Raw genomic sequence first — 57,671 nt, 5'->3', positions numbered from 1 at the left:
GCACCAGACCTGCCGAGGGGTGACATTCTATCAGGATACCGCGATGTTAGCAGATGCATCGTGTGCCGCACGGGTGTATCTGCCGACGTCGGATGCGCGACTGATTGCTCTTGATGCTAATAACGGCGAGATTTGCGCCGACTTTGGTGATCAGGGAACCGTCCATCTGGAAGACGGAATGCCCTACAACCCGGCCGGATATTATTATTCTACCTCGCCGCCGGTCGTTGCTGATGGCAAGATCATTATTGGCGGCGCGGTGAATGACAATTATTCGACCAAATCCCAGTCGGGTGTCATTCGTGCCTATGACGTCAATAGCGGTGAGCTGGTGTGGAACTGGGATTCCGGCAATCCGGAACAGACCGAACCGATCCCCGAAGGTCAGACCTATACCGCGAATTCACCCAATAGCTGGTCAGTGTCGAGTGCAGATGAGGAGCTCGGCATGATCTATGTGCCGCTGGGCAACAAGGTGCCCGATCAATTGGGTATGGGTCGTAGTGAAGAGGTTGAAACCTATTCATCATCCATCGTCGCGCTTAGCCTTGAAACCGGACAGGTCCAGTGGGTGCGCCAGACGGTGCATCACGACCTTTGGGATATGGATGTTCCGGCCCAGCCCGCGTTGCTCGATATCACCACATCCGATGGTGAAAATGTCCCGGCACTTGTCGGATCGACCAAGCAGGGTGATATCTATGTCCTTGATCGCCGGACGGGCGAACCGATCATTCCGGTTAGGGAAGTTCCCGCACCTGGCGGTGCGATCCCGGAAGATTTCACAGCGCCGACACAGCCGGTATCGGACCTGACCTTCATGCCCGAACCGCTGACGGAAAAGGATATGTGGGGCATTACACTGTTTGATCAGCTGGCATGTCGCATTCAGTTCCATCAGTTGAAATATGAAGGCCGTTATACCCCGCCTTCTTTGGAAGGGACGCTGGTTTATCCCGGTAATTTCGGCACATTCAATTGGGGCAGTGTGGCGATTGATCCCGAAAAACAGATCATGTTCGGCATGCCGACATATCTTGCTTTCACATCGCAATTGATCCCACGCGACGAAGTGCCGCCGCGCGGTACGGAAAAAGCCAGCGAGATGGGGATCAACCGCAATGAAGGCGCGCCTTATGCAGTCAGTATGGGGCCGTTCCTGTCACCAGTTGGTGTACCTTGCCAAGCTCCGCCATGGGGCTATGTCGCGGGGGCGGACCTTCGCACTGGCGAGGTTGTTTACAAGCATAAAAACGGTACGGTTGAGGACATGACACCCCTGCCATTACCGTTCGAGCTTGGTGTGCCAGGCATCGGTGGTCCGATCATCACCAAGGGTGGTGTGGCGTTCCTTGGAGCGGCGGTTGATAACTACTTTCGTGCCTATGACGTCACCACGGGCAAACAGCTTTGGGAGGCACGGCTGCCTGCTGGCGGGCAGTCAACGCCGATGACCTACACCACCGATGACGGCACACAATATGTGCTGATCGTTGCTGGTGGGCATGGTTCCATCGGAACCACGGCCGGTGATTACGTGGTGGCTTATAAACTGCCCTAAGCACGTTTCGAATATCTGTAAAAGCGCCCGGTTTGTCCGGGCGCTTTTTGTTTGGGACAATTCAAATCGGGAATCGCAACTGGCGTTTTGCGTATTTGAAGGATGCTGATCACCCCAAACTCAACCTTTGGGATCAAGCTGTTCGCAAAAATTTTGCTGATCTTTTGCTTGACCGCAGGGGGCGTAAAAAATGCCTTTGCCGCGAATCATTGGATATCCGGGATTGTAACGGAACTGATACAATCGATTGACGATTTTTTATCCATTCCCACTACATATTGTGTTTTCAATCCGGCTTTGAGCAGGCATAACCATTTTCAAACGGCATTGGAAACGGCTATTTTTCATGATCTGGCAGTCCGTCAACCGGAGCCGGGTCAGGCAAACGCCGTTTGATGAAGATAACAAACAGGAAGCGGATCGCCGCCAACGGGCGACCGTTCAGGTAAGGGGACTACAAGCATGAAGATGCTGGATGTGGTGCAGCACGAGAAAGGTGCGCGCGTTATTGTTGATCGTTCGCGCGATGCATTGCTGACTGACTTTGGCAAGGCGGTTTTGAATGACCGTTATCTGATGCCGGGCGAAAGCTATCAGGATCTGTTTGCGCGCGTTGCCAGCTACTATGGTGACAATGAAGCGCATGCGCAGCGTCTTTATGATTATATTTCCAAGCTCTGGTTCATGCCAGCGACCCCGATCCTGTCGAATGGCGGGACCACGCGAGGCTTGCCGATTTCCTGCTTCCTGAATGAAGCAGACGATAATCTTGGCGGTATTGTCGATATCTGGACAGAGAATGTCTGGCTTGCGGCACGTGGCGGCGGAATCGGTTCGTACTGGGGCAATCTGCGTTCGATTGGGGAAAAGGTCGGCAAGAATGGAAAGACGTCCGGGGTGGTGCCGTTCATTCGCGTGATGGACAGCCTGACACTGGCGATCAGTCAGGGATCGTTGCGCCGTGGATCGGCCGCGGTTTATATGCCGGTCAGCCATCCAGAGATCGAAGAGTTTTCCGAGATGCGCCGCCCGACCGGTGGTGACCCGAACCGTAAGACGCCGAACCTGCATCAGGGCGTTGCGATTTCGGATGCCTTCATGCGGGCGGTTGAAAATGATGAAGAATGGGCGCTGACATCCCCCAAAGACGGGCATGTTGTGCGCAAAATCAGCGCGCGTTCATTGTGGATACGTTTGCTGACATCGCGCGTTGAAACAGGCGAGCCCTATATGCTGTTCATCGACACCGTGAACCGTGCGGTGCCGGAACACCACAAGCTGGCCGGGCTTAGCGTCAAGACATCGAACCTGTGTTCGGAAATCACGTTGCCGACCGGTAAGGATCATCTGGGCGGGGATCGTACGGCTGTTTGCTGCCTGTCGTCGCTGAACCTTGAACATTATCTGACCTGGAAGGATGACATGCAGTTCATCGAAGATATTCTGCGTTTCCTTGACAACGTGCTTCAGGACTTTATCGATCATGCACCCGATACCATGGCGCGTGCGAAATATTCCGCTATGCGTGAACGTTCGGTTGGTCTTGGCGTGATGGGCTTCCATTCCTTCCTTCAGGCACAGAAAGTGCCGCTTGAAGGGGTGATGAGCAAGGTCTGGAACAAGCAGATTTTCGATCACTTGAAAAAGCATGCCGATGCGGCATCTGAAAAGTTGGCGGAAGAACGCGGTTCATGCTCGGATGCGGCCGAATACGGCATCAAAGCCCGTTTCTCGAACAAAACCGCAATTGCGCCGACCGCATCGATTTCGATCATTTGCGGCGGTGCTTCGCCGGGAATCGAGCCGATGGCGGCGAACTCCTACACTCACAAGACGCTTTCGGGCTCGTTTAACGTGCGTAACAAGTATCTTGCCGAGGTTCTGGAAGAAAAAGGTCGGAATACTGAAGAAGTCTGGACATCCATCACGGTGCATGAAGGATCGGTTCAGCATCTTGATTTCCTGTCTGATCTGGAAAAAGACATCTTCAAGACTGCGTTCGAGCTTGATCAGCGCTGGCTGATCGAACTTGCCGGTGATCGCACGCCGATGATTGATCAGGCGCAGTCACTGAACATCTTCCTGGCGTCAAATGTTCATAAACGGGACCTTCATCAGATCCATTTCCAGGCATGGAAAAAGGGGGTCAAAAGCCTTTATTACTGCCGGTCGAAATCGATCCAGCGGGCCGAGGTGGTTGCGAACATTCCGGGGCGTGCGAAGTCGAATGATGACGATATGCCAAGCCCGGAAAGCTCGTTTGAAATCCCGGCATTGGTTGCGGCCGCCGCCGCACAGGCAGCCAGCGAACCCGATTATGATGAATGTCTCGCCTGCCAGTAAGGCGGCTTGAGCACACAGAATTTTTGCGAGAAGTGACGATATGTCTGACGATAAAGTAATTGATCTTCTGACGGAAAACCCGGTCTACAAGCCGTTCCGTTATCCGTGGGCCTATGAGGCGTGGCTGACCCAGCAGCAAATTCACTGGCTGCCCGAAGAGGTGCCGCTGGCCGATGACGTCAAGGATTGGAACCACACGATTTCCGATGCCGAGCGCAACCTGCTAACGCAGATTTTCCGCTTTTTTACTCAGTCGGATATCGAGGTCAATAACTGCTATATGCGCCATTATACGCGCGTATTCAAACCAACCGAAGTCCAGATGATGCTGGCAGCATTTTCCAACATGGAAACCATCCATGTAGCAGCCTATTCGCACCTTCTTGATACCATTGGCATGCCCGAAGCCGAGTATGAGGCCTTCTTCCAGTACAAGGAAATGAAGGACAAATACGACTATATGCAAATCTGGGGCATCGGTCCGGAAGACGAGTATACCGACGAGCATGGCGACCTGCGTTTAACCACACAGGGCAAGCGGAACATCGCCAAGACGCTTGCGGTATTTGGCGCATTCACCGAAGGTCTGCAACTGTTTGCATCATTCGCGATGCTGATGAATTTCCCTCGCTTTAACAAGATGAAGGGCATGGGGCAGATCGTCACATGGTCGGTTCGCGATGAAAGCCTGCATTGCGAAAGCATCATCCGCCTGTTTAGGACATTCTGCAAAGAGAACCCGGAAATCTGGGATGACGAAATGCGCAGCGACCTGATCGAGGCCTGCAAAACCATCGTCAGTCACGAAGATGCGTTTATCGATCTGTCCTTCGAAGCCGGTGCGGTGCAGGGCCTGACAGCGGAAGATATCAAGAAATACATCCGCTATATCGCTGATCGCCGCCTGAGCCAGCTTGGTCTTAAGGGGCAATACGGGATTGAACAGAACCCGTTACCATGGATGGATGCGATGCTGAATGCGGTCGAGCACACCAACTTCTTTGAAAACCGCGCGACGGAATATTCAAAAGCCGCAACGCGCGGTACTTGGGACGAAGCATTTTCCTGATCCCGGTTACGGAACGGATATCATGCAAAAGGCCGCCTTTGGGTGGCCTTTTGTGTTCTGGTTCAGGGAACAGCCAATTCCTGTAGCCGTTTGTCAACACGTCTGATTTCTTCAAGGCGCAGCTTTGATTCAAGATTGGTAATTGCCGTTGCCGGATCCATTTCAAGTTCGACACCGGGCGGCAGGGGGCGGGGGCCAAGGGCAGAACGGCGTAGCCAGTAATAGGCATCGGCATAATCCGGTTCAACACCCCAGCCACGTTCCAGCATCGCACCAAGCATGAATTGGGCGGCATGCATGCCTTTTTCGGCGGCAATCCTGTAATAATGGGCGGCTTCAACATAGTTTTGTTCCGCTCCACGCCCGTGAAAATACTGTTCGCCAATCAGAAAGGCGGCATCGGTATTGTTCCCGTTGGCACGAAGAGCACGTTTCAAGAATTCAGTGGCGCGGAACTGGTCATAGCGCAGCCCCCAGCCATTGAAATACATCAGCCCAAGGTAATAGATTGCATTTGCATGATTAGAGCGTGCTGCAAGGGCAAACCAATCTGCCGCCTGTCGGTAGTCCTGTGGTCCGGCAAGGCCGCGATAGTAAAGCAGGCCAAGAGCATATTGCGCACGTGGATCGTCTTCCTGTGCGGCAACGCGCCACTGTGCGCGGGCCATTTCATAATTCCCCGCCTGATAGGCCTTATAACCACTGGTGTAGTCGGCCTGTGCCGGTGGGGCATGAAAAGTATATGCGACCAAAACAAGAAAACCACACAGGATGGTGCGATTGCCGCGATTGGGCGAGAAGAAAGTAAGTCTGGAAAGGGGCAAAAGGCGAAACCGATCTTTAACGGGATTTGAGCAGCGGGACGACTTTGCGTGCGCGTTTTTCAACGGCATCAAGAACGTTCTGGATTTCGGAGCTTTGTTTGATTTTTTCACCGCTGTGAAGTGCAACGAAATGCCCGGCATTCTTGTGATCCGCACCAAGCTTGATGACGGTGAATATGGCTGTTTCGTGCGAGGAACGGAAGATGGAGAACATGGCCATGCCATCAAGGTGATCAATGGCATAGTCGCGCCATGCGCCACTTGCGACTTGTCTGGAATAGGTGTTCATGAGCTGCATCAATTCAGTCCGGTCGAAATGCACAAAGCTTTTGGCTTTGCGGTATTGAGCCAGATTGAACAATGTACCCATGTCTTTCTCCGGACGTAATTTCAAAAGGCCGGGGCCGGGCATTTGTGACGCCCGTATGACACGGTAGCGTGGTTTATCTGCGGCCTCAAGTTTGAAAGGGCCGCAATATGAAAATTTTTACAAATATATGTGGGATTTCAGGTGGTTGAGATGGCTAAAGGCTTCGGGACCGGGTTGGTGGCCAGTCAACGGTCTGTGCACCGGTGTTATAGGGATCAGGCGTGCGATAGCAGCTGACGGCGGCCAAGGTGCGATAGCAATAAAGTGGCGGTTCCGGAACCGGGTCCTTTTTGCAGTATGACTTGCCATCTATCTTGCGGATGGTTGAACAATCCCGGCCAGTCGAGAGGGAAACGACGTGATCGACCAGTGTTTTGTCGGTGTTGATGATGCTGACAACGTCGAGCGCTATATACCATTCGACACCGGTAAAGATGTGTGTGCCTGCGATGTCGGAGGCGGTAGTGTCGCAGCCAGAGACTCCGGCGCCAAGCAGCGTTGCGAATATTCCAGCCAGAACGCGCTGACGGATCATCCGTTTCGCCTCTTGTCGGCTTTGGGCCTTGTGCAAGCTTGTCATCCTGATCTCCGTGCATCGACCGGTCAGTATTTGCCCGGTGGCGATTAAAATTCCGTTTCCCGAATTTACAAATGCAATCCACGTGCCGTTTTGGTTGTCACAAATACGGTTTTTGATGTTGGGACGGATTGGCCACATTTCAGCCGGGTTTGGCAATTAACCGAACGGCAGGTTTTGATTTTGGCGGCAGGCGGTCGCTCGGGCTAGCATCGCATGCGGCAATTCTTTCCTGTGAAGGTTTGTTCACAGGATAAAAAACAATGTTGTGGTTGGCAGTTTTAGATGGGAAATACAGCATTGTGGGATTTAATTGCGATATTGACGGCCCCGGGTGTGCAGCGGACTTGACCCCTTGCGCACTGGCGCGTTAAATCCTTGCCGGAATTAATTCTGACAAGCGGGCAGGTTGCCCGCTTTCTTTTGATCGGATTGGAGCGGTTTTCGTGGTTGATATTTTCCAGGAAGTCGAAGAAGACCTCAAGCGCGAGCGCAATGAAGCGCTGTGGCGCAAATACGGCAAATACATCGTCGGTGTGGCGGCCGTGATCGTGCTGGGTGTTGCCGGACGTGAAGGCTGGAAAAGCTACGAGGAAAATTCGCGCATCGAAAACGGCACGCGCATGGCAAATGCCATTGAACTGGCACAGGCTGGTGAAGAAAAGCAGGATGCGGCACTGGGTGCGCTTGATGCGATCATTGCCGATGGTGATGCCGGTTTTGTCGCCCTTGGTCATTTCCAGAAGGCGGCAATTTATCTTCGCGCCGGGGCGAAAGATTCCGCGGTCGCCGAGCTTGAGGTAATTGCGGGTAATAGCGACGTCGAAAAGATCTATCGCGACCTTGCCGTGGTTCAAATTGCGATGAACAACGCCGACGCATCAAATGCCAAGGATTTGATTTCGCGTTTGGAACCGATCGCTGTGCCTGAAAATCCCTGGTACTACTCGGCACGTGAAATGATCGCGATGCTTCATATCGCAGCAGGTGAGGTCGAAGCAGCAAAGCCGCTGCTGACCGAGATTGCCGATGACAGTGAAGCACCGTCAGGCATGCGCGCCCGCGCAAGTGAAATTCTGAAAGCCGTTGGCGCCTGATTGGCGGGAATGGCACAGGCAACCTGTTCACAGGGACTGGATCAGAGGATATGGTTTTGAGACCACGCAACATTAAATCCCTTTTGTGCGTCATGGGCATGTCGGTTGCCGTTTCGGCATGCTCAAGCTGGCTTGGAGAATCCGAAGATCCGCCGCTTCCGGGGGAACGTCTTGCGGTTCTATCGCTTGAAAGTACCGTTCAGCCCGATGTTGCCCTGAGCGATCAGCGTGTGATCCTGCCGGAACCCGAGCCAATGGTTGACTGGCCGCAGAATGGCGGTTTGCCAAGCCACGCACTTCATCATGTCGGTCTGGACAACGATGTTTTGCGTCAGGATTGGTCGGTCGGTATCGGCGAAGGATCGATGGATGACAATCTTCTGCTCAACCAGGCAATTGTGGCGCGGGGCGTGGTCTTTACCATTGATGCCGATGCGGTCGTTCGTGCGTTCAGCGCCAAGTCGGGCAAGCGTATCTGGTCGCTTGAGCTGGCCGAGGACGAGGACGAGGACAGCACGCTTCTGGGCGGTGGTCTGGCTTATGAGAACGGTATTCTTTATGCAACCACCGGCTTTGCAGAGGTGATTGCGATTGATGCACCGAGTGCGACCGTAATGTGGCGTTCACAGGTGACAGCACCGATGCGTGGTGCGCCGACGGTTCGCGGTGGGCGCGTTTTTGTGGTAACGGTTGATAACCAGACTGTCGCACTGAACGCAATGACTGGCGAGACACTTTGGAGCCATCGCGGCGCATCTGAAGGTGCTTCCTTTATCGGTGGTGCCAGCCCGGCGGTTGACCAAGGGGTTGTTATTTCGGCTTACACGACCGGTGAAATGTACGCGCTTCGTGTTGAAAACGGTCAGGTGATCTGGTCCGATGCGCTGGCATCGGCGGGGCGCACCGATGCGGTTTCCGCGATTGCCGATATTCGCGGTCTTCCGGTGATTGACAATAATCTGGTGATTGCCACCAGTAATGCCGGTTTGACGGTTGCGATTGACCTTCGCACCGGGTACCGCGTCTGGGAACTGGAAGCCGGAGGCATCCAGTCGCCGTGGGTTGCGGGCGATTATGTTTTCATCCTTACCAACACAAATGACCTGATAGCCTTGCGTCGAGACACCGGACAGGTTAAATGGGTGACTGCTTTGCCGCGTTTTGTCGATCCCGAAGATCAGGAAGGCCCGATGGTATGGACCGGTCCGGTCCTGGTTGGTGACCGGTTGATCGTTGGAAACGAGCAGGGCGAAATCATGACTGTTTCCCCGTATAGTGGCGAGATCATTGGCAAGGATGAAGTTTCTGGCCCGATCACCTTGCCGCCGTCTGTTGCGGGTGACAGTCTTTACTTCCTGACTGCGGATGCCGATCTAATCGCGTATCGCTAACAGGTAGAACACAGTTTTTGCGAAAGATCCGATCTTTTGCCTGATATGCGCGTGCGCCGGAACGGGGTAAACTGCCCCTCGGCGCACATCGCCGTTTTATAACAATGAGTCTGAAAGTCAGATGTCGCTGAAAGTAGCCATTATCGGTCGCCCCAATGTCGGGAAGTCGACCTTGTTTAACCGTCTGGTCGGCAAGAAGCTGGCGCTGGTTGATGACCAGCCGGGCGTCACGCGTGATCGCCGTTATGGCAGGGCGCGTCTTGGCCATATGGGGTTCGATATTATCGATACCGCCGGTCTGGAAGAGGTATTTGACGATTCCATCGAAGGCAAAATGCGCCAGCAAAGCGAAATGGCCTTTGAAGAATGTGACATTGCGTTTTTCCTGATCGATGCGCGTGCGGGCCTGACCCCGCTTGACAATCACTTTGCCGATTGGCTGCGCAAACGCAAGAAGCCGGTTTATGTGATTGCCAACAAGCACGAGGGCAGGGATCAGGATGCAGGCCTGTACGAGGCTTATGGCCTTGGTCTTGGCGATGTTGCGCCGATTTCAGCCGAGCATGGCCTTGGCATGGAATTGCTGATCGATATCATGCGTCCCCATTGGGAAGAATATCGCGACAAGCAGCGCAAGGCGCGCAAGGAAGGCGATATTGCTGCCATCGATGACGATTTCGAAGATGACGAGATGGAGGAGGACGATGGTTCTTTCCCGTCCTTTGAAATCGAATATGACGAAGACGATGAAGGCGAGGAAGAAGTTGTTCGCAAGGACAACTCGAAAATCCAGCTTGCGATTGTCGGTCGTCCGAATGTGGGCAAATCGACCCTTCTGAACCAGCTTCTGGGTGAAAACCGCGTGATGACAGGGCCGCAAGCCGGTTTGACCCGTGATTCCATCGCGGTTGACTGGTCCTATGAAGGTCGTCCGATCCGTCTGGTCGATACCGCCGGAATGCGCCGCAAGAAGAAGATTGATGATCGGGTTGAAAAGCTGTCTGTGACCGATACCTTGCGCGTGATCCGCTATGCGCAAGTGGTTGTCATTATGCTCGATGCGACCAATACGCTTGATAAACAGGACCTGACGATTGCGCGTATGGTCCTGGAAGAAGGTCGTGCGCTTATCATTGCGGTGAACAAGTGGGACGCGGTCAAAGACAAATCCGGTGTGATGTCGGCACTGCGCGACAAGCTTGATACGTCCTTTGCGCAGGCCAAGGGTATTCCGATCCTGACATTCTCGGCCCTTACCGGTCGCGGGACAGATACCTTGATGCCGACAGTCCTTGATATTTATGATATCTGGAGCCGTCGTATTCCGACCTCGCAGCTGAACCGCTGGCTTGAAGCCATTACCGAGCGCCATCTGCCACCGGTTATTTCCGGCCGTCGTATCCGTCTGCGGTATATGACCCAGGCAAAATCGCGTCCACCAAGCTTCTTTATCAACTGCTCCAAGGCGGCCGAGCTGCCCGAAAGCTATACGCGCTACCTGATTAATGGTCTGCGCGAGGATTTCGACATGCCGGGTGTTCCGATCCGCATTTATCTGCGTAGCAGTGACAACCCCTATGGCAACAAGAAGAAAAAACGATAGGGCCTGAGTGCAGAAGCATCAACGGGGGCGTGAATGCCTCCGTTTTTATTTGGCAGGCTCTAAAAGACGGTCAATGAAATCGGCAGCATCGTCTGACTGCCAGTCGACCAACCCGGTTACATAGCCAAGAATACGGCCATCACGATCAAGGGCATATGTGATCGGCAGGCCATAAAGGGCAAACTCGGCATTCTTTGGATTGTCACGGTTGCTATAAGCGGTTTCGCCGTTCGGATCGACGAAAAGGTCAAGATTTTCAAGACCCAAACGGCGGTAAAAGGGAATGGCCGCCAACAATCCGTCTTCATCTATCGAGACCGGAATGATGACAAGGTCATCATTGGAATGATCATAGGCCAACTGATCAAGCGACGGCATTTCAGCCATACAGGGCAGGCACCAGCTGGCCCAGAAATTTACCAGTACCACCTTGCTGCGATAGGTCTTGATACTGGTCTGCTGATTTCGCCGGTCATAAAATCGGGTGTTGCGCGCAATCCGTTGCGGATCAAGTTCGACAAACTGGCTGCTTTCGCCAATCAGCGACAGGCGTGACGTTTCAGTCCCTCCGATGGCAGGTGCCGTGATAGTAAATATTGCAGAAAGGATGAGGCAGCGCAAAAATCGCATCGGGTATCCGTGGCATGATCAAACCGGATGTTCCGACTAACCGTTGATGTTGGCAAAGACAAGACAGAGCCGATCAATCCGTTGTGATCAATACCGGGTGATCGGCCCTGTTGCAGGTATTTGTAATCCTTATGCAAATAATGGCGGGTTTAGTCGGGCGAAGCCTTCCTGGATGTAATAAGGGTAATGCGGGTAGGGTGGTTGCCTTTTGCGGACGGCATCAAGACGGGCGATTTGTTCGCTGGAAAGGGACCAGCCAACCGCACCCAGATTGTCGCGCAATTGCTGTTCATTGCGTGCCCCGATAATCACAGATGCCACCGTAGGGCGGTGCAGCAGCCAGTTGATGGCAATCTGTGGGACGGTTTTGCCGGTTTCGGCACCCAGTTCATCAAGCACATCGACAATGTCATACAGGTGATCTTCTTCGACCGGTGGGCCGAATTGTGAGGTTTCATGCAGGCGGCTGCCATCAGGGATCGGTGTGCCGCGGCGGATTTTACCGGTCAACCGACCCCAGCCCAAGGGGCTCCAGACCAGTGCGCCAAGTCCCTGATCCTGCGCCAGCGGCATCAGGTCCCATTCGTAATCGCGCCCGACCAGTGAATAGTAAACCTGATGGGCGACATAGCGGCTGTACCCAAGGCGATCAGATACGGCGAGTGACTTCATGATTTGCCACCCGGCAAAGTTCGATACGCCGATATAACGCAGCTTACCGGCACGTACGAGGTCATCAAGCGTTGATAAGACTTCATCAATCGGGGTGAAGTCATCAAAGGCGTGAAGTTGCAGCAGATCAATGTAATCGGTTCCCAACCGCTTCAGGGCGGCATCGGTTGCCGTGATCAGGCGGTGGCGCGAGGTGCCAAAGTCATTCGGGCCATCGCCAACCGGCAAGGCCAGTTTGGTCGACAGAATGATTTTGTCGCGGCGTCCTTTAATGGCTTCGCCCAGAACCTGTTCGGATGCACCATCGGAATATACGTCGGCACTGTCGAACATGTTCAGCCCGGCTTCGAGGCTAATGTCGATCATTCGGCTGGCTTCGCGGGCATCAATTGTACCCCATGCGCCGAACAAGGGGCCTTGGCCGCCAAAGGTACCGGCCCCAAAGCTGAGTGCGGGAACGCGCAAGCCGGAATTGCCCAATTGTCTGTATTCCATTGTTTTCTCCGTCACTGGAAATGGTTCATGGGGGGGGAATATGGACAAAGGCCGTATTTTCAACTAGTGCTATCCCAAGAAGAAGATTTGTGAGTTGAATTCACTATGGCCCGACTTGAAACCAATCGATCTGGAGAGATGGAAGTCTTTGTGCGTGTCGTCGAACGCGGTGGGTTTTCGGCTGCATCCCGAGATTTCAACATGACTCCATCCGCCGTCAGCAAACTTGTGGGCCGGTTGGAAGACCGGCTGAGCACGCGATTGTTTAACCGGTCAACCCGAAAGCTGCATCTGACATCCGAAGGGCAGCGGTTTTATGAACGCGCACTTGATATCATTGCCGATCTGAATGAGGCGGAACAGGAAGCGGCAACCGCAATGGCACCACGTGGGCGGTTGCGGGTCACGGTCAACGTCCCTGTCGGACTGCATCGTCTTGTGCCGCTGTTACCAGACTTTCGCGAACGTTATCCCGATATCACCATCGACGTTACGGTCAGTGACAAGGTGGTTGATCTTTATGAAGAACGTGCCGATGTCGCAATCCGGAGCGGTCCTTTGCAGTCATCCGGACTGATTGCGCGCAAGCTTGGGCAATGCCGGATGGCAATTGCCGCCTCACCGTCATATCTTGAAAAACATGGACGACCAACGACCGTGGATGCGCTGCAAAGCCATACATTGATCGGATACAATTTTCAGCGTGTTCTTCCTGATTGGCCGTTTCGGGTAAACGGGCAGGACGTTTCGGTAACCCCGGGTGGTGTGTTTGACGTTGCGGATGCCGAAAGTGCTCGTCAGTTGGCCCTTGCAGGGGGCGGTATCGTGCGGCTCGCAAGGTTCCACATCTATGCGGAAGTCGCGGATGGCAGGCTTGAGGTTTTACTGGATGAATTTTATCCCGGCGGCGGTGTCGATATTAACGCCGTTTATATTGGCGGGCGAGGGCATATACCCGCCCGTGTTCGGGCATTTTTGGATTTCTGCGCCGAAAACATCTGTCTGAACTGAAAAAAACACGCGTTGATTATTACGGTGAACAAGTGCGGTGCGTTGCAGGACAAGGCCGATTAGATGTCGGTGTTTCTTTTCGTACATGGGGTCGTGCAAAACGGTTTGCGGTTTCGTTGATACGCTTGTCTCGTGGCATAGGCTTCTTTACAGTCGCAACGCTGCGCCGTTTGGAGCCAAGCAAGCAACCTAAGGACCTTATATGCACCAGCATTTTTCTTTTACTCGCCCTTTGGGGCTATCCTTTGCCGTTGGAATCGCATTGGCGGTAGGATTTTCGGGTTTCGGTGTGGTTTGGGCGCAGAATGACGCCGGCGCGGCTAATATTGTTTATCCGGAAATGGATGCCCAGCGTGGTAAAAAGCTGTTTGCCGAGCGTGGTTGTGTTGTTTGCCACGCCGTGAATAATGTCGGCGGAGATATCGGACCGGGGTTTGATGCCAGCAATATCGATCAGTCATTAAACCCGTTCGATTTTTTTGCGCGGATGTGGCATGGCGCGGATGAGATGCTGCATTTGCAGCGCGCGGATCTTGGCTATCAGATTGATTTCAACGGTCAGGATTTGGCCGATATCTATGCTTTCGCGCATGACAGAGAGGCACAGGAAAGCTTCACCGAGGATGATCTGAGCGACCGTATTCGTGAGATCATCGATAATGGTCCGTCGGTCACGTTTGAATAGTAAGTCCCCCGATTACGCAAATACTAAAAAGGCCGGACATATGCCCGGCCTTTGTCATTTCTGGTCACTTTGGCTTAGTAGGCGTTGACGACCTCGGCATGTTTTGTGCAATCGGTTGCGGCCAGATCGACAAACACATCGGTGATGCTTTCGGCTGTCGGAAGGGTTTCCGGGTTTTCACCCGGATAGGCTTCGGCGCGCATCTTGGTGCGGATACGGCCCGGATTGATCAGATTAACGCGCACAGGCGTTTCTTCGAGTTCCTGGGCATAGGACAGCACCAGACTTTCGAGTGCCGCCTTGGTTGACGCATAAAGGCCCCAGAAAGCACGTCCCTTGGACGAGGCATTCGAGGTCACAAAGATCGCTCGACCGGCATCGGAAAGACGCAGGAGTTTGTCGACACTGCGGATCAGGCGGAAATTTGCCGTGAGGTTGGTCGCATATGTGTTTTCAAATACCTGTGTATCGATATGACCGACCGGGGCAAGTTCACCCAAAAGACCAGCATTGCCAACGACGATATCAAGCTTGCCAAAGCGTTCATAAATCGAGGCACCCATGGCATCGATCTTTTCATACATGGTCAAGTCCATGGGCAGCAGAACAAGTTTGCCGCCATCAGCCCGGATTTCATCATCAAGTTCTTCGAGCGCACCGACATTGCGACCCAGCGCAATGACAGTGGCACCCTCGGCAGCAAATCGTTTTGCAACCGCGCGACCGATCCCGTGCGAGGCCCCTGTGATCAGGGCGACGCGGCCTTCAAGGCGCTTTGCGTCACTCATGCGGACTGCCTTTCGACAAGCTGGCTGAGTTTACGATCCTTGTTTTCGGCCTGATGATCTACCAGACGGATCGGGTAATCACCGGTGAAGCAGGCATCGCAGAAGGCCGGGCTGTCATTGTCGCGTCCCGGAAGACCGGCGGCGCGATAAAGGCCATCAATGGTGACAAAGGCAAGGCTGTCGACACCAATGATCTTTGCCATGCTTTCGATGTCGTGATTGGCCGCCATCAGTTTTTCCTTCGATGGCGTATCAACACCATAGAAGCACGGATTGGTGGTCGGCGGGCTTGCGATGCGCATATGCACTTCGGCAGCACCAGCCTGACGGACAAGATCGACAATCTTGGTCGAGGTAGTGCCGCGAACAATGGAATCGTCGACAAGAATAACGCGTTTGCCCTTGAGCTTGCCGGGGTTGGCGTTGTGTTTCAGCTTCACGCCAAGGTGGCGGATCTGATCGGTCGGCTCGATAAAGGTCCGGCCGACATAATGGTTGCGGATGATGCCCAGTTCGAACGGGACGCCACTCGCCTCGGCATAGCCAAGCGCGGACGGAACGCCGGAATCGGGGATCGGCACGACCACATCGGCTTCAACTCCGGATTCCAGTGCCAGTTCGCGACCGATATTTTTGCGCACGTCATAGACGCTTGTGCCTTCGACAATGCTGTCGGGGCGGGCGAAATAGACATGTTCGAAAATGCAGAAACGCGATTTCACCGGTTTGAATGGCTTGATCGATTTGAGGCCGTCATCGGTGATTTCAACGATTTCGCCCGGTTCGACGTCTCGAATGAATTCCGCGCCAACGATATCAAGGCCAACCGTTTCCGAGGACAGAATATAGCTGTCATTCAGCTTGCCCAGAACCAGCGGACGTACACCCAATGGATCACGCACACCGATCAATTTTTTCTGGGTCATGACCACAAGGCTGTATGCGCCTTCGACCTGACGAATGGCATCAATCAGGCGATCTACGATTTTTTCATACAGGCTGGTTGCGATCAGGTGAATGAATGTTTCGGTATCGGAGGTCGACTGGAAAATCGAACCACGTTTGACTAGGCGTTCACGCACGGCAAGCGCGTTGGTCAGGTTACCGTTATGCGCAATTGCCAGCCCGCCGAATTCGAAATCGGCAAATAGCGGCTGCACGTTGCGAAGGCCTTTGCCACCGGCTGTGGAATAGCGCACATGGCCGATGGCACGGTGGCCTTGCAGGCTTTTGATTACGTCTTCAGAACCGAAGATATCGCCGACCTGACCGGGTGCCCGGTGTGCAGGGAAATCTTCGCCGTCATAGGAAACGATGCCAGCGGCTTCCTGTCCGCGATGCTGAAGCGCATGCAGGCCAAGGGCCGTCAGGGCCGCCGCGTCGGGCGATCCGAAAACACCGAAAACACCGCATTCTTCACGCAGCTTGTCATCTTCAAATGGATTGGTGGTCAGCATGAGTGGGTTCCGCTCTCTCGCCGGTGGCGCAGGATGCCGCACCTATGCGAAATCCTATCGCCTCACTCGTTGGTGGTCGCCTCTATCAGACGATCCAAATCATCGCGCGAGGGCCTTGTATACCCGTTTAGGGGCTTGGGTCCAGCACCTTTTGGCTCCGGACCCAGAAGTTGACGGTATGTCTGATCGTTGATTTCTGCATCACGTTGCGCACGGGCCATTTCTTCGGCCGTTGTGTCGAAGATTTCATCAGGCATTGCGCGCATCAGCAGGAATGCACCTTCTTCCAGAACCGGGCGGGTACGGGCATCGCGAACCCACTCTGGCTGGGAGGTTGCCGGCAAAAGCCATGACAGGGCCAGAAAGCCGATACAGACGATAAGACCGCCACGCAGAAGCCCGAAGACAAAGCCAAGGGTACTATCGAGGCTATCAAGACCGGAATTCTGAACCGCGCGGCCAATCCGGCCGCTGATGAAGGAAAAGATCAGGAAGGTGATCAGGAACAGACCAACCCCGGTTGCCAGATCAGCAATCAGTTCGGACGGGATCAGGTCTCGGACATAAGGGCGCGCGACAGGGTAACCATATAGCGCACAAAGACCAGCCCCGACCCAGCCCATCATTGATAGGGTTTCATGGATAAAGCCCCGGAAAAATGCAAACAGACCCGAGATCAGGACAATGCCCACGATCACCAGATCGAATACGTCTCGTGCACCAAGATCGGGCAGGCTGGAAAAGTCCATGATTTCGTAAATCCTGTTGGTCAGTCAGTTCGCCGTACGCACACCAAAGAACCCGGCGATGATCAATACATGCCTTCGCGCGGACGCACCTTGTCACGAACATCGTCGCCGAAGAGATTTACCAAATCCTGAAGATGACCGATTTCGCGCTGGTTCAGGCCCTTGATCGTGATCTTCTTCTTACCGTTGCCGCCGGTTCGAGGGCTATAGGCATTTACAAAGCCGAGTTTGGCGGCTTCTTTCAGGCGCGATTCGATTTGACCGACAGGGCGAACTTCGCCAGAAAGGCCGACTTCGCCGACAATAACGGTTTCGGCAGGAACCGGTGCATCTGCGACGGCAGATATAAGAGCAGCCGCCACGGCAAGGTCGGCGGCGGGCTCGCCCACACGCATGCCACCGGCAACGTTCAGGTAAACGTCAAACTGGCTAAGCGGTAAGCCACAGCGCGCATCGAGAACCGCAAGGATCATGTTCATACGCGCCGAATCCCAGCCGACAACCGCCCGACGTGGCGTGGCGAGTGCTGATTGCGCGACCAGTGCCTGAATTTCCACCAGCATAGGGCGGGTGCCTTCAAGCCCGGCAAACACGGCGGTGCCCGATACCGGGGCTTCGCGGTCGGCCAGGAACAGGGCGGACGGGTTCGGGACTTCGACAAGGCCCGCATCGCCCATTTCAAACACGCCAATTTCATCGGTCGCACCAAAACGGTTTTTAACCGCGCGCAGAATGCGGAACTGATGGCCGCGTTCGCCTTCGAAATATAGAACCGTGTCGACCATGTGTTCTAGAACACGGGGACCGGCAATCTGACCTTCCTTGGTGACGTGACCGACAAGGATCACGGCAAAACCCTTGCGCTTGGCAAGGCGGATCAGTTCAAGTGCACAGGCGCGAACCTGCGATACGGTACCCGGGGCACTGTCGAGCGTATCGGCATACATCGTCTGAATGGAATCGATGACCACGACTTCATGTGAACTTTGATCCAGTGTCGCGATGATATCGCGCAGGCTGGTTGCGGCGGCAAAATCGACCTTTGATTTTTCAAGTCCAAGACGGGCGGCACGCATGCGCACCTGATCAACCGCTTCCTCGCCGGAGATATAGGCGCATTTATGTCTGGCCGACAGGACGCCAACGGCCTGCAACAGGATCGTTGATTTACCGATCCCAGGATCGCCGCCAACCAAAAGGGCAGAGCCAGGAACAAGGCCGCCACCAACCGCACGATCAAGTTCGGCAATGCCGGTTATGATGCGGGGCGGGCTTGCACTTTCACCTTCAAGGGCGACGAAATCAAGCTGTTTGCCCTTCGACCCGGTAGCGATGCCCCCGGTTGCCTTGGGGCTGGCTTCAATGCGTTCTTCCTCGATCGAATTCCATTCGCCGCAGGCATCGCAACGTCCGGTCCATTTCCGGTATTCCGCACCGCAATTCTGGCAGATGAAACGACTTTGGGTTTTGGCCACAGGTGGCTCCGCGCATGAGGATGGAACGAAACGGGCGAGAGGCTTGATCGATAATCAGAGATGCTTCAGATCAAGATCCAGCGGACCTTCGATATTACCCGAAATGAACTGTTGCAAATAGGGGTTATCGGCATTGTCGATTTCAGAAACCGGACCATCCCAGATGATCTTGCCCTGATAGAGCATGGCAACCCTGTCGGCGATCTTGCGTGCGCTTGCCATGTCATGGGTAATGGTCATGGCGCAGGCACCAAGTTCGCGGGTGCATTTGACAATCAGGTCGTTGATCACATCGCCCATGATCGGGTCGATACCGGTGGTCGGTTCATCAAAAAACAGGATTTCCGGTTCGGTCGCGATGGCGCGTGCCAGACCAACACGTTTTTGCATGCCGCCCGAAAGGGATGCCGGGGACATATTGGCGACTTCCGGGCCAAGTCCGACATCGGAAAGTCTGGCTATCGCAATGTCACGGGCCTGGTTGCGTTTCATGCCGCTACCTTCGATCAGGCCAAAGGCGACATTTTCCCAAACGGGCAGGGAGTCAAACAATGCCGCCCCTTGAAACAGCATGCCGGTATGGGCAAGCATGTCTTCGCGGGTTGAACGCGAAGCGCCAACCATTTCGACACCGTTGACCTTTATGGATCCTTGTTCAGGTGTCAGCAAACCCAGAACGCATTTCAGTGTAACGGACTTACCGGTACCCGAGCCGCCGATGATGGCAACGGATTCTCCCGGGCCGACATCAAGATTGACCCCCTGAAGCACCTTTTTCGGGCCAAAGGACTTGTGCACATCACGAAGCGAGATTTTGGCTGTGTCGCTCATATCCCGCCCTTAGCGTGTGAAGAAGAGTTCGGTGACGATATAGTTCGAAATCAGGATCAGGATGGAGCTTGAAACCACGGCATTGGTTGTTGCCTGGCCCACACCCTGCGCACCGCCACGCGAATGATAGCCGTGATAGCAGCCCATCAGCGTGATCAGGAACCCGAATACAGCGGCCTTCACTAGCCCCGAAATCACGTCAAGCTGTTCAAGATACTGGAACGTATTGCGGATATAGGAACCGTCATTGAAGCCAAGCTTGTTCACCCCGACAAGATAGCCGCCCAGTACCCCAATGATATCACCGATCAGAACAAGTACAGGTAGGGTCAGCAGCCCGGCGATGACACGCGGGACCACCAGATATTTGAACGGATTGGTCGACAGCGTCACCAGCGCGTCGATCTGCTCTGTGACGCGCATCGTGCCGATTTCGGCGGCAATGGCCGCACCGACACGTCCGGCAACCATGAGACCCGCCAAAACAGGGCCCAGTTCACGCGTCATCGAAATGACGACAACCGTGGCTACGGCACTTTCAGCCGAAAAGCGAGAAAATCCTGAATAGGATTGCAGGGCCAGAACCATCCCGGCAAACAGGGTCGTCATGGCGACGACCGGCAACGAGAAATAGCCAATCTCGCGCATCTGTTTGAAAATCAGTCGGAAATAGAATGGCGGCGTTACCATATGGCCAATGGTGCGCCCGGCAAATACCGTTACGCGACCGACAAGGGCCAAAAAGGCAAGGAACATACGGCCAACCGGCGCAAAGATCGGCATTGGAATTATTATTTCCCCTGTTGCAGGCCAGTCATTGACTGTTGGCCGATTTATTCAAGTCAGCTTTCTGTATAGACCCGCCGATAGCGATGTCCAAGCGAAGTCAGTATTTCATAACCGATTGTACCCGCAGCACTTGCGATGTCGTCAACCGTCATTTTGTCATCAATCAGCGGAATCATGTCGCCGGGTTGCAACGGTTTGCCCGGAAGATCGGTGATATCGATACTGATGGCATCCATCGAAACCCGTCCGACATATGGGATGTCATGCCCCTTAATGCGCAGTTTTCCTGAATTCGAAAGCGAACGTAGCCATCCATCGGCATAACCAACAGCCACAGTCGCAATGCGGCTGGCGCGTTCTGCACGCCAGGTGCCGCCATAACCGACAGTTTCGCCAGCGTCGATTTGACGCACCTGTAATACCTTTGCGGTCAATTTGACCACAGGGCGCATCGGGTTGGTGGTTTCCGGGGTCGGGTTTCCACCCCAAAGCGCAAATCCTGGACGGCAGAATTCAAGATGGTAATCGTTGTTCCGGAAAATCGCCGAGGAATTACAAAAACCACGCGGTGCAGGCGGCAGGCGGCGATACCATTTCATGAACAGTGCGTACTGTTCGGCCGTAACCGGGTTTTCATGCTCGTCGGCGGCGACCGGATGGGTCATATAACCCGCTTTTTCGAAGCCGTACAAAAGAGACGAATAACGATCCACCAGTTCGCCGATCTCGCGCGGGGCAAGGCCCAGACGGTTCATTCCTGTATCAAGATGGATGAAGGCAGGTGCCGGGCGTTCATGTTCACGGCAAAGATTTGACCAGCGTTCTATCTGACCAAGGTCATTGAGAACCGGAATGACATCATTTTCGATAAAGAATTCTTCGTCGCCGGGCAGAACACCGTTCAGAACAGCAATGCGACCACCGCCACGCAGAAGCGGGAACAGGTCCGCGGCTTCGTTTGCCTGCGCGACAAAGAAAAGACGGCAACCCTGCTTTTTCAGAACCGGCACAATGGTTTGTGCGCCAAGACCATAGGCATCTGCTTTGACAACTGCTCCACAAGTCCGCCCTTTATAGCGTTTCTTGATGATTTGGTAGTTGTCGGCAATCGCCTTCAGATTGATCTGAAGTTCGGCACACTCAGCAGCACGGCCGGCGGCGGGAAGAACGCTCATTCGCAATACCCCGTGGAGTCCGTTTCGGTTTCAGGCCCAAGGCCTATTCATATTCTTCTTCGATATGGTCAAGATCGCCAAACTTGGTGTAGTTCCCGTCAAAGAACAGGCGTACGTTGCCCACCGGGCCGTGACGCTGTTTGGCGATAATGACTTCTGCGGTGTTGTAGACGTGGTTCAGGCGATCCTGCCACTGGGAGTAACGTTCGCCGAACTTGTCGGTGGCTTCTTCCGGGCGTTGTGCCGGTTCTGCACGTTCGAGATAATATTGTTCACGGTAAATGAACATCACAACGTCGGCGTCTTGCTCGATCGAGCCCGATTCACGCAAGTCGGAAAGCTGCGGACGTTTGTCTTCGCGCTGTTCGACGGCACGTGAAAGCTGCGACAGGGCAAGAACCGGAACTTCTAGTTCCTTGGCAATGGCCTTGAGCATACGGGTGATTTCGGAGACTTCCTGTACACGACCATCACCGCGAAAGTTGGTTGGCGGTGCCAGAAGTTGCAGGTAATCGACGACGATCATCGCAAGGCCATGCTGACGTTTCAGGCGGCGGCAACGTGTGCGCAGGGTCGAAACCGGAAGGGCTGGCGTATCGTCGATATAAAGCGGAACGGTATTGAGTTCCTGGGTGGCAACCACGAGACGCTGGAAATCGTCTTCGTTCAAATCGCCGCGGCGCATGTTATCGCCCGAAACCTCGGCCGCCTGGGACAGAAGTCGCCCAGCCAACTGTTCTGCCGCCATCTCGAGCGAGAAAACCGCGACAGCGCCGGTCTTGAGTTCGTCGCCCACCTCGGCACCGGTATTTCGGTTCTGATGCGATGCAATGGCGGCGTTAAATGCCACGTTCATTGCAAGCGCGGTTTTACCCATTGATGGACGTCCGGCAAGGATCAGCAAGTCAGAAGCATGCAGACCGCCAAGCTTACGGTCGATATCGCGCAGGCCAGTGGTTACACCGACAACCTTTCCTGCATTTTTATAGGCGTGTTCAATGTTTTCGTATGCCTTGGTCAGGGCAGGGCCGAATGCAACGAAACCGGATTCAGCAGCACCCGCCGTCGCCAGAGAGAAAAGTTTCTGTTCGGCTTTCTCGATCTGGTTGGCGGCGTCAGTTTCGATTTCGTAGCGATAGGCCTCGTTGACGGTGTCTTCGCCGATTTCAATCAGTTCGCGGCGCAGATACAGGTCGTACACCAGTTTGCCGTAATCGCCGGCATTGATAACCGAGACAAGGTTGTTTGACAGTTCGGCCAGATATTGCGCACCACCGATTTCAGCCAGATGTTCGTCCTGCCGAAAGAACGCCGACAGGGTCACCGGGTTGGCTAGCTGACCGCGTTCGATCAATTTGCCGCAGGCTTCAAAAATACGGCCATGGCGGGCGTCCGCGAAATGTTCGGGACGCAGAATATCTGAAACGCGTTCGTAAGCGGCGTTATTGTTCAGGATGGCGCCAAGCAGTGCTGCCTCTGCTTCAAAGTTATGAGGCGGAGTCCGTTCGAGCACCATTTCAGTGTTGCCACCGTGGTTTTCTTCGAGGGGTGCGAACAGGGCATCTAGCTGGGGATCAGTCATGGCGTAAAAAGGTATCAGTCATCTTGTTTGGCTGAAAGGGCTAATCGGTATAACTCATAGCCGGTATTCCGCAAGCGCAGAGGTCGTCTTTGGTGTAAAAAGCTGAAATATATTACAAAACCATAAGAAAACGGCGCATCCTTGCGGATACGCCGTTTCCAAACTGGCTTTGAATGGAAGGCAACGATTAAACGTTGGCTTCTTCTTCGCCTTCAGCTTCGTCAGCAAAGTCTTCCGGAACGTCTTCTTCGAAGAGTTCTTCAGCTGCTTCCAGAGCTTCTTCGGCTTCCATTTCGTCGATGGTGCCCAGAACGGCGCCGCCCTTACGAAGCTGCTCGACGGCATCTTCTTCGGAACGTGCGACGTTGGCGGTCACTTCAACGGAAACTTCCGGGTGCAGGTTGATTTTGACCTGGTGCAGACCAAGGGTCTTGATCGGCTGATCAAGAACGACCTGGGTGCGTGCAACGGTAAAGCCTGCTTCGGTAACCGCGTTCGAGATATCACGTGCGGTAACCGAACCGTAAAGGTGACCAACATCGGATGCCTGACGAACGAGGGTGACAGCAACGTCGCCCATGTTCTCGGCAACCGCTTCAGCTTCTTTGCGGCGGTCAAGGTTGTCAGCTTCGAGCTGTGCTTTTTTAGCTTCGAAAACTGCCAGATTTGCTTTGTTTGCGCGAAGGGCCATGCCCTTCGGAAGCAAACGGTTGCGGGCATGGCCCGGCTTGACGGTGACTACGTCACCCATCTGACCGAGTTTTTCTACCCGCTGGAGCAGAATAACTTCCATCACCGATCCTCCTCATTGCTACGGGTCATCGGTTGTTTCCCCCGCAGCCTGATTAAATGCTCAACAATTCCAAGTCCAGTGATCGCGATAAACGACCATGTGGACAGAACCGCGACGATATAGAATACCGTCAGTATCATACGTTTTTGCGGCCAACGGGCTGCCTGCCCGTGCACCAGTGCCAATCCCTGCATCAGGAACGGCACTGCCAGCACCACCGCGACGTTTCGCGCCACATAGGCCAAAGATCCATCGGCAAAGCCGACCAGAAATCCAGCCAGGGCGAACGCAAACAGTGACCATCCAGGCAAGGCCATCGAGGCCAGATCGGGCGACGGACGCAAATTGCGACCGGACCGCACCAGAATTGCCTGTGCGATCGCAGCATTGGCAAACAGCATAAGAAGCCAGCTTACCGCCACAATCGCCGGGAAATACGTTTGGAACATGCCGATTATATTCTGAAGTTCCGGCGTCATAGGGACACCCATTTCGGAATACATCTGACCCAGGAACTGCGAAATGAATTCCTGAATGTCCAAACCTTCCGCCGTTACGCTGCCGGTGATGACAATCATCACCATTGCAATCATGACGGCCATGGCGCTTACCACTATTCCGGTCGGAACAAAGCCCGGTTTCCCGGTTTCGTCCTTGCGGATGACCAGCGCCATGCGGGTCAACAACATCGCCGGTCCGGCAAACACGACCATAAAGACCGTGAAAGGCAGCAGTCCCCCCAGTAGAACAAGGGCACTACATGCGGCAATTGCCGCAACCAGCAGGCGTTTTGGACCTTGCCACAATCCGATAAGAAAAAGTGGCAGGTGCCCGAAATATGAAAGCAACAGAGCCAGCGGATTACCTGACAATACAAGCAGGAACAGGACAGAACTGCCCAAACCTGCACCGACTGCCATTAAAGTGTTACGCGACATCAGTTACTCCAGGCCCGAGACCGCAAGAGGGTCTCTTGCCGACTGCCTCAGACCTGATCTGAATACGGCAGCAGCGCCAGGAAACGGGCACGTTTAATGGCTTTCGCCAGTTCGCGCTGTTTCTTGGCCGAAACCGCAGTGATACGGCTCGGAACGATTTTGCCGCGTTCGGAAACGAAACGCTGCAGCAGTTTGACATCTTTGTAGTCAATCTTCGGCGCATCAGCACCCGAGAACGGGCAGGTTTTGCGACGACGGAAAAACAGACGACGTCCAGCCATAATAAATTCTCCTCGCTATCTGTTAGCCGTGCTGACGGGGACCGCCACGGCGATTACCGCCACGGCCGCCGCGCTCGTCGCGGTTACGCAGAATGGCTGACTGTTCTTCTTCGAACTCTTCAACCTTGACAGTCATCTGACGCAGAACGTCCTCGTTCAGGCGCATCTGACGCTCATATTCCGCGATCGTGGCGTTGTCGGCTTCGATCTGGAAGAGAGTATAGTGACCTTTGCGGTTCTTCTTGACACGGTATGTCAGGGAACGCAGGCCCCAATATTCGGTTTTGGCAATTTTGCCACCAAGACCTTCAACGGTCTGGGTCAGTTTTTCATTCAGGGCTTCGACCTGTGCGGTCGAGAAGTCCTGACGTGCGATAAACACGCTCTCGTACTTATTCATAATACTCCTATTACTCCTTTTGGCTTGTCTCTTCCTCGCATGACCTCGTGCCATGCAGGCATAGCCGGGCAACCCCGGCAAGGAGCCGTGAGACGGCGGAATATACACTTTTCCACAGGGCATGCAACCGTAAATGCCCCATCAAACTTTTGCTGAAAACCGCACGGAACCTGCCTTCATGAGCGGTATGGGGATTGATCGCTCTTTAATAGTGGTAAACCCCAGAAAGCCGGCCTTTTGTGCCATTCGGTGCAGAATTGAATAGCATTTGTATATATCAGGTTGGATGATTGATGCTTTGCGGGCGAGAACGCGCCGGAAGCAAACAGACCACGTTGCACTGCGCAACAAGGTTTTGTTTTCGCCGTTTGGCAAGTCTGTTACCTTTCGGGCAACAAAGCGACGGAAAGTCGCATGACAATGTCGTCTGTTCTTGACACAGGGCTTGCGGGCAGTATCAAGGGTAGCTCGAAAAAGGGATCTGATCGAACCGGGTCCTTACGAAAGCAGACAAGGGTAAATTACACATAATGACACGCGCATTCGTTTTCCCCGGTCAGGGGTCGCAAGCGGTAGGTATGGGCAAGGAACTGGCAGATGCATTTCCTGTTGCCCGCGAAGTTTTTCAGGAAGTTGATGACGCTCTTTCGCAGAAGCTTAGCACCCTGATGTTCGAAGGTCCTGAAAACGAATTGACGCTGACGGAGAATGCGCAGCCTGCTCTGATGTCTGTCAGTCTTGCGGTTACCCGTGTTCTTGAATCCGAAGGCGGTTTCAAGCTTGCAGATAAATGTGATCTGGTTGCGGGCCATTCGCTGGGTGAATATTCGGCCCTTGCTGCTGCGGGCACCTTTGGGATTGCAGATGCGGCTCGCCTTCTGAAAATTCGCGGGCAGGCGATGCAGGCCGCTGTACCGGTTGGTGTCGGAGCGATGGCAGCTCTTCTAGGGCTTAATTATGTCGACGCCGTTGCTGTTGCCGAAGAAGCTGCGCAAGGTGATGTCTGTACCGCTGCAAATGACAATGCCGATGGACAGGTTGTTGTTTCGGGCCATAAGGCGGCCGTTGAGCGCGCGATCGAGATAGCCAAGGAAAAGGGTGCAAAACGCGCTGTTTTGCTGCCGGTATCGGCACCGTTCCATTGCCCGTTGATGCAACCGGCTGCAGACCGTATGGCCGAAGCACTGGCGTCTGTGGCGATGAATGCCCCCGGTAAACCGGTTGTCGCAAACGTGATTGCGGAAAAAACTGCTGATCCGGAAACCATTCGTAAACTCCTTGTGGAGCAGGTTTGCGGAACCGTGCGCTGGCGTGAGTCTGTTCTTTATATGAAAGAGCAGGGTATCACCGATCTGGTGGAGCTGGGCGCAGGTAAAGTTTTGAGTGGTATGGTTCGCCGTATCGACCGTGATCTTACCGGTTTGGCCGTTAACGGCCCGGCCGATATCGAAAGCTTCCTCGGCACGCTTTAAGCGTTGCGCGAAACAGACGAACCCAAAGGGATAGATTGATGTTTGATCTTGCAGGCAAGACCGCACTTGTAACCGGCGCGACTGGTGGTATCGGCGGTGAAATTGCCAAAATTCTGGCTGCGGCCGGTGCAAAGGTTGCTCTTTCGGGCACGCGCGTAGAACGCCTTCAGGCTGTTGCCGCGGAAATTGGTGAAAATGCTGTTGTTGTTCCGGGTAACCTTTCTGACCCGGAATCGGTTGCCGGTCTGATCAAGGATGCCGAAGAAGCCCTTGGCGGTCAGCTTGACATTCTGGTCAATAATGCCGGTATTACCCGTGATCAGCTTGCGATGCGCTTGAAAGACGAAGACTGGCAGGCGGTTCTCGATGTGAACTTGACGGCTGCTTTCAAGCTTGCACGGAACTCGTTGCGCGGGATGATGAAACGCCGTCATGGCCGTATTATCAATATTACCTCGATCGTTGGTGTGACAGGGAATCCGGGCCAGACCAACTATTCGGCAGCGAAGGCCGGAATGATCGGATGGTCAAAATCCTTGGCACAGGAAGTTGCATCGCGCGGAATTACTGTTAACTGTGTTGCACCGGGGTTCATTACCACGGCGATGACAGACGAGCTTGATGACGGACAGAAAGAAAAGCTTCTGGCCAATGTTCCTGCCGGGCGCATGGGGGAAAGCAAAGAGATCGCAGCAGCGGTTCTGTATCTGGCAAGCGACGAAGCCGCTTATGTCACGGGGCAGACCTTGCATGTGAATGGCGGAATGGCGATGATTTAACCCGTTGCGGGTTGCTTGCTTTTCTGTTTAAAAGAGGCCGCTATAGAAAATCACGAAACCGGCAATTGCGGTTGTCGGATTCCGGTCCTCGCAAATTCCTTCAATAGGGGGAAGGCGCGAAGAACCAATCAAAACCAACTGACAGAAAACCTATTGAAGGATTTGAGCTATGAGTGATGTCGCAGATCGCGTGAAGAAGATCGTTGTCGAGCACCTCGGTGTTGAGGAAGACAAGGTCACCGAAAACGCAAGCTTCATCGACGATCTGGGCGCCGACAGCCTGGACACTGTCGAGCTGGTCATGGCGTTTGAAGAAGAATTCGGTTGCGAAATTCCTGATGACGCAGCAGAAAAAATTCTGACCGTTAAAGACGCGATCGACTTCATCGAAAAGGCGAACGGCTAATCTTGCCGTGAGACATGGGCGCCAGAGGGCATCCTCAGGCGCCCTTTTCGTCTTTGCTGTATTCATAAAATAAAGGCGTAGTACGGGATGAGACGCGTAGTTGTTACCGGTATTGGTGCTGTTACTCCGCTTGCCAGCGGCGCACAGAACACCTGGCAGAAATTGCTGGACGGCCAATCCGGAATCAAAAGCATCGATACTTTCGATGTGTCCGATATCCCGGCCAAGATCGCTGGCCTTGTGCCGCGCGGTGTGGGTGACGGACTTTTCAACGCGGAAGATCATGTCTCGATCAAAGACATGAAGAAAATGGACGATTTCATCGTCTATGGTGTTGCCGCTGCCGATCAGGCACTGGCCGATTCCGGCTGGAAGCCTGAAACTGATGAAGACCAGGAAAATACCGGTGTTTTGATCGGTTCGGGTATTGGTGGTCTGCCGAAAATCTCAGAAGCCACGGAGCTGGTGAATAACGGCAAAACCCGCCGTGTCAGCCCATTCTTCATTCCGTCTTGCCTGATCAATCTGGTTTCAGGCCAGGTTTCGATCAAACACGGCCTTAAAGGCCCGAACCATGCGGTCGTTACGGCATGTTCAACCGGTGCGCACGCCATTGGCGATGCATCGCGCATGATCATGCTGGGCGATGCAGATGTTATGGTTGCCGGGGGGGCTGAAGCCGCTGTTTGCCGGTTGGGTATGGCGGGCTTTGCTGCTGCGCGTGCCTTGTCCACCGGTTACAACGATACCCCGACCGAAGCATCGCGCCCCTGGGATCAGGGCCGCGACGGCTTTGTCATGGGGGAAGGTGCCGGTTGTGTGGTGCTTGAAGAATACGAGCACGCCAAAGCCCGTGGTGCTAGAATCTATGCCGAAGTTGCCGGTTATGGCATGTCGGGCGACGCTTATCACATCACGGCACCTGCCGAAGACGGCAATGGTGGTTTCCGTTCGATGCGCAATGCCCTTCGCAATGCGGGCGTTAACCCGGAAGACGTCGACTATGTGAACGCACATGGTACGTCGACTCCGTTGGGTGATGAAATCGAACTCGGTGCGGTAAAACGTCTGTTCGGGGATTCGGTATCGAAACTTTCGATGTCCTCGACCAAATCGGCAACGGGCCATCTTCTTGGTGCAGCAGGTGCGATTGAGGCTGTGTTCTCGATCCTTGCAATCCATGAAGGTATTGTTCCGCCGACCCTTAACCTGCGGAATCCTTCCGAAGCTTGCCTCGGAATTGATCTGGTTCCGCTTGAAGCGAAGAAACGCAAGGTCAATGTCGCCCTGTCGAACTCGTTCGGCTTTGGCGGTACCAATGCTTCGCTGGTCTTCAAAGGCGTTTAAGACAGCAGATTCAACCTTACAGAGGGAAACCCCTTGAAGCGTTTTCTGCTTGTTCTTGGCTTTTTATGCATCACCGCCGCGCTCACCATTGGTGGGTCGGCGGTGTATGTTTATGTGCAGTATACATCGCCCAGCAAGCTGGCGCAGGGCAGTGATATTGTCATCCCGCAAGGTACCGGTGTTCGCGGGATTGCGGACATCTTTCGCCGCCAAAATATTATTCAGGAACCACTTGTGTTTCTGCTTGGCGTCCGGATCGCCGGGCTTGATCGGGCATTGCGCGCAGGAGAATATCATTTTCCTGCACGTGTCAGCCCCAAACAGGCTGCAGAAATTCTTGCGACCGGTGATACTGTAAAACGGTTTGTGACGATCCCTGAAGGGCTGCGCTCAAGCGAGATCATCACGCGTATCAATCTTGTAGATGGTCTCATTGGTGAAATTTCTGATGTTCCGCCTGATGGCATGCTTCTGCCAGAGACCTACCAGTTTTCGTTCGGTGACACGAAACAAAGCATCATTGATCGCATGGCAGCAGCACATGATGCGCTGGTAACCCAGTTGTGGCCGGGACGAGAAGCCAATCTGCCATATGATACCATCGAAGAAGCGATTGTTCTGGCATCGATTGTAGAACGGGAAACTGGTATTGCGGCGGAACGTCCACGTGTTGCGGGGGTTTTTGTCAACCGGCTCAGAATGAATATGCGTTTGCAGTCCGATCCGACGGTCGCTTATGCAATCAGCCCGGATGAACCACTTGACCGTGCCTTGACGCGTGCTGATTTGAAATTCGATAGTCCCTACAATACTTATGTGTCATCCGGGTTACCACCGGGACCGATCACAAATCCTGGACGTGATGCGATCTATGCCGTTTTGCATCCTGCCGAAACTGACGAGGTTTATTTCGTTGCGGATGGAACGGGCGGTCATGCCTTTGCCCGAACTTTGGACGAGCATAACCGCAATGTCGCGCGTTGGCGGCGCATCCGGGATCGCCAATAAGTAACTGGTTATCGCCGTTTTTATTGACGCGGCTGTATATGTTCGGAAGTTGATGCCAGTCTTTGGCGCGTTTGGCTTTTCGATGCCTTTCGCGGGATGCGCGATGCCGCCATATCCAGCAGTGATTGTGGAACCATTTTCAAAACACCAATCAGAATGTTCATTTGCCAGGGAAACGCGATCATTCCCTTGTTCTTCGACAGGCCTTTATCAATCTTGATTGCGGCCTTGTCAGCCTGCATGAAGAATGGCATGGGAAAGTCGTTAGCATCGGTAATGCGGCTTTTGACAAATCCCGGACAAATCACATTCACCTTTATCCCGAAGGGGGCAAGGGCACCCCGGAGTCCTTCACCATACGTCCTTACGGCGGCCTTGCTGGCACAGTAAGCCGGGGCGGACGGAAGACCACGCCAAGATGCCTGCGATGAAACCAGTGCGATCTGGCCGTGCCCACGTGCGGACATGAAGGCGATGGCAGGATCAATCGTGTTGAGAACACCCGCAACATTGGTTGCAAAAATATCGCGTACCTGGTCGGGGTCTTCGCCCTCGCTGCCGGTTCCGGCTGAAATACCCGCATTGGCGATAATCAGGCTCAGCGGTGTAATCTGGTCGCATTTGGTAACATATTCAACCATCGTTTCACGTTCGGTCACATCAAGAACATCGGCAAATACATTTGCCCCTACGGCACGGCATTCATTTTCGACCAGTTTCAAACGTGTTTGGTCCCGGCCGCTGATAAACAGGGTTACCCCGGTGCGGGCATAGTGACGCGCAAGGGCGGCCCCGATGCCCGAGCTGGCACCGGTAATCAGGATGGCGTGGTATTGCAGTGACATGGTTGCTCGTGATCCCGTTGGACGTGTTCCGAATTGTTCGCGCGGAACATGGGACAGCATTAGGGCAGCATTATGAAATGCGGGCAATAACTGTCTGTCTTGATGATCGATCATCAAACGACAATCCCTTGGCGCGCCGAGGCACAAACGTTATAAACGGGCAACCGACAATTCAGACTGGATAAGAATATGACCGTATCAAGCATGACCGGGTTCGCCCGCACCGACGGCGGTGCAGAAGGCTTTGGCTGGACCTGGGAGCTTCGCAGTGTCAATGGCAAGGGATTGGACGTTCGTACGCGCCTTAACGGCGGCTTCGAACGTCTGGAGCCTGTTGTACGAGACGCCGTTGTCAAACGGTTCAAGCGAGGCAATATGGGGGTCACGTTAAATGTGGTCCGCCCCGGGGAAACCAGTGCCTATCGCATTAACCGCGATCTACTTGCCGAATTGGTTGCGCTGGCCAAGGAATTTGATCGCGCCAGCAGCCTTTCGGCCGGGACGATTGCAGATTTGATGAATGTGCGTGGCGTTCTTGAAGCGGTCGAACAGCAGGAAGACGACGACAGTCGCGAAAACCTGGATGCCGCGATCCTTGAAAGCTTTGGCGAGGCGCTTGATCAACTGGCAGCACATCGTGCCGAAGAAGGGGCGAAGCTTGACGAAATGCTGCGCGGTCATATTGATCGTATCGAGGAAGCCGTCCTGAGTGCTGAAAATTGCGCGTCCGTTCGAAGCGATGCGATCAAGACAAAGCTCAAGCGTCAGATCAATGAGCTGATGGAAACAGGCAAGTTCGATCCCGAACGGCTTCATCAGGAAGCAGCTTTGCTTGCGACCAAGGCGGATGTTCGGGAGGAAATCGATCGACTTAAAGCCCATATCATCGCCGCACGCGACATGATCCAAAAAGGCGGTGCGATTGGCCGTAAACTTGATTTCCAATGTCAGGAATTCAATCGTGAAGCCAATACGCTCTGTTCCAAGGCGAATGATATCGAACTGACCAATTGCGGCATGGAGCTTAAGGTCATAATCGATCAACTGCGCGAGCAGGTTCAGAACGTTGAATAAGGACAATCCGATGATGGATCAGGCAAAACGTCGTGGTGTTATGCTGGTATTCTGTGCCCCTTCAGGGGCAGGGAAAACCACGATCACACGCCAGATTTTGGAAAAAGACAGCCAGATTTCTCTTTCCGTTTCCGCTACAACACGTGCAGCGCGTCCGGGCGAGGAAGAAGGGATACACTACTTCTTCAAATCCGTTGATGCCTTCAAGCATATGATCGCCGATGATGAATTGCTGGAATGGGCGGAAGTGTTTGGCAACTATTATGGCACGCCTAGCGGCCCGGTCGAAAAGGCGCTTTCCGAAGGCCACGATGTTCTGTTTGACATTGACTGGCAAGGCGCGCGGCAAATACGCGAGAAGGGTGGGGATGATGTTGTTTCTGTCTTCATCCTGCCGCCCTCGTCGGCCGAGCTTGAGCGCCGTCTTCGTGACCGGGGACAGGATGCTGATGATGTGATCATGAAGCGTATGGCAAAAGCCGGTGCCGAAATCAGCCATTGGGAAGAATTTGACTATGTTCTGATCAATGATGACCTTGAACGTTGTCTTGCCGATGTACAACATGTCATTGGTGCAGAGCGCGTTAAACGCGAACGCCAATCCCAACTGCCGGGGTTCGTTAAAAAGCTTTTGACAGATTGATGATCCGAAATGGCCGCCTGATCAGGCGACCATTTCCTCATGAACAAGTGTTAGTCGAACGAAATCGGCTACACTTAATTCTTCGGCACGTGCTGTCTCTGTAATTTGTGCACGTTCCAACAACATTCCGACATCCATGTTCAATGTCTTAAGGCTGGCGCGCAGCATCTTGCGCCTTTGGCCAAAGGCTGCCTGTGTGATCTTGCCCAGACTGACAAGATTTACAGCTTCGCCGCGATCTGTTTTGGGACGCAGTTGAACGACAGCTGAGGTTACCTTGGGCGGTGGGGTGAAGGCACTACGGTGCACATCAAAAAGTATCTGGCAGTCACATAAATACTGGCACAGGACCGAAAGGCGGCCATAGGCCTTGCTTTTCGGGGCGGCGACAACGCGTTCTGCGACTTCTTTCTGGAACATCAAAGTCAGGCTGGCAAACTGATCAATCTGCATCAGCCAAGCCAGCAAAAGTTGCGTGCCCACGTTATAGGGAAGGTTGGCGACAATCTTTCGCGGAGCCGGGCCGAGTGACGTAACATCAACGTCAAGCGCATCCCCATCGATCACATGAAGCGCCCCCGGATAGTGATTGCTGATTTGTTCAAGAACCGGTTGGCAACGGGGATCACGTTCGATAACCGTCAAGTTCGTTGCGCCATGATAAAGCAAGGCGCGTGTCAGGCCGCCGGGGCCTGGGCCGATTTCAATTACAGTTGCGTCATCCAGTGGTGCAGCCGCGCGCGCGATCCGCCCGGTCAGGTTCAGATCAAAAAGGAAATTCTGGCCAAACTTCTTTTGTGCGGACAGTCCATGCGTTGCAATGACGTCGCGCAAGGGTGGAAGCCCATCATTGGCAAGGCTGGCGGTTTCGTTGTTCTGGTCTGACACGATGTCAGGCTCCTTGTGAGGCAGCGTTGCCGGCTACTCGTTTGTGTGCCATCTCAGCCGCCATTTTGATGGCTGCGATCAGGCTGTCAGGCCGTGCGATGCCTTTCCCTGCGATATCAAGAGCCGTCCCGTGATCAGGGGACGTTCTGATAAAGGGCAATCCTAGCGTGACGTTCACGCCGCCATGGAAATCAAGTGTTTTGACCGGAATCAGAGCCTGATCATGATAGGGACATAGGGCGACATCGTAGTTTGCACGTGCCTCGGCATGGAACATGGTATCGGCGGGGAGGGGCCCAACGACATCAAACCCCTCATTCTGCAATGCCTTTATGGCAGGACGTATTATCCTGATTTCTTCGTCGCCCATTGATCCATCTTCACCTGCATGCGGGTTTAATCCGGCAATCGCAAGCCTTGGTTTTTCCAGACCAAAATCCCTTTGCAAAGACTTTGACGTGACGCGGACCAATTGTTTGATCATTTCACTGGTAAGTTGCTTTGGCACTTCCGAAAGGGCGATGTGGATTGTCATCGGTACGACGCGCAATTGACTATTGGCCAACATCATAACCGGGATGGTGCCCGGACCAGAAAGCTCTGCCAGAAATTCGGTATGGCCGGGATGTTTGAAACCGGCCTGATAAAGCGCGCTCTTCTGGATCGGATTGGTTACCACAGCACTTGCTGTTCCTGATCGCGTCAAGTTAACGGCATGGGTAATGCTGTCTATGACAATAGATGCGGTTTTGCTGGATGCCGTTCCATGTTTGATATCTTGTGCAGTGCCGGGGATTTCAAAAACCGGAAGGGCGTCCTCGAAGACCTTACCTGTTTGGCTGACCTCGTTTATCACCTTGGTTTTTACCCGTAGCCCAAGACTTTCGATGGTTTGATCCATGATTGTCTTGGGACTGAGAATGAAAAATGGAGGCAGGACAGGGTCTTTGCGCGACAGCCACGCCTTAAGGGCGAGCTCCGGGCCGATGCCGCCCGGTTCTCCCAGTGTCATTGCAATCGGCTTGATGTTGCTCATCAGCTGGCGTCCTTTCCGGATTACATCCGGATATCGATAAACGCATTGCGACGCAATTCACGCAGTTTACGGCGCGCCAGAATTTCGAGGCGTTCCATTTCAAGACGTTGGCGGATGCTTTCCCGGTCAGGAAGAGTACTTTCTTCGGTCTTGTCGCAAACCATGACAAGCAGGGCACCACCATCAACCTTGATCAGATCGGAAATACCGCCTTTATCCAGATTTGCGACTGCATTGCGTACAGGCCCTGCAAGATCGTTTGGTGATATGCCCTCGGTCTTTCCGCTCATGTCCGAACCAAGGTCAACCGCGACATTTGCCAATGATTGGCAACTATCGGCGGTTTCTTTGGCATTTTGCAGGATACCAAGTTTGGAGTTGACCTCATCTTGGGGCGTGTTGGCTGCAATCGGTACAAAGAGCTGATATAGATCAAGCCGGACATCAGTCAGGGCATTGGCATCTCCCCGACGGCGTTCAAGCAGTTTCAGGATGTAATATCCGCGAATGGTTCTGATAGGATCACTTACATCGCCCGGCTGCATCTGGTTAATGGCCTGCTGCAATTCTCCGGCCATTTCACCGGAATAAAGCCAGCCCAGGTTACCACCGTTTGCTGCACTTGAGCTTGCCGAGAACTGTCTCGCCAATCCGCCGAAATTAGCGCCCTGTTCAAGGGCCCGGATCACCTCGCGGGCATTCTGGTAAACTTTGGTTTCGTCCTGCGGATTATCGACAGGCAGGAAAATTTCCTGAACATTGTTACGCGGCTTGCCCTGGTTGCTGCGAATACGTTCGAGGTTGTCATCAATTTCTGTATCGGAAATTTCGATTTCGCGACGCATGGAACCCAAAAGTTTTTGCCATGCAATTTGGGGACGGATCTGGTTTCTTATGGTTTCTGGTGCGATACCATTCTGAGCCAGAAACTGGTCAAGCCCACCCGGTGGCAATCCTGAATTTTGCTCGATGAGGGTTTTGGCGCGATCAATATCTGCGTCCGTCACCTCAAAGCCGCGACGTTCAGATTCCTGCAGTTGCAGCTTTTCATTGATCAGCTGCTGTAAAATCTGTGGTGCCATCTCCTGGCTTCGTTGCGGGCTCATCGGAATATTGGAAGAGGCAGTGACAAGCTTGATACGTTCTACCAGATCGACCACCGAAATCGGGGCATCATTGACGACAGCTGCGACGCCGATCGTGCTTTGAGCTCTTGCTGTCGATATCGAAACAGCAGCAAAAAGCATGACAGCAATTGCTGCGACGAGATGAGAAAGTCTGGTGCTATGCAAGGTTATACTGCCTTATAATCCGGCTGCTGACGCAAATTCGCCAAGTGTTTTGAATACCAGTCGGAAAAGAATCTCATCCGACTGACCAAGGTCCTGATCTTCGTAGAATGTTCTTCTGACCCGTCCGTCAAACACGAAGCATTCGTCTTCGTAAACAAAGCCGAAACCGTATTCAAGAGGGTCGTTCTGATCAAGATCATAGCGACTATATGCCATCCCCGACCAGAATCCGCTGAACTGGCGCTCCGCGCGGAAATAAAGTTCTTCTCGTTGGCCGAACTCATCACTGCCAGCATCTTCTGCAAAGTGAACGTAATCCAGATTAAGGCGTAACGTTTCCTTTTCACCCAAACCTGCTGATACCTGATTTCGGCGTGTCGAGAAATCTTCGTTATCAAGCCGGAAGCGATAGGTCAGGTCGACATATTTGTTTGGAGAGACGGTTAATCTGCCGACATAATCCGACAGATGATCTTCGAGGCCAGAGCCTTCTTCAAAGGTATCGCCCTTTTGGGCGCGATAGCTTTGGCCGAACATGGCACTGGTATATCCTCCTTCCTCGCCGTAGACCCCCCATTCAAGGCCGTAGCTGGTTCTAAAACCGTCTTCTGCGCGGTCAAGGCCACTATATCTGTCATGTGAGAAAATATTGATGTCATCAAACTCGAATGACTGGGAGTCTTCATTCGGAATCTCGTTCGGATTTCCACCGTTTGGCGACCATGCGGCCATGACAATCGGTTTGATGATATGATGGTAGCTGCCCTGATTGTTCACAAACGGCATGTTCCAGTCGATGGCTGCCAATGGAAGAATTCGGCCTGCATATCCGTTGTAATCCTGTTGACCGTCTCTTGATACATCCGAAACCATGTAATTGTCGGTGCGAATGGACATCGAGAGCTTTGTTACGTCTCCGAGTGATCCGATATAGGGCAGAGCCCAGCCTGCTTTGGCGGAAAGGCGATGAGAATCCGCCCCTTCTTCCCGGGTGAGAGACAAGGCATCCAAATCAAGGGTGGTGTAACTGCCATATTTCGCCGGAGCCGTTTGACCGTGGAATTGTGCGTGTGGCAAAATGATGGGTGTCGTATCCCGATCATCTTCGGCCTTTAGTCCCTGGAAGTAATAGCCGTCGACACGGCTATAACTGGCCCCTCTGAAACCCTCGGTAAACAGGTTGGAGGTCAAAACAGATGGGGAGCCAAAACCATATCGGCTCATATAGGTCTTTTCAGAAGCCTGTTCTGCATCAAATCCCCACCGCCATGTTTTATCGATGTCAAAACGGCCTTTTGCATCAATGTGCCCCTGAAAGTCGTCCGTATCGTCACTGGTAACACTACTGACAACTTCCATTTCACCGCTGTCAAAGCGTTGGCGATACTCACTGGCGAGAACCGGGCCTTCATCCGTTGTGTAGATAGGACGAAGGGTCAAATCCTTGCTTTGATCAATAGCCCAATAATAGGGCAATTCGAAGAACGATCCGACATAACTCGTGCTACCAAAAGATGGTGCCAAAAGACCTGATTGACGTTTAACTGTTGGATCAGGATGTTGGAAATACGGCGAATAAAGAACCGGAATTCCTGCAAATTCCAGTCGGGCATCTTCGTATTCCACGGTTTTTTCTTTGGCATCGTGAAGAACACGGGCTGCTTTGATGCGCCAAAGTGGTGGTGTTTCTGGGGCGTCTTCGCAAACCTTGCAAGGAGAGTAAACCGCCTTGGCAATTTCGGTAAAATTCCCGCCGCTTCTGCGCGCGCCGGTACCGGCAATTCGAGTGTTTTCATCAAGAAGAACATAAATGTCTTCAACAATGCCTTCCTTGAAATCACCCGAGAGTTCGACATGACTTGCAAACGTCACTTCACCGGTTGGTTCGGTAATACTGACATTGCCAGACGCCGTAAGCACGTCCTGTGATCTGTCATAGCTGACGGTATCGGCCAGCAAAATACGACCATCCCGCGAGATTTCGACATTGCCGCGCGCTGTTACCGTTTGAAGTTCCCGGTTATAGTCAACTTCATCCGCACTGAAAAGAATCTTGGACTGTTCGTCCTTTGCAGTGGTCACTTCATCGGACTGCTGTGCCTTGGCGGCAATCGAATACGTTCCGGCCAAAGCAAATGCACAGCCCAGGATGGTCCCCGTTGCCAGTCTTTTTATCATTCCCCCTGTATGAGCCATTCAGCTAGCCGTCCTCCAGATGAAGCAAGGTGGAAACTCCCAATAGCAAAGATATACCTGCAGGTGCCCAAGCCGACAAGACGGGCGGGATTCCACCTGAAACGCCAAGTGCTGAAATGACATCGGTACAAAAATAAAGAATGAAACCGGTCGCGACACCCCCACCGATAACAAGAGATGCGCGGCGACGTCGAGAAAATTTAAGACAGAATGCAGCGGCAATCAGAACCATTGCGCAAAGCAGCAATGGACGCGACAGCAAACTGTGAAAATGGATGCGATGGCGAGTTGCGTTGAAGCCGGCGCGTTCCAAAAGGTTGATAAACGGCTTCAGGTCCCAGAACGACATCGTTTCGGGAGATGCAAAACTGTCCTGGATTTTTCGTGCGGTCAGATTTGTGGGCAACATCAATTCGGATGAAAACTCACTAGTCTGTCCCGGATGGAAGGTCCATGCGTCATAGAAACGCCATGTGCCGGGCTCGAGAACTGCACGCTGCGCATCAATTCTGGTTGTGAAATCATCGGCATTCTGAAAACGGAAAACGGTGACGTTCCGTAAGTCAACTCTATCTGTTGCCTGCCCACGAACTTCGCGGGCATATATTACGGCCTGTCCATCCTGCGTGCCCTGACGCAGCCATAATCCGTTTGATGAGAGATTCATGACACTGCTGTTGCCCTGAAGATATCGGGCCTCGAGCGTTTCGTATCTTTGTAGCAAAATTGAAGATAGCGGATTAAGCGCCATAACCTGAATGGAGCCTAGCAAAATCGCGCACATGATTGGCGGAAGTAGGAATTGCCAGGCAGAAACACCTGCTGCACGTGTGACGATAAGCTCCTGATTGCCAGTAAGCTTCCAGAACGAAAACATCGATCCGAACAAGACAGCAAACGGCAGGACCTTCTCTGTCATGAATGGAATTCGACTGGTTGCCATTTGAAACACGATACCAACCGTCGCATCTGGGCGTCCACCGGCGCGACGCAGCAACTCGATTGTATCGCCGATCAGGATCAATCCGATCAAAAGGGCGAGAATTCCCAGAATCGATATCAGAACATGTTTGCCGAAATACCAGGTTAGGGTCGGTGAGATTCTCATGCTGGAACCTCGTCCCGGCTTCCAGCCTTCGCACGAATTTGCGGTCCGCGGAATGTCCAGTAGAGGCCCCCTGCGATTGGAAGAAGCGCATTCAAATACATAAGGGGGACAAGGTCGGGATTCTTTGCTGCAAGGTTCTTCATTGTGATGCTGATCACCTGGAAGACGATCATAATTGCAATCGCAAATAAAAGGCGCCCGGTCTGCCCCCTGCGAGAGAAGCTGCTTGAAACCAGAACTGCCAGTGCAATGCTTGCAAAGCCGATGGAGTATAGCGGTGAAAGTAGCCGATCATGCCCTTCAGCGCGAAATGAGCCAATGTCATTCGGCAAAACATCAGGCGGCATGGTTGTTAGAAGATTGGATACGCTTCGTTCTCGCGCTTCTTTGTAACGAAGGGTCGGATCTTCTGCATTATGCGCAATATCGACAGCATAGCGGTCAAAATAGAGGATCGACATCGTGCCGTCCTTCGTGTTGACTTCCTGGCGGTTTCCATCAAGCAATACGATCCGTGGACCATTTTCCGTGCGAACGAGCGCACCATTTTTGGCCATCATTGTGGCCTGTTTGTTTGGGTCTCTGGCGTCATGGACAAGAATGCCAAGTAGCTCGTTATCCTGCCCGACTTCCCGGATATAGACTGTCAGACCGTCAAGGTCGGTAAAGCTGCCTTCCTGCAGCAAAACGGATGAGAAATCGTTGCGGATTGAGAACTGCAGTTCTTTGAATTGCTGGTAGCTGTAAGGCAGATAAAACAGCGTCAGGAAATAACCGAAAGCGGCGGTCAGCAATGCTAGTATGAGTGTCGGTTTTGCAAGAGCCCACTGGCTTAACCCGGCGGATCGCATAACGATCAACTCGCGGTCCTGAATAAGTTTGTTATATGTGAAAACTACAACGAAAAAGAGCGAGATCGGTAAAATAATTGCCAAAAAGCTTGGAAGCAGCAGAGATGTTAGCTGCAAAAATACCGATACCGAAAGGCCGCGGTTCACAATCATTTCAATGAAACGCAGGCTTTGCGACAGCCAAATGACACATAGCAAGCCAAGTGTCACAAACACCATCATGATGAACTGCTGTTTCAGCATATATCGGGTTAAACGATTCATTGGCCGGATTATAGAGAAGCGTTCAAAAACCGAAACAGGAAATTAGGGGTAAATCCCGGCAATTACACTGTTACGCGACGGGGCTGGCTGATTGCGGTGGAGTATGCTGCAAACGATTGCCGTTAAAGGCGAAAGCAACCTCTTCTGGAGAATCTGTTCCGGAAGAGGTTGGGGGATTTCAACGTCAACGCTGTGTCAGAATAATGGCGCGGTTTCATGCAGCAATTCGTGGCGCGTATTGGCGATCTGCTGTGCCATGAAATCGGCTTCGGGAACGATTTGCGCCAAAAAGAAGTTACAGCTTAGGCCCTTTGCTTTGGCAAAGCCCTTTTCAATGCCGCTATCGGTCAGTTTTTCCAAAGAGCGGAACATTAACCAACCTGCCACACAAATCGAAGTCTGCCGGAGGTAGGGGGAGGCGATAGCCTGAGCGAGGCCAGATGAGTTTTTGCGCGTGGTGAGGATATCTTTTGTGGTTTGTTCCAGTTGATCGATGGCATGGCCGAACATCCGCGCCGCTTTAGACAAATTGTCATCAAGATGCGGCTTGGATACAGACATACGCATTTCGGTAATCAGTGACCGCATCGCGGCTCCATTATCACGAAGGAGCTTCCGGCCGATCAGATCCAGTGCCTGAATGCCATTTGTGCCTTCGTAAATTGGGGCAATTCGCGCGTCACGCAGATGCTGGGCTGCGCCTGTTTCCTCGATAAAGCCCATACCGCCATGAACCTGAATGCCAAGGGATGCGTTTTCCACGCCCAGATCCGTTGACCATCCCTTGACCATTGGGATCAGAAGGTTTGCGCGCGTTTGCGCCTTCGTGCGTTCATTTTCGTCTTCATGATGATGAGCAATATCAAGTTGCGCCGCGGCATAAAGTGAAAGCGCGCGGGCGGCTTCGGCGGTTGAGCGCATTCGGATCAGCATGCGCTGGACGTCGCCGTGATGAATGATGCTTTCATCCTGCCCGGTCGTCGGAGATTTCCCCTGTTTGCGATCGCGTGCGTAGGATACAGCTTGCTGATAGGCGCGTTCTGAAATCGCGACGCCCTGTTGCCCGACGGCAAGACGGGCGTTGTTCATCATTGTGAACATGCAAGCCAAACCGTGGCCTTTGTGTCCGACCAGATAACCCTTGGCACCCCCGTTGTCTCCAAAGGAAAGAACAGCGGTCGGGCTTCCATGGATACCAAGCTTATGTTCGAGTGATACACATTTCACATCGTTACGCTCACCTGGTGTGCCATCGGCGTTCACAACGAACTTCGGCACAATGAATAGCGATATACCTTTGACCCCGTCTGGCGCGTCCGGTGTCCGGGCAAGCACAAGATGAACTATGTTGCTTGTCATCTCGTGATCGCCATAGGTGATAAAAATCTTTTGTCCGGTAATCCGGTACGAACCGTCATCTTCTGGCTCGGCCGTGCTGCGAACCTTTGAAAGGTCGGAACCGGCCTGCGGTTCGGTAAGGTTCATAGTGCCGGTCCATTCGCCACTTATCATGCGTGACAGATAAATTGCGCGTTGCTCGTCCGATCCATGTGCGGTCAGAAGTTCAATGGCGCCGGCGGTAAGCATGGGGCACAGGGCAAAGGCCATATTCGCCGAATGCCAAAGCTCTCCTACGGCGGCACCCAAAAGCAACGGCAACCCCATGCCGCCCTCGGTCTGTGGGGCGCTTATGCCCTGCCAGCCGCCTTCACAGAATTTATCATAGGCATCCTTCCAGCCGGTCGGAGTTCTAACATGGCCATCAGTTTGAAGAACCGAACCTTCCTGATCCCCAATACGGTTTAAGGGTGCCAGTACGCCAGAAGCCAGTTTCCCTGCTTCTTCAAGAATGGCATCGACAAGGTCCGGACTGGTTTCTGCGAAGGCCGGGATATCCGAAACGGTTTGCAAACCGATCACATTGTGGATCAGGAACCGCAGATCATGGAGTGGTGGCGTATAGTCGCTCATGGAAAAAGACGTCTCCCTGAATTGTGAGGCGCCCGCTCGGTATCGCCCTCGTTTCGGGGCTTTGTTGCTATATAGCATAATCACAAGGCGGGAGAAGATCGAGTCTGTTTCCTTCTGAAAGTACCAAATTACTCTAAGCTATTAGTTGGATGTTCTTCTGGAAAACCAGCGAGTGTTGCGCCGCACTACTGGCGGTAATATATAATGGTTCCGATATAAATCAGGTGTGAAAACCGTTGCAGGGTCGCCATTCGGGCTTTGGCAAGCTAGACTGCCCTTCCGGTGATCGGGACACGATCTGAAGAACAAGAAAACACAGGAGTATGGCGGTGCTGCGCAAAGGAATATTACCAATTTTGCTTGCGGTGGTGATTTCATTTGCCGGAACGAGGTTGGTGGCGTGTGCCGGTCCGGTTTGGCCAAGCGATGATGAACAGCAGTTTCTGGATGCCTACCGCGACTATGTCGACGAAAGTGCGACCAGCGACCAATATGATCGCGCCGATAAACTGTTCGTCGAAGCGGTTCAGGTTCTCTCCGATACCTATGTGGAAAATATTGATCGCCCGGCGTTTGTCGAGCGCGCGATTGCCAGTTTGCCAAATCTTGAAACTGATGATCACACGCCAGACGGCATCGTTGGTGCAGTACTCGACGAAAGCCTGCACGACCTGGACCCGCATAGCGCATATATGACCGACGATATGTTCCGCCGTTTGCAGGAAAGTACTGAGGGAAGTTTTGCCGGTGTTGGCATCGTGATTTCGCAGGATGAGGACAAGCTGATCCGTATCGTGTCACCGATTGACGATACACCTGCCGCACGGGCTGGCCTGCAACCCAATGACCGGATCACGCATATTGATGGTCATGAAATGAAGGGCGAGCCCATTGCCGAGGCTGTCCGTCTTATGCGCGGTCGCATCGGCGACCCGGTGACACTGTCGATACAGCGCAAGCAGGAAAACTTTGACGTCACCGTGAAACGTGCACGGATCGAGGTGCCGTCGGTTACCGCATCAATCATCGATAACGATTTGGCCTACATCCGTGTGTCGCGTTTTGATGCCAGCACATTGGATCAGACACGCGAATATCTTGAAATGCTGGAAAACAGGATTGGGTCACCACGGGGCGTAATCGTTGATTTGCGACGCAACCCGGGTGGATTGCTTGATAGTGCCGCCGATATTGCCGATCAATTCCTGAGCAAGGGGCTGATTGTTGCGACCGAAGGGCGGGGCGAACGTAAATTGCGCAGCTATGAAGCAGACAGCAGCGATTATTTTGACGGGGCGCCCATGGCTATTCTGCTTGACCGTGGATCGGCGTCGGGCGCCGAATTGATGGCGGCCGCCCTGCGTGAAAACGGGCGAGGTGTCATCATCGGCGAACAGTCGTTTGGTAAAGGTTCAATGCAACGCATCATGCCGCTGACTTCTGGCGGTGGTCTTAAAATCACGACTGGTTATTACACGACGCCGGAAAACCACATCGTGCAGGGCAATGGTGTTGTCCCGGATATCGAAGTCAAACTTCCTGATGCCGAAGAGTTCGAGCGGGAGGTTGACCTTGAGCACGCCTTGCCGCCGCGTCGCCGCGATCCGCGCAAGGTTCTTGCATCAATGGATGCAGCAAGTTGCGAACGCGATATAGAGGTTACCCGTATCGGCAAATCTGCAACAAATGATAACCCGTTGGACGCCGAAGGCGATGGCGAGGCCAAAGCCAAGGAATTGCAGCGCGATACTGTTCTTGAATGTGCCGTGGGCTATTTCAGTGACGGTAAGCTTGCTGTGTATAGGGATCAGGTGGAGCCACTTTTGCGCGCGGGGCTCTAATTGCGATAAATTGTCAAAAAACGCGGCCCTGCAAAAGGCCGCGTTTTTTTGTGTGTTTTGAAAGGTCTGCGGTGCTGCTTATCCACGCGCCAGAAGATCAATCAGGCTGGATGTATCCCAACGGTTTCCTCCACGCTCCTGAACCTGCGCATAGAATTGATCAACAAGCGCGGTTACCGGCAGGCGCGCGCCATTGCGCTTCGATTCTTCAAGGCAGATCCCAAGATCTTTACGCATCCAGTCAACGGCAAAGCCAAAGTCAAACTTGTCTTCGACCATTGTCTTGCCTCGGTTTTCCATCTGCCAGCTGCCAGCGGCACCTTTCGAAATCACATCAAGAACCTTTTCCATATCAAGGCCAGCCTTGCGACCGAAATTCACACCTTCGGAAAGACCCTGAACAAGGCCTGCGATGCAAATCTGATTCACCATCTTGGTCAGTTGGCCCGATCCGCTCTCGCCCATCAGCTTGCAGGAGCGCGCAAACGCATCAATAACCGGTGCCGCGCGATCAAATGCCGCCTGATCACCGCCGCACATGACGGTAAGAACACCGTTTTCAGCACCCGCCTGTCCGCCCGATACGGGGGCATCGATAAAGGAAACACCAGCATCTTTGGCAGCCGCATATAGTTCGCGGGCGACATCGGCTGATGCTGTTGTATTGTCAATCATCACAGCATTTTTTGCCGCCCCGGCGAGAGCACCGGTATCGCCGAGGACGACGCTTCGCAGATCATCGTCATTGCCAACGCAGATAAAAACAAATTCTGCCCCGTTGGCGGTTTCGGCAGGGGTAGGGGCGGATTTTCCGCCATATTCGCCCGCCCATTTATCTGCTTTTGCGGCGGTGCGGTTGAAAACAGTAACGTCGTGCCCTGCCTTTTGCAGGTGGCCGGCCATGGGATAGCCCATGACGCCCAGCCCGATAAATGCACATTTTGCCATTTCGTGCCTCCCGTGTAATTGGTGTTACCAGTAAAGGAGGCCACCTTGCGAATGTCAATGCAGCGGAATGTCATGGAGACAATGTTTCCACGATCCGGAATACATCGGATCACTCATCTGTCAGTCGTCGAGTGCCAGTTCCTCGCTGACGGTGTGAATGATCCGCCGGTCATAGGTCAGAAGTTCAGGCCTTTTTCCGGGATATTCGAACTGCGAAAGGTAATAGCGGATAGCGTTTACACGTGCGCGCTTCTTGTCGTCTGACTTTACAATGATCCAAGGACTGTCGGTGGTCGAGGTATGGAAAAACATCTCTGTCTTTGCTTCGGTGTAGGCATCCCAAAGATTTTGCGATGCCAGATCAACCGGGCTTAGTTTCCATTGTTTAAGCGGGTCTTGTTTGCGCTGATCAAACCGGCGCGCCTGTTCTTTTTTACTGACCGAAAAATAGAATTTGGTCATGTGGATTTCGGAACGGATCAGCATGCGTTCCAAAGCTGGAACCGATTGCAGGAACTCGCTGACTTCGAACATGTTGCAGAAGCCCATGACCCGTTCAACCATCGCCCTGTTATACCAGGACCGGTCAAACAGGACGATTTCCCCGCCGGACGGCAGATGTTCGACATAACGCTGGAAATACCATTGGGTCACTTCCCGGTCGTTCGGTTTGCCCAGTGCGACGACACGTGCACCGCGCGGATTAAGATGTTCGGTAAAGCGTTTGATCGTGCCGCCTTTGCCTGCTGCATCGCGGCCTTCGAAGATGACCAGGGATTTGATATTTTCGGATTTGATCCAGTTTTGCAGTTTGAGAAGTTCGATATGCAGGGGCGCAATCAGCTCAAGATACTGTTTGCCATGCATCTTTTTGGCATGTGAATTGGGATCAAGATCAACATCCGGAGGAAGATCGTCGCCGGAAGGTGTTCTTTCAGAAGCACTGTGTTTTCTTGAAGGAAGGTCATCAAGGCGATCCATCGTCATGTTTTCGGCATCCAGCAAAAAACGGTCGCGGGCTTCGCTATCAAGACTGGAAAGATCGGGATGCTGTTTTGAGGCCTTGCGGCTGCGTGCAGTATGTTTCACTGCATTGCGGATCGTATTGTCGCTGCTTCCTGTCTTCTTTGTCGGGGTGCCTTGCTTTTTCGCGGCCATTCTGCTGATGCCTCTGCAACCTTGATGGGAAATTACAGTGGCATAAATGCGCCATGATCGAAAGGGGGCGCAAGGAGGTATGTCAAATCCGTGGGGGCGGATCGGGTTTTCGATCATGGCGCAGTCGGTGGTCTCGTCTGATCAGATCGGATAGGATTTCCGATATTCGGCTTCGGCATCGGTGCGTGACAGGCCGATATCGGCAAGCTGGCTGTCGCTCAACCGCATAAGGGCACGGCGTTGCGACCTTTTGGCCATGGTGGCGGCAATAATGTTCAGTGCCGTGTTTAGTCCCTGCTGCAGGTTTCCGGAAAATTGCTGAAAGCCGCTGATATGGTTGTGGCGTGTCGTGTGCTGGCCAGAAGTCGTCTGGCAGATTGAATGTGCCATGTTCGTTCTCCTGAATTAAGTTCCTCTAATGAGAGGTTTCTATGGTTGAGACCCATATTCACGCCAAACGTCTTGCGTGACAAACGAGTATTTCTGGGGTTAAGTATTAGTTGACCTAATGATTGGCTGGCTTGAGGCAAAAAATGCGTTTACCCCCGTTACAGTCCCTGCGTGCGTTTGATGCGGCTGCCCGGCATCTTAATTTTACCCGTGCAGCCGAGGAACTTTTTGTGACCCAGGGGGCTATTAGCCAGCAGATCCGCCAGCTCGAGGAATATTTGGGTTTTCGGCTGTTCTTTCGGTTGCCGAGGCGATTGCAATTGACTGACGAAGGTGACCGTCTGGCGCGGGCAACGTATGAAGGCTTTTCACGCATTGCCGGGGAAATCGAAAGTCTCCGGGCGGTGGAGGAGGCCGGGGTCGTCACGGTCAGCGTATTGCAATCCTTTGCCGTCAAATGGCTGGTGCCGCGTCTGGGGCATTTTCGCGAGGCACATCCTGATATCGATGTACGCATTCACGCTGATGACCGTCTGGTTGATTTCCGTAACGAAGGCATTGATCTGGCGGTACGCTTTGGGCGAGGGCGTTATCCCAATCTCTATACCGAACTGTTGATGCGTGACGAGGTTTTCCCGGTTTGCAGTCCGGATTATCTGGCATCAAGTCCTCCTTTGAATAAACCGGCCGACATAGCAGGGCACCAACTGTTGCATGATGCGACTTCACATATAGAACAGCCCCGTGCTGCGGATTGGCAGTTCTGGTTGGAAGGGGTTGGCGTCAAGGGTATTGATCTGCGTCGCGGGCTACGCTTCAATTCCGGCGACATGGTTATTCAGGCGGCCCTGATGGGGCATGGTGTTGGTATGGCACGCACCAGTCTGGCTGCGCAGGACCTGAAGGCCGGTTTGCTTGTCCGGCCGTTCCCGCAAACCGTCGCGTCAAGCTATGCCTATTATCTGACCTGTCCCGAGGAAAACCTGAACCGGCCGCGTGTGCAGGCCTTTATCCGCTGGTTAAAGGATGAAGTTGCCGCAACGCTTACGGATATCGAGGAAAGTCAGCCGGCATTGACAATCATTACGCCCAATCCCGATGCCTGAATTCAGATCAGGCCAAGTTCGCGCAATTCGTCTGCCATGTCTTCGGGAAGTGCTTCTGCGCCACCGGCCTGCTTTTCATCCGGTGGGCATTTGTCTTCGGTAAGGTATCGCCAGCCCTGAAATGCGCGGTGGGGCCATGTGCGGGTTTCGACCAGTTCGGGATCAAGGACGATGCGGCAATGTTTGATGCCTTCCTCGTCAATGAATTCTTCCAGATCGACAACGCGCTGGCGGGCACGAATGGCCCCCTTGATCACCCAATAGATTGAACCACCCTCCAGAATCTCCGTCTTGCGTTTCGGAGTCATTCGTGTGGTGTGGTAAATCCGGCCGTGAAGCCCGCCAAAATAGGCCTGCCATTGACGCAGGGTTTCAGGGCTTTCTGTACCGACGCTGAGTTTGATCAGGTGAAGGGGCATGGTTTGTTCGTATTCTTTCGGGCGAGACAGGGTGTTATCTGACCTAGAAGTCATGCGTGGTTTGGTCAAGGGGGGATTAATAATTACAAATAATAATTGTAATTATATGTATTTCACAAAAAAACTTGACCAATAGTGCGTAATCATCCAAATTCTGATGCAGAAAATGTCCACAGACAGGGCATCACCCAGAGAGATTTACAGGCTGAGAGAACCGAATGTCCCTGCAAGTTGTCACGGCAAACCGTCTTGATGACGGGTTGGTCGTTTTCCTGACCGCAGATGGCGGTTGGAGTGAAAATATCGACCAGTCGCGTATAGCCGATGGAAAAGAGGCGGGTGACGCCTTGCTGGCCGAGGCCAGTGTACCCGAGCTCGATACTGTCATCGTCGGCCCGTATCTGATCGAGGTCGAGCAACAGGACGACGGACTGGTTCCGACGAAATACCGTGAAGTCTTGCGCACCAAGGGTCCCAGCGTGCGGCAGGATCTCGGCTATCAGGCCGGGTAAGGAGGATACACCATGTATCGCTATGATGATTTCGACCGCCAGCTGGTGCTGGAACGTACCGAGCAATTCCGCGAGCAGGTCAAACGTCGCCTGTCCGGCGACATTACCGAGGATCAATTCCGCCCGCTTCGTCTGATGAACGGTGTTTATCTTCAGCTTCACGCCTACATGCTGCGTGTCGCCGTTCCTTATGGTACGCTGCGCGCTGATCAGTTGCGCCAGCTTGGCTATATCGCGCGCCGTTATGACAAGGGATACGGACATTTCACGACCCGGCAGAATATCCAGTATAACTGGCCGAAGCTTGATGAAATTCCCGATGCATTGCTTGATCTTGCCAAGGTCGAAATGCACGCGATCCAGACATCGGGCAATTGCATCCGCAACACGACAACTGACCAGTACGCAGGAGCAGCCGCCGACGAGATCGAAGATCCGCGGCCCTATTGCGAACTGATCCGCCAGTGGTCAACGTTCCATCCGGAATTCACCTATCTGCCGCGCAAATTCAAAATCGCGGTGACCGGGTCGCCAAATGACCGCGCCGCAGTAAAGGTCCATGATATCGGACTTCGCATGCATCAGAATGATGCGGGCGAGGTCGGGTTTGAAGTCATCGTCGGTGGTGGTCTTGGTCGCACGCCATTCGTTGGTAAAACCGTGCGTGACTTTATCGGCAAGAACGATCTGTTTTCGTATCTTGAGGCGATCCTGCGGGTTTATAACCGCTTTGGCCGTCGTGACAATAAGTACAAGGCACGCATCAAAATCCTCGTCCATGAAATCGGGGTCGAGGAAATGCAGCGTCTGGTCGAGGAAGAATGGGCACAGATCAAGGGCGGATCACTGCGCGTCGATGATGCCGAAATTGCGCATTACATCGAACAGTTCGCCCCTCCGGCATTCGAAACCCTTTCCGACGATGATTCCGAATTTGAACGTCGTAAGGCCGAAAACCGGGAATTCTCCAACTGGGTGCGTTCGAACGTCATTGCGCACAAGCAACCGGGTTATGCGATTGCCAACGTATCGCTGAAGCCGATTGGTGGTATTCCGGGTGATGCAACCGATACCCAGATGGAACTGGTTGCCGATCTGTCGGAGCAGTACAGTTTTGGTGATGTCCGTGTAACCCACGAACAGAATCTGGTTTTGCCGCACGTGAAAAAGGCCGATTTGTTCTCGCTTTGGGCGGAGCTGAAAAACGCCAATCTGGCAACGGCAAACCTTGGCTATGTTACCGACATCATTTCCTGCCCCGGGCTGGATTACTGCGCCCTGGCAACAGCGCGTTCGATCCCGCTTTCACAGCGCATTTCGGAACGTTTTTCCGATCTGGATCGTCAGCATGATATCGGCGAACTCAAGATTAAGATTTCCGGTTGCATCAATGCCTGCGGGCATCACCATGTTGGTCATATCGGTATTCTGGGCCTCGATAAACGTGGCAAGGAATTCTATCAGATCACCCTTGGCGGCGACGCCAGTGAGAATGCCGAAATCGGTAAAATCGCCGGTGCCGGTTTCTCCGAAGCCGAAGTCGTCGATGCCATTGAAAGTCTGGTGACCAAATATCTTGGCATTCGCGAAACCGGCGAACGTTTTATCGATACCTATCGCCGTGTCGGCATGGACCCGTTCAAGGAGGTGCTTTATGGCGATCGTTAAGAATGACAGTGTGATTGATCAGGAATGGATCACGCTTGACGCCGAGGCCGACCTTCCGCCGGGGGAGGAAAACATTATCGTGCCTCTTGCGCGTTTTAAGGAAGAACGCGAAACGCTGATCGGCCGCAATGGTGGTCTTGGCGTGCAGCTTAACCCCGGCGATGCGCCGGAAGATTTGGCAAACGATCTGGATCGTCTTTCGATCATCACCGTCCATTTCCCGGCCTATACCGACGGTCGCGGATATTCTTATGCGCGTGTTCTGCGCGAACGTCTTGGTTTCAAGGGTGAACTTCGTGCAATTGGTGACGTGTTGCGCGACCAGATTCTCTATATGCATCGCTGCGGATTTGACGCATATGAGTTGAAAAATGACGACGATGTATCGCTGACAAAAGTGCGCGCCGCATTAAAGGAAATGACGGTTTATTATCAACCGACAGGGGATGGGCGGGTTACGGCTGCATCGCTTCGTGAACGGCGTCGGGCGGCTCTTAAATCGGCGTCCTGATTTCATCTGGTTTGATCAAGCCTGGCTTTAAATAGCATTTCCGTTAAGGCGCCCGTTGTGGGCGTCTTTTCTTTTGGCCTTATAATGCCGGTATTTTCTGTCAGTGATAGCGGTGCCCCAGTTGTCATTTCTGGGCAGGGAATTGATATCGGCGGCTCAATGGTTATTCTTTTGTATATAAAAAACTGCCCAGAGTTCACCTTTAGAGTGGTGTTGTGATCGGTTTCAAGCTATACACTTATTAGCTGTTTAAGTGTATTTGCGTGGCAACCATTGTAAAATACTTGGTTGTCCTTCGGGCTAAAAAGGAGAGCCCGAAAACATCAGTCCCAAAAACAGGATGCAATCCTGCCAAGCGGATTGGGGAATTCACGCATCTCCTGACAGTTGGCATCGGTAACGGCCGATGCAAGGAAGCAGGTTCGCATTTCTGGGTTCAACAGGAAAAGGCAACCAATGTCGATTGAGCAAAGCCTGACAGGGATTGGTAATAGCTGCGTGATTACGCGGGATTTTACGCGTTACGATCACGGCTATCAGGACAAGGCGCTCAAATATATCGATTATCTGGGGGCGCTATCGCTGGCGTTGCGTAAATTTTCCGAATACAGCCGGACAATGCTGGCATCCCAGCAACTGTATATCTATGCCAAATGGCTGGCGCGATACACGGCATACTGGCCGGAACTTGACCAACTTGTCGACAGATTGGAAAACAGCTTTGATGATGTCGATCAAAGTTATGTCGCAAGTCAGTCTTCGTTCGATGGTTCATGGGGTTGGCAATATAACGAATTCCACCACAAATTTGATGCGACAATCGTGCGTTTGCATGAATTGTCCAATGAAGGCCGCGCGCCGCGTTATCCGCTGCATTTCCTAGAACCGATTGCAACGGCTCCGGCAATGCGAAACTATCTGGAAAAGCTTCTTGTTTCCGATATTGCCACCACCGGACGCAATCAGCGCGATGAATTCGGCAGTGTGATCTGCTGTCTGGCGCAGCTTTGTTTCAAGCCGTCCTTGCGACGCTATGCGCAGAAACATGTGCGCGGCATCAATCTTGATCAAAACTATGTTGATGCCTTCCGCAAATTCCTTGATGAAATCCAGAACCCCGAAACCGGTTACTGGGGCCCTTGGTACATTTCGGATGGCAAAACCCATCGTTACGATGATCTCAGCTATACTTTTCATATCGTATCCTATCGCAAGGGGCGGGTCGGGCATTGGTCCGATATAATCCGCACCACTCTTGAAAGCCGCCAGATGGAATATCCGCAAGGATGGCTCAGCCGCGGTGAATTTAATAATCACAACAACTATGATGTCGCGAAAATCTTTCGCTATGGGTGGCCGCATATGAAGTCGGCAGAACGGGCCTTGGCGCGCGAACAGATTGCCGCCATGCTTGATTGGTGTGTTGGGCATTCCCTTAAGCCCGATGGCAGCTTCGTCCCTGACAGTCGTTTCTATAACTCGCTTGAGTCCTGTTATTATTTTGGTGTCTCGTTTCTGGACGAAGTTGGATATTTTCAGCCTTCTAAACGTTTCTGGACCCAGCAGAAATTTCCTTATGCGCCGGTTTTGCAGTCTCGCATTGGGCGCAAGCTGGACGAGTTCGATGCCGAAAATCCCAGCGTGATTGCCGCCAAATGGAAAATCGGTCCGGATGCCGCCAGAATATCGGCATCGTCAGTGAACCGCGAAGGTCTCTCGCGCATGCCGCTGCTTTCCGGGGATGATTGTGCAGCCACCGAAGAACGCGAATTCGAATTTATCCTGCGGCCAAATAATGATAGCTGAACGCGCTTTTCAGCTCTGCACAGTGTGAAATTCGATGGCTATGCAGTCGCAATATTTTGTCTCCGGTTCAATCCTGCGTCACATCTTTTCAATGGTGCATACCAGCATGTTTGCGCTGGTGGCAATGGTTCTGGTTGATGCGCTTGATCTGTTTTTCCTGAGCCTTCTGAGGGATGTGGAAATCATTGCCGGTCTTGGATTTGCCTGGCCGATTATCTTTTTCACACTTGCCGTGTCGCTTGGCATATCGACCGCAATGACAGCACTTGTTTCCCATGCCGAGGGGCTTGGTGATCGGGACAGGGCAAAAGTCTATGCCACGCATGTTATGGTATTCGGTCTTGTGCTATCGGTCGTGATGACCGTCGTCTTGTGGCTGTCGGCACCTTGGATGCTTGATATGTTCGGGGCTACCGGCAAGGCCCGTGATATCGGCATCACTTATGTACAGATCGTGATCCTGTGCTTGCCGGTTCTGGTGCTTAGCATGTCATCGGGCGCGTTGTTGCGCGCCATCGGGGCAAAGCAGCGCGCCATGTGGTCGAAAATGGCCGGGGCGGTGGTCAATGCGGTCCTCGATCCCATTTTCATCTTTGGTTTTGATTGGGGTGTCGAAGGGGCGGCATGGGCAACCGTCGTGTCACGGATCGCGATCATGGCGGTGGCCTTTTATGGTGTTCGAAACGTTCACCACATGCTTGGCCGGTTTGATGCGGCACTGTTTAGCAAGGACATCCGCGATATTGCCCGTGTAACCGTACCAGTCGGATTGGCAAAGATCGGGCCGCCAATCGCCAGCGCCTTTATCATGTCCAGCATGGCAAAATATGGGCCCGATGCGGTGGCCGCCATGGCGATCATTGAACGTATTGCGCCATTCGTCTTTGTTGGCTACATGGCGTTACCCCAGGCAATCGGCCCGATCATCGGCCAGAATTTTGCTGCGGCAAAGGCCGAACGGGTGCGCAGCATCTGGCATAATGTCTGGGGATTGGTGGCAGTTTACGGGGGTACTGTCTGCGCTGCTCTGTTCCTATTTCAAAGCCAGATTGCGGTGCTTTTCAGTGCGACCGATCAAACAACGGCGTATCTATCGATTTTTTGCAGTTTTACAGCCCCCTTTTATATGTTCCTCGGTCTGCAATTTTCATCACATACCTTCTTTAACGTCACCGGGCGGCCCAATCTTGCAATGATATTCGATCTTGCGAAGGAGCTTTTGGGAGTAATCCCGCTTGTCTGGCTGGCTAGCTATTACCTTGGTGCGGCTGGTGTGCTGATTGGGCAAGCAGCCGGGATTGTTGTATTTGGAGCGATTACCGGGATTGTCAGTTACCGTGTGGCCTGTGCCATGCGGCCCCCAGTGATTGATGATGCGCGTGACGAAGGACAAGCGGCAAAATGCTGAACTAGCAGATCATGCGTGATATTCACGCGCCCGATGTGTAAGTCATCAGCAGGCAGGGACCTTCAGACGTCTCATATTCTCGGTGGGCCATAAATCCAATTGCTTCGTAACAGCGGATGGCGCGTTCATTTGCCGGGTCAGGATCAATGGCAATCATCGGAGATCCGCGGTCAATCAGCATCTGTATCAGGATTTTCAAAAGCATCTTTCCATGCCCGCACCCCATCATGTCAGGTATGCCAATAAATGTGTCGATGCAGCGGGTGTTTTCCGGCAGATGCTCAAAATGGGCTTGGGGCCATTGATGCGCGTCATAATGCTGTGCAAAGGCAAAGGGGCGATTGCGATAGGATACGATCAGTGTCGCAATTTCGGCCAGTTCGACATCTTCGGCGATTAGTTCTATCTGTTCGTCCGGTGTTCCCCACCAACGCGCGACTTCCGGCACACGCAGCCAGCGTCGTATCATGGGTAAATCATTGGGGAGGGCCCGCCGGAAACGATATGTTTCGGCGCTGGCCATGGCGATCAGGCCCCGACAGTGTCGCGTTTGGCGGCTAGCGCCAAGTTAGCCTTCGATCCAGACTGACGACCGATTTTCCCGGTGATCCAGCTCCCGGTTTTGGCAAGCTTTTCAAGATCGATACCGGTGTCGATGCCCAAGCCATTCAGCATATAGACGACATCTTCAGTGGCGACATTGCCGCTTGCACCCTTGGCATAGGGGCATCCGCCAAGCCCGGCGACCGAGCTGTCAATCGTTGCAATCCCCATCTGCAGAACGGCCAGCAGGTTTGCCAGTGCCTGACCATAGGTATCGTGGAAATGAGCGGCGAGGTTTTCGATGGCGACATGGCTTGCTACGGCTTCGATCATCGCCTGCGCCTTGCCCGGTGTCCCGGTGCCGATGGTATCGCCAAGGCTGATTTCATATGCCCCCATGTCAAACAGGGCCTTTGCGACATCGGCGACCTTTTGCGGGGCAATCTCGCCCTCGTACGGGCAGCCAAGAACGCAGGAAATATACCCGCGCACGGCGATGTTGGCATCGCGTGCGGCGCTCACAACCGGACGGAACCGATCAAGGCTTTCGGCAATGGAACAATTGATGTTCTTCTGCGAAAAGCTTTCCGATGCCGCCCCAAAAACCGCGACTTCGGTTACACCTGCCTCAATCGCGGCTTCAAGCCCTTTCAGGTTGGGGACCAGAACCGGATAGGTGACGCCCGGTTTGCGCGAGATGCGGGCCATGACGTCGGATGCGTCGGCCATTTGTGGCACCCATTTCGGGCTGACAAAGGCGGTGGCTTCGATGACCAAAAGACCTGCATCGCAAAGGCGATGGATCAGTTCGACCTTGATGTCGGTCGATACCATGGTCTTTTCGTTCTGCAATCCGTCACGCGGACCGACTTCGACGATCTTGACCTGTTCTGGCAGACCGGAAAGGCGGGGCATTCTACTCTGCCTCCTCGATGGCGATCAATTCGGCGCCGTCATCAACCTGATCGCCAACAGCAAAGAATATCTCGCGAACCTTGCCAGAAACCGGTGCTGAAATGGTGTGCTCCATTTTCATTGCTTCCATCACAACAAGCTTGTCGCCTGCCACAACAGATTGCCCCGGTTCGGCCAGCACGGCAATGATTTTACCGGGCATCGGCGCGGTTAACCCGCCACCGGCACCTTCATGGGCGCCTGCGGCTGCGACCGGGTCAAAAATTTCCAACCGGTCAGATCGTCCATCGCGGAAAATCGTCAGTCGATTGCCATCACGAAGGATGCTGGCGCGTTTTCGGACCTTGTCAAAGGTAGCTTGAATGGTGCCATCAACGGCAATCTCGGCGTGGGCTGTGATCGAACTGCCGTCGGGCATATCAATCACATAACCGGCTGCGCGATAATGCACCTTGATCTTCAGGTCCGCCCCGTCATGACGCAGGATCAGATCATGGTGATTATCATCGTTCAGACGCCATCCCGATGTGCTGTGCCATGGGGAATAGGGATCGCTGCTTTGTGCGGCATGGCTTTTGGCCTCGGCATCACGAAGCATCAGGATATCAAGTGCGGCAAAGGCAAGGGCATCATTGTCAGGCGCCGCCGGGGCGGGGATCAGATCGTCGAGATACTGACCGATGAAACCGGTTTCGACTTCGCCGCGTTCAAAGGCCGGGTGGCGCGCAATATTGGCAAGAAAACCGGTATTGGTTGTCACGCCGACAATCTGTACATCGTTAAGTGCCGTTGCCATCCGGCGCAGTGCCGATGTGCGATCCGTATCCCAGGTGATCAGCTTTGCGATCATCGGGTCATAATGAATGGAAACCTCGCAGCCTTCGTATACGCCGGTATCTATCCGCACGTGATCATTGGCCGCGGGCATGCGCATATGCACAAGTGTGCCGGTGGCGGGCAGGAAATCATTATGCGGGTCTTCGGCATACAGGCGGACTTCGAAGGCATGCCCGTTAATGGTCAGTTCTTCCTGTGCCTTGGGCAGCTTTTCACCGTCAGCAACACGCAATTGCCATTCAACAAGGTCTTCGCCGGTGATCATCTCGGTCACCGGATGTTCGACCTGAAGGCGTGTGTTCATTTCCATGAAATAGAACGCACCCGACGCATCTAGCAGGAATTCGACCGTACCAGCCCCCTGATAACCAATCGCCTTGGCAGCATCGACGGCAGCCTTGCCCATCTCGGCGCGAATATCTTCGGGCATGTTCGGGGCAGGGGCCTCTTCTATCACCTTCTGGTGACGGCGTTGCAGGGAACAGTCGCGTTCAAACAGATAAACCGCATTGCCATGGCTATCGGCAAAGACCTGAATTTCAACATGGCGCGGTTTGACGATCAGCTTTTCAATCAGGCAATGATCATCGCCAAAGCTGCTTGCAGCCTCGCGCTTGCAACTGATCAACGCGTCCCTGAAATCGGCGGGTTTTTCAACCGCACGCATGCCTTTGCCGCCGCCACCTGCCGACGCTTTGATCAGAACCGGATATCCGATCTTGTCTGCTTCTGCTGCCAGAAGATCCGGGGCCTGATCTTCGCCGTGATAACCGGGAACGAGTGGAACACCCGCCTTTCCCATGATTTTCTTGGCTTCGGATTTCGATCCCATCGCACGGATCG

55 protein-coding genes (2 of these 55 only partly in view) are annotated in these 57,671 nt (G+C 53.4%); 23 read left to right on the top strand and 32 right to left on the bottom strand.

Annotated features, from left to right (window positions below):
- The 4 genes from TH468_RS12480 to TH468_RS12465 all read left to right on the top strand — a co-directional run.
- A protein-coding gene (locus tag TH468_RS12480; protein WP_085644546.1) for a glucose/quinate/shikimate family membrane-bound PQQ-dependent dehydrogenase crosses the window boundary here: on the top strand, positions 1-1,561 show its 3' portion. It extends 776 nt beyond the left edge of the window; only the last 1,561 of its 2,337 coding nucleotides appear in the window; its start codon lies off the left edge, out of view; its stop codon occupies positions 1,559-1,561.
- A gap of 102 nt (positions 1,562-1,663) precedes the next feature.
- Positions 1,664-1,957, top strand: a complete 294-nt coding sequence (locus TH468_RS12475) for a hypothetical protein (protein WP_085644544.1) — start codon at positions 1,664-1,666, stop codon at positions 1,955-1,957.
- Positions 1,958-2,029: 72 nt separating this feature from the next.
- Positions 2,030-3,904 carry a ribonucleoside-diphosphate reductase subunit alpha gene (locus TH468_RS12470; protein ID WP_139834712.1) on the top strand — a complete coding sequence of 625 codons (1,875 nt, stop codon included), beginning with the start codon at positions 2,030-2,032 and terminating at the stop codon, positions 3,902-3,904.
- Between the two features lie 40 nt (positions 3,905-3,944).
- A complete protein-coding gene (locus TH468_RS12465; protein ID WP_085644540.1) occupies positions 3,945-4,973 on the top strand; it encodes a ribonucleotide-diphosphate reductase subunit beta in 1,029 nt (342 codons plus the stop codon).
- A 62-nt stretch (positions 4,974-5,035) separates the two neighbouring features.
- Here the strand turns inward: TH468_RS12465 and TH468_RS12460 are convergent, their stop codons facing one another.
- The 3 genes from TH468_RS12460 to TH468_RS12450 all read right to left on the bottom strand — a co-directional run bounded on the left by TH468_RS12460 (position 5,036) and on the right by TH468_RS12450 (position 6,747).
- On the bottom strand, positions 5,036-5,797 hold the full coding sequence (locus tag TH468_RS12460; protein WP_085644538.1) for a tetratricopeptide repeat protein: 762 nt from the start codon (positions 5,795-5,797) through the stop codon (positions 5,036-5,038).
- A gap of 16 nt (positions 5,798-5,813) precedes the next feature.
- Positions 5,814-6,167, bottom strand: coding sequence for a DUF2794 domain-containing protein (locus TH468_RS12455; RefSeq protein WP_085644536.1), 354 nt, complete (start codon positions 6,165-6,167; stop codon positions 5,814-5,816).
- Between the two features lie 154 nt (positions 6,168-6,321).
- Positions 6,322-6,747, bottom strand: coding sequence for a hypothetical protein (locus TH468_RS12450; RefSeq protein ID WP_085644759.1), 426 nt, complete (start codon positions 6,745-6,747; stop codon positions 6,322-6,324).
- A 443-nt stretch (positions 6,748-7,190) separates the two neighbouring features.
- Between TH468_RS12450 and TH468_RS12445 the strand changes: the two genes are divergently transcribed.
- From TH468_RS12445 to der, 3 genes are all read left to right on the top strand, one after another.
- A complete protein-coding gene (locus TH468_RS12445; protein ID WP_085644534.1) occupies positions 7,191-7,841 on the top strand; it encodes a tetratricopeptide repeat protein in 651 nt (216 codons plus the stop codon).
- A 50-nt stretch (positions 7,842-7,891) separates the two neighbouring features.
- On the top strand, positions 7,892-9,232 hold the full coding sequence (locus TH468_RS12440; RefSeq protein WP_085644532.1) for a PQQ-like beta-propeller repeat protein: 1,341 nt from the start codon (positions 7,892-7,894) through the stop codon (positions 9,230-9,232).
- A 121-nt stretch (positions 9,233-9,353) separates the two neighbouring features.
- Positions 9,354-10,835 carry a ribosome biogenesis GTPase Der gene (gene der, locus TH468_RS12435; RefSeq protein WP_085644530.1) on the top strand — a complete coding sequence of 494 codons (1,482 nt, stop codon included), beginning with the start codon at positions 9,354-9,356 and terminating at the stop codon, positions 10,833-10,835.
- A gap of 45 nt (positions 10,836-10,880) precedes the next feature.
- On the opposite strand, the gene TH468_RS12430 is transcribed toward der, so the two are convergent.
- A complete protein-coding gene (locus TH468_RS12430) occupies positions 10,881-11,465 on the bottom strand; it encodes a TlpA disulfide reductase family protein (protein ID WP_085644528.1) in 585 nt (194 codons plus the stop codon).
- 129 nt (positions 11,466-11,594) lie between these two features.
- A complete protein-coding gene (locus TH468_RS12425; protein WP_085644526.1) occupies positions 11,595-12,632 on the bottom strand; it encodes an aldo/keto reductase in 1,038 nt (345 codons plus the stop codon).
- A gap of 105 nt (positions 12,633-12,737) precedes the next feature.
- On the opposite strand from TH468_RS12425, the gene TH468_RS12420 reads away from it, so the two are divergent.
- On the top strand, positions 12,738-13,643 hold the full coding sequence (locus TH468_RS12420) for a LysR family transcriptional regulator (protein ID WP_085644524.1): 906 nt from the start codon (positions 12,738-12,740) through the stop codon (positions 13,641-13,643).
- Between the two features lie 262 nt (positions 13,644-13,905).
- Positions 13,906-14,328 (top strand): c-type cytochrome, encoded by a 423-nt coding sequence (locus tag TH468_RS12415; RefSeq protein ID WP_246832317.1) that lies wholly within the window; start codon positions 13,906-13,908, stop codon positions 14,326-14,328.
- Positions 14,329-14,402: 74 nt separating this feature from the next.
- Here TH468_RS12415 and TH468_RS12410 read toward each other — a convergent pair whose 3' ends face one another.
- From TH468_RS12410 to rpsF, 12 genes are all read right to left on the bottom strand, one after another.
- Complete coding sequence (locus TH468_RS12410; RefSeq protein ID WP_085644520.1) at positions 14,403-15,116, bottom strand: SDR family NAD(P)-dependent oxidoreductase; 714 nt, start codon at positions 15,114-15,116, stop codon at positions 14,403-14,405.
- Positions 15,113-16,573 carry an amidophosphoribosyltransferase gene (gene purF, locus TH468_RS12405; RefSeq protein ID WP_085644518.1) on the bottom strand — a complete coding sequence of 487 codons (1,461 nt, stop codon included), beginning with the start codon at positions 16,571-16,573 and terminating at the stop codon, positions 15,113-15,115. The genes TH468_RS12410 and purF overlap by 4 nt, the downstream gene beginning before the upstream one ends.
- 62 nt (positions 16,574-16,635) lie before the next feature.
- Complete coding sequence (locus TH468_RS12400) at positions 16,636-17,322, bottom strand: CvpA family protein (RefSeq protein WP_085644516.1); 687 nt, start codon at positions 17,320-17,322, stop codon at positions 16,636-16,638.
- A gap of 62 nt (positions 17,323-17,384) precedes the next feature.
- On the bottom strand, positions 17,385-18,797 hold the full coding sequence (gene radA / locus TH468_RS12395) for a DNA repair protein RadA (RefSeq protein WP_007090362.1): 1,413 nt from the start codon (positions 18,795-18,797) through the stop codon (positions 17,385-17,387).
- A gap of 54 nt (positions 18,798-18,851) precedes the next feature.
- Positions 18,852-19,628, bottom strand: coding sequence for an ABC transporter ATP-binding protein (locus TH468_RS12390; RefSeq protein WP_085644514.1), 777 nt, complete (start codon positions 19,626-19,628; stop codon positions 18,852-18,854).
- Positions 19,629-19,637: 9 nt separating this feature from the next.
- Entirely contained in the window at positions 19,638-20,411 is a 774-nt protein-coding gene (locus TH468_RS12385; protein WP_085644512.1) for an ABC transporter permease, read from the bottom strand.
- 59 nt (positions 20,412-20,470) lie between these two features.
- Complete coding sequence (gene alr / locus TH468_RS12380; protein ID WP_085644510.1) at positions 20,471-21,592, bottom strand: alanine racemase; 1,122 nt, start codon at positions 21,590-21,592, stop codon at positions 20,471-20,473.
- A gap of 43 nt (positions 21,593-21,635) precedes the next feature.
- Complete coding sequence (locus TH468_RS12375; RefSeq protein WP_085644508.1) at positions 21,636-23,174, bottom strand: replicative DNA helicase; 1,539 nt, start codon at positions 23,172-23,174, stop codon at positions 21,636-21,638.
- 187 nt (positions 23,175-23,361) lie between these two features.
- On the bottom strand, positions 23,362-23,967 hold the full coding sequence (gene rplI / locus TH468_RS12370) for a 50S ribosomal protein L9 (RefSeq protein WP_007090357.1): 606 nt from the start codon (positions 23,965-23,967) through the stop codon (positions 23,362-23,364).
- Positions 23,967-24,905: a DUF2232 domain-containing protein gene (locus tag TH468_RS12365; RefSeq protein ID WP_085644506.1), complete on the bottom strand. Its 939-nt coding sequence runs from the start codon at positions 24,903-24,905 to the stop codon at positions 23,967-23,969. Before TH468_RS12365 ends, rplI begins: the two co-directional genes overlap by 1 nt.
- A 47-nt stretch (positions 24,906-24,952) precedes the next feature.
- Positions 24,953-25,186, bottom strand: coding sequence for a 30S ribosomal protein S18 (gene rpsR / locus TH468_RS12360; protein ID WP_007090355.1), 234 nt, complete (start codon positions 25,184-25,186; stop codon positions 24,953-24,955).
- Between the two features lie 22 nt (positions 25,187-25,208).
- Complete coding sequence (rpsF, locus tag TH468_RS12355; protein WP_085644504.1) at positions 25,209-25,586, bottom strand: 30S ribosomal protein S6; 378 nt, start codon at positions 25,584-25,586, stop codon at positions 25,209-25,211.
- A 530-nt stretch (positions 25,587-26,116) separates the two neighbouring features.
- On the opposite strand from rpsF, the gene fabD reads away from it, so the two are divergent.
- The 5 genes from fabD (at position 26,117) to mltG (ending at position 30,598) form a co-directional block, all read left to right on the top strand.
- Entirely contained in the window at positions 26,117-27,058 is a 942-nt protein-coding gene (gene fabD, locus TH468_RS12350) for an ACP S-malonyltransferase (RefSeq protein WP_085644502.1), read from the top strand.
- A gap of 38 nt (positions 27,059-27,096) precedes the next feature.
- The gene (gene fabG / locus TH468_RS12345; RefSeq protein ID WP_085644500.1) at positions 27,097-27,837 is read left to right on the top strand and encodes a 3-oxoacyl-[acyl-carrier-protein] reductase; all 741 of its coding nucleotides are present in this window, start codon (positions 27,097-27,099) and stop codon (positions 27,835-27,837) included.
- Positions 27,838-28,006: 169 nt separating this feature from the next.
- Positions 28,007-28,243 (top strand): acyl carrier protein, encoded by a 237-nt coding sequence (locus TH468_RS12340; protein WP_007090351.1) that lies wholly within the window; start codon positions 28,007-28,009, stop codon positions 28,241-28,243.
- Between the two features lie 87 nt (positions 28,244-28,330).
- Positions 28,331-29,590 (top strand): beta-ketoacyl-ACP synthase II, encoded by a 1,260-nt coding sequence (gene fabF / locus TH468_RS12335; protein ID WP_037990093.1) that lies wholly within the window; start codon positions 28,331-28,333, stop codon positions 29,588-29,590.
- A 33-nt stretch (positions 29,591-29,623) separates the two neighbouring features.
- Entirely contained in the window at positions 29,624-30,598 is a 975-nt protein-coding gene (mltG, locus tag TH468_RS12330) for an endolytic transglycosylase MltG (protein ID WP_085644498.1), read from the top strand.
- Between the two features lie 20 nt (positions 30,599-30,618).
- Here mltG and TH468_RS12325 read toward each other — a convergent pair whose 3' ends face one another.
- Positions 30,619-31,443, bottom strand: coding sequence for an SDR family oxidoreductase (locus tag TH468_RS12325; protein WP_085644757.1), 825 nt, complete (start codon positions 31,441-31,443; stop codon positions 30,619-30,621).
- A gap of 189 nt (positions 31,444-31,632) precedes the next feature.
- Here TH468_RS12325 and TH468_RS12320 point away from each other — a divergent pair, with 189 nt between their 5' ends.
- Both TH468_RS12320 and gmk read left to right on the top strand, forming a co-directional pair.
- On the top strand, positions 31,633-32,517 hold the full coding sequence (locus TH468_RS12320) for a YicC/YloC family endoribonuclease (RefSeq protein ID WP_085644496.1): 885 nt from the start codon (positions 31,633-31,635) through the stop codon (positions 32,515-32,517).
- A gap of 10 nt (positions 32,518-32,527) precedes the next feature.
- Positions 32,528-33,160, top strand: a complete 633-nt coding sequence (gene gmk, locus TH468_RS12315; RefSeq protein WP_139834707.1) for a guanylate kinase — start codon at positions 32,528-32,530, stop codon at positions 33,158-33,160.
- Between the two features lie 21 nt (positions 33,161-33,181).
- Here the strand turns inward: gmk and rsmA are convergent, their stop codons facing one another.
- The 7 genes from rsmA to TH468_RS12280 all read right to left on the bottom strand — a co-directional run bounded on the left by rsmA (position 33,182) and on the right by TH468_RS12280 (position 42,766).
- Positions 33,182-34,048, bottom strand: coding sequence for a 16S rRNA (adenine(1518)-N(6)/adenine(1519)-N(6))-dimethyltransferase RsmA (gene rsmA / locus TH468_RS12310; RefSeq protein WP_085644494.1), 867 nt, complete (start codon positions 34,046-34,048; stop codon positions 33,182-33,184).
- Positions 34,049-34,052: 4 nt separating this feature from the next.
- A complete protein-coding gene (gene pdxA, locus TH468_RS12305; RefSeq protein WP_085644492.1) occupies positions 34,053-35,084 on the bottom strand; it encodes a 4-hydroxythreonine-4-phosphate dehydrogenase PdxA in 1,032 nt (343 codons plus the stop codon).
- A 20-nt stretch (positions 35,085-35,104) separates the two neighbouring features.
- The gene (locus TH468_RS12300; protein WP_256376257.1) at positions 35,105-36,376 is read right to left on the bottom strand and encodes a peptidylprolyl isomerase; all 1,272 of its coding nucleotides are present in this window, start codon (positions 36,374-36,376) and stop codon (positions 35,105-35,107) included.
- Between the two features lie 12 nt (positions 36,377-36,388).
- A complete protein-coding gene (locus TH468_RS12295) occupies positions 36,389-38,572 on the bottom strand; it encodes an LPS-assembly protein LptD (RefSeq protein ID WP_246832316.1) in 2,184 nt (727 codons plus the stop codon).
- Between the two features lie 4 nt (positions 38,573-38,576).
- On the bottom strand, positions 38,577-39,680 hold the full coding sequence (lptG, locus tag TH468_RS12290; RefSeq protein ID WP_085644486.1) for an LPS export ABC transporter permease LptG: 1,104 nt from the start codon (positions 39,678-39,680) through the stop codon (positions 38,577-38,579).
- Positions 39,677-40,795, bottom strand: coding sequence for an LPS export ABC transporter permease LptF (lptF, locus tag TH468_RS12285; RefSeq protein ID WP_246832314.1), 1,119 nt, complete (start codon positions 40,793-40,795; stop codon positions 39,677-39,679). Before lptF ends, lptG begins: the two co-directional genes overlap by 4 nt.
- Before the next feature lie 195 nt (positions 40,796-40,990).
- Entirely contained in the window at positions 40,991-42,766 is a 1,776-nt protein-coding gene (locus TH468_RS12280) for an acyl-CoA dehydrogenase (RefSeq protein WP_085644484.1), read from the bottom strand.
- Between the two features lie 323 nt (positions 42,767-43,089).
- Here TH468_RS12280 and TH468_RS12275 point away from each other — a divergent pair, with 323 nt between their 5' ends.
- The gene (locus TH468_RS12275) at positions 43,090-44,607 is read left to right on the top strand and encodes a S41 family peptidase (RefSeq protein WP_037990114.1); all 1,518 of its coding nucleotides are present in this window, start codon (positions 43,090-43,092) and stop codon (positions 44,605-44,607) included.
- 78 nt (positions 44,608-44,685) lie between these two features.
- Here TH468_RS12275 and TH468_RS12270 read toward each other — a convergent pair whose 3' ends face one another.
- The 3 genes from TH468_RS12270 to TH468_RS12260 all read right to left on the bottom strand — a co-directional run bounded on the left by TH468_RS12270 (position 44,686) and on the right by TH468_RS12260 (position 47,103).
- Positions 44,686-45,555 (bottom strand): NAD(P)-dependent oxidoreductase, encoded by an 870-nt coding sequence (locus TH468_RS12270; RefSeq protein WP_085644482.1) that lies wholly within the window; start codon positions 45,553-45,555, stop codon positions 44,686-44,688.
- A gap of 120 nt (positions 45,556-45,675) precedes the next feature.
- A complete protein-coding gene (gene ppk2 / locus TH468_RS12265) occupies positions 45,676-46,713 on the bottom strand; it encodes a polyphosphate kinase 2 (protein ID WP_085644480.1) in 1,038 nt (345 codons plus the stop codon).
- 141 nt (positions 46,714-46,854) lie between these two features.
- Positions 46,855-47,103 carry a DUF1127 domain-containing protein gene (locus tag TH468_RS12260; protein ID WP_062952049.1) on the bottom strand — a complete coding sequence of 83 codons (249 nt, stop codon included), beginning with the start codon at positions 47,101-47,103 and terminating at the stop codon, positions 46,855-46,857.
- Positions 47,104-47,246: 143 nt separating this feature from the next.
- Here TH468_RS12260 and TH468_RS12255 point away from each other — a divergent pair, with 143 nt between their 5' ends.
- Positions 47,247-48,209 (top strand): transcriptional regulator GcvA, encoded by a 963-nt coding sequence (locus TH468_RS12255; protein WP_062952050.1) that lies wholly within the window; start codon positions 47,247-47,249, stop codon positions 48,207-48,209.
- 2 nt (positions 48,210-48,211) lie between these two features.
- On the opposite strand, the gene TH468_RS12250 is transcribed toward TH468_RS12255, so the two are convergent.
- Positions 48,212-48,628, bottom strand: coding sequence for a DUF1489 family protein (locus TH468_RS12250; RefSeq protein ID WP_062952051.1), 417 nt, complete (start codon positions 48,626-48,628; stop codon positions 48,212-48,214).
- Positions 48,629-48,846: 218 nt separating this feature from the next.
- Between TH468_RS12250 and TH468_RS21930 the strand changes: the two genes are divergently transcribed.
- The 5 genes from TH468_RS21930 to TH468_RS12225 all read left to right on the top strand — a co-directional run bounded on the left by TH468_RS21930 (position 48,847) and on the right by TH468_RS12225 (position 54,533).
- Positions 48,847-49,140 (top strand): DUF2849 domain-containing protein, encoded by a 294-nt coding sequence (locus tag TH468_RS21930; protein WP_062952052.1) that lies wholly within the window; start codon positions 48,847-48,849, stop codon positions 49,138-49,140.
- Positions 49,141-49,152: 12 nt separating this feature from the next.
- Positions 49,153-50,808 carry a nitrite/sulfite reductase gene (locus TH468_RS12240; protein ID WP_085644478.1) on the top strand — a complete coding sequence of 552 codons (1,656 nt, stop codon included), beginning with the start codon at positions 49,153-49,155 and terminating at the stop codon, positions 50,806-50,808.
- A complete protein-coding gene (locus tag TH468_RS12235) occupies positions 50,795-51,319 on the top strand; it encodes a DUF934 domain-containing protein (RefSeq protein WP_085644477.1) in 525 nt (174 codons plus the stop codon). The genes TH468_RS12240 and TH468_RS12235 overlap by 14 nt, the downstream gene beginning before the upstream one ends.
- Before the next feature lie 456 nt (positions 51,320-51,775).
- Positions 51,776-53,125: a hypothetical protein gene (locus TH468_RS12230; RefSeq protein WP_085644475.1), complete on the top strand. Its 1,350-nt coding sequence runs from the start codon at positions 51,776-51,778 to the stop codon at positions 53,123-53,125.
- Between the two features lie 34 nt (positions 53,126-53,159).
- Positions 53,160-54,533, top strand: a complete 1,374-nt coding sequence (locus TH468_RS12225) for an MATE family efflux transporter (RefSeq protein ID WP_246832313.1) — start codon at positions 53,160-53,162, stop codon at positions 54,531-54,533.
- 22 nt (positions 54,534-54,555) lie between these two features.
- On the opposite strand, the gene TH468_RS12220 is transcribed toward TH468_RS12225, so the two are convergent.
- The 3 genes in view from TH468_RS12220 to TH468_RS12210 are tightly spaced (at most 5 nt apart) and all read right to left on the bottom strand, a layout consistent with a single transcriptional unit that may run on beyond the window.
- Positions 54,556-55,056: a GNAT family N-acetyltransferase gene (locus TH468_RS12220; protein WP_085644471.1), complete on the bottom strand. Its 501-nt coding sequence runs from the start codon at positions 55,054-55,056 to the stop codon at positions 54,556-54,558.
- Positions 55,057-55,061: 5 nt separating this feature from the next.
- Entirely contained in the window at positions 55,062-55,991 is a 930-nt protein-coding gene (locus tag TH468_RS12215) for a hydroxymethylglutaryl-CoA lyase (RefSeq protein ID WP_085644469.1), read from the bottom strand.
- Position 55,992: 1 nt separating this feature from the next.
- Positions 55,993-57,671, bottom strand: partial view of an acetyl/propionyl/methylcrotonyl-CoA carboxylase subunit alpha gene (locus tag TH468_RS12210; RefSeq protein ID WP_085644467.1) — the 3' portion only. It continues 325 nt past the right edge of the window; 1,679 of the gene's 2,004 nt are visible here — the last part of the coding sequence; its start codon lies beyond the right edge, outside the window — the gene reads right to left on this strand; it ends in the stop codon at positions 55,993-55,995.

This window comes from Thalassospira sp. MCCC 1A03138 (genome assembly GCF_002115785.1).
Taxonomy (GTDB): domain Bacteria; phylum Pseudomonadota; class Alphaproteobacteria; order Rhodospirillales; family Thalassospiraceae; genus Thalassospira.
This window is presented reverse-complemented; position numbering and strand designations above follow the sequence as displayed.

Bases quoted from the DNA above. Each gene is read 5' to 3' on its own strand.
- TH468_RS12475 (WP_085644544.1), top strand. From the start codon at position 1,664: ATGCTGATCACCCCAAACTCAACCTTTGGGATCAAGCTGTTCGCAAAA.
- TH468_RS12470 (WP_139834712.1), top strand. From the start codon at position 2,030: ATGCTGGATGTGGTGCAGCACGAGAAAGGTGCGCGCGTTATTGTTGAT.
- TH468_RS12465 (WP_085644540.1), top strand. From the start codon at position 3,945: ATGTCTGACGATAAAGTAATTGATCTTCTGACGGAAAACCCGGTCTAC.
- TH468_RS12455 (WP_085644536.1), bottom strand. From the start codon at position 6,167: ATGGGTACATTGTTCAATCTGGCTCAATACCGCAAAGCCAAAAGCTTT.
- TH468_RS12450 (WP_085644759.1), bottom strand. From the start codon at position 6,747: ATGACAAGCTTGCACAAGGCCCAAAGCCGACAAGAGGCGAAACGGATG.
- TH468_RS12440 (WP_085644532.1), top strand. From the start codon at position 7,892: ATGGTTTTGAGACCACGCAACATTAAATCCCTTTTGTGCGTCATGGGC.
- der (WP_085644530.1), top strand. From the start codon at position 9,354: ATGTCGCTGAAAGTAGCCATTATCGGTCGCCCCAATGTCGGGAAGTCG.
- TH468_RS12430 (WP_085644528.1), bottom strand. From the start codon at position 11,465: ATGCGATTTTTGCGCTGCCTCATCCTTTCTGCAATATTTACTATCACG.
- TH468_RS12425 (WP_085644526.1), bottom strand. From the start codon at position 12,632: ATGGAATACAGACAATTGGGCAATTCCGGCTTGCGCGTTCCCGCACTC.
- TH468_RS12420 (WP_085644524.1), top strand. From the start codon at position 12,738: ATGGCCCGACTTGAAACCAATCGATCTGGAGAGATGGAAGTCTTTGTG.
- TH468_RS12410 (WP_085644520.1), bottom strand. From the start codon at position 15,116: ATGAGTGACGCAAAGCGCCTTGAAGGCCGCGTCGCCCTGATCACAGGG.
- purF (WP_085644518.1), bottom strand. From the start codon at position 16,573: ATGCTGACCACCAATCCATTTGAAGATGACAAGCTGCGTGAAGAATGC.
- TH468_RS12400 (WP_085644516.1), bottom strand. From the start codon at position 17,322: ATGGACTTTTCCAGCCTGCCCGATCTTGGTGCACGAGACGTATTCGAT.
- TH468_RS12390 (WP_085644514.1), bottom strand. From the start codon at position 19,628: ATGAGCGACACAGCCAAAATCTCGCTTCGTGATGTGCACAAGTCCTTT.
- TH468_RS12385 (WP_085644512.1), bottom strand. From the start codon at position 20,411: ATGCCGATCTTTGCGCCGGTTGGCCGTATGTTCCTTGCCTTTTTGGCC.
- alr (WP_085644510.1), bottom strand. From the start codon at position 21,592: ATGAGCGTTCTTCCCGCCGCCGGCCGTGCTGCTGAGTGTGCCGAACTT.
- TH468_RS12375 (WP_085644508.1), bottom strand. From the start codon at position 23,174: ATGACTGATCCCCAGCTAGATGCCCTGTTCGCACCCCTCGAAGAAAAC.
- rplI (WP_007090357.1), bottom strand. From the start codon at position 23,967: ATGGAAGTTATTCTGCTCCAGCGGGTAGAAAAACTCGGTCAGATGGGT.
- TH468_RS12365 (WP_085644506.1), bottom strand. From the start codon at position 24,905: ATGTCGCGTAACACTTTAATGGCAGTCGGTGCAGGTTTGGGCAGTTCT.
- rpsR (WP_007090355.1), bottom strand. From the start codon at position 25,186: ATGGCTGGACGTCGTCTGTTTTTCCGTCGTCGCAAAACCTGCCCGTTC.
- rpsF (WP_085644504.1), bottom strand. From the start codon at position 25,586: ATGAATAAGTACGAGAGCGTGTTTATCGCACGTCAGGACTTCTCGACC.
- fabD (WP_085644502.1), top strand. From the start codon at position 26,117: ATGACACGCGCATTCGTTTTCCCCGGTCAGGGGTCGCAAGCGGTAGGT.
- fabG (WP_085644500.1), top strand. From the start codon at position 27,097: ATGTTTGATCTTGCAGGCAAGACCGCACTTGTAACCGGCGCGACTGGT.
- TH468_RS12340 (WP_007090351.1), top strand. From the start codon at position 28,007: ATGAGTGATGTCGCAGATCGCGTGAAGAAGATCGTTGTCGAGCACCTC.
- fabF (WP_037990093.1), top strand. From the start codon at position 28,331: ATGAGACGCGTAGTTGTTACCGGTATTGGTGCTGTTACTCCGCTTGCC.
- TH468_RS12325 (WP_085644757.1), bottom strand. From the start codon at position 31,443: ATGTCACTGCAATACCACGCCATCCTGATTACCGGTGCCAGCTCGGGC.
- TH468_RS12320 (WP_085644496.1), top strand. From the start codon at position 31,633: ATGACCGTATCAAGCATGACCGGGTTCGCCCGCACCGACGGCGGTGCA.
- gmk (WP_139834707.1), top strand. From the start codon at position 32,528: ATGATGGATCAGGCAAAACGTCGTGGTGTTATGCTGGTATTCTGTGCC.
- pdxA (WP_085644492.1), bottom strand. From the start codon at position 35,084: ATGAGCAACATCAAGCCGATTGCAATGACACTGGGAGAACCGGGCGGC.
- TH468_RS12295 (WP_246832316.1), bottom strand. From the start codon at position 38,572: ATGGCTCATACAGGGGGAATGATAAAAAGACTGGCAACGGGGACCATC.
- lptG (WP_085644486.1), bottom strand. From the start codon at position 39,680: ATGAGAATCTCACCGACCCTAACCTGGTATTTCGGCAAACATGTTCTG.
- lptF (WP_246832314.1), bottom strand. From the start codon at position 40,795: ATGAATCGTTTAACCCGATATATGCTGAAACAGCAGTTCATCATGATG.
- TH468_RS12280 (WP_085644484.1), bottom strand. From the start codon at position 42,766: ATGAGCGACTATACGCCACCACTCCATGATCTGCGGTTCCTGATCCAC.
- TH468_RS12275 (WP_037990114.1), top strand. From the start codon at position 43,090: ATGGCGGTGCTGCGCAAAGGAATATTACCAATTTTGCTTGCGGTGGTG.
- TH468_RS12270 (WP_085644482.1), bottom strand. From the start codon at position 45,555: ATGGCAAAATGTGCATTTATCGGGCTGGGCGTCATGGGCTATCCCATG.
- ppk2 (WP_085644480.1), bottom strand. From the start codon at position 46,713: ATGGCCGCGAAAAAGCAAGGCACCCCGACAAAGAAGACAGGAAGCAGC.
- TH468_RS12260 (WP_062952049.1), bottom strand. From the start codon at position 47,103: ATGGCACATTCAATCTGCCAGACGACTTCTGGCCAGCACACGACACGC.
- TH468_RS12255 (WP_062952050.1), top strand. From the start codon at position 47,247: ATGCGTTTACCCCCGTTACAGTCCCTGCGTGCGTTTGATGCGGCTGCC.
- TH468_RS12250 (WP_062952051.1), bottom strand. From the start codon at position 48,628: ATGCCCCTTCACCTGATCAAACTCAGCGTCGGTACAGAAAGCCCTGAA.
- TH468_RS21930 (WP_062952052.1), top strand. From the start codon at position 48,847: ATGTCCCTGCAAGTTGTCACGGCAAACCGTCTTGATGACGGGTTGGTC.
- TH468_RS12240 (WP_085644478.1), top strand. From the start codon at position 49,153: ATGTATCGCTATGATGATTTCGACCGCCAGCTGGTGCTGGAACGTACC.
- TH468_RS12235 (WP_085644477.1), top strand. From the start codon at position 50,795: ATGGCGATCGTTAAGAATGACAGTGTGATTGATCAGGAATGGATCACG.
- TH468_RS12230 (WP_085644475.1), top strand. From the start codon at position 51,776: ATGTCGATTGAGCAAAGCCTGACAGGGATTGGTAATAGCTGCGTGATT.
- TH468_RS12225 (WP_246832313.1), top strand. From the start codon at position 53,160: ATGGCTATGCAGTCGCAATATTTTGTCTCCGGTTCAATCCTGCGTCAC.
- TH468_RS12220 (WP_085644471.1), bottom strand. From the start codon at position 55,056: ATGGCCAGCGCCGAAACATATCGTTTCCGGCGGGCCCTCCCCAATGAT.
- TH468_RS12215 (WP_085644469.1), bottom strand. From the start codon at position 55,991: ATGCCCCGCCTTTCCGGTCTGCCAGAACAGGTCAAGATCGTCGAAGTC.